General features: G+C 64.4%; 41 protein-coding genes and 1 pseudogene (2 of these 42 running past the window's edge). 30 read left to right on the plus strand and 12 right to left on the minus strand.

The window, feature by feature from the left end; genetic code table 11:
• From CAG18_RS22530 to CAG18_RS22540, 3 genes and pseudogenes are all read left to right on the plus strand, one after another.
• Positions 1-8,189, plus strand: partial view of a peroxidase family protein gene (locus CAG18_RS22530; protein WP_085721580.1) — the 3' portion only. 2,569 nt of this gene lie to the left of the window's left edge; the window shows 8,189 of its 10,758 coding nt (coding positions 2,570-10,758); the start codon falls outside the window, past its left edge; the stop codon is at positions 8,187-8,189.
• A gap of 197 nt (positions 8,190-8,386) precedes the next feature.
• Positions 8,387-8,635: pseudogene (locus tag CAG18_RS22535) on the plus strand (LysR family transcriptional regulator); the annotation flags it as partial.
• A 61-nt stretch (positions 8,636-8,696) separates the two neighbouring features.
• Positions 8,697-9,182 carry an isochorismatase family cysteine hydrolase gene (locus CAG18_RS22540; RefSeq protein ID WP_085721581.1) on the plus strand — a complete coding sequence of 162 codons (486 nt, stop codon included), beginning with the start codon at positions 8,697-8,699 and terminating at the stop codon, positions 9,180-9,182.
• Positions 9,183-9,701: 519 nt separating this feature from the next.
• On the opposite strand, the gene CAG18_RS22545 is transcribed toward CAG18_RS22540, so the two are convergent.
• Entirely contained in the window at positions 9,702-10,400 is a 699-nt protein-coding gene (locus CAG18_RS22545; protein WP_085721582.1) for a pirin family protein, read from the minus strand.
• A gap of 175 nt (positions 10,401-10,575) precedes the next feature.
• Here CAG18_RS22545 and CAG18_RS22550 point away from each other — a divergent pair, with 175 nt between their 5' ends.
• On the plus strand, positions 10,576-13,092 hold the full coding sequence (locus CAG18_RS22550; protein ID WP_061302471.1) for a UvrD-helicase domain-containing protein: 2,517 nt from the start codon (positions 10,576-10,578) through the stop codon (positions 13,090-13,092).
• A gap of 7 nt (positions 13,093-13,099) precedes the next feature.
• Here the strand turns inward: CAG18_RS22550 and CAG18_RS22555 are convergent, their stop codons facing one another.
• Positions 13,100-17,971: an NEL-type E3 ubiquitin ligase domain-containing protein gene (locus CAG18_RS22555; RefSeq protein WP_371807320.1), complete on the minus strand. Its 4,872-nt coding sequence runs from the start codon at positions 17,969-17,971 to the stop codon at positions 13,100-13,102.
• Between the two features lie 254 nt (positions 17,972-18,225).
• Between CAG18_RS22555 and CAG18_RS22560 the strand changes: the two genes are divergently transcribed.
• The 3 genes from CAG18_RS22560 to CAG18_RS22570 all read left to right on the plus strand — a co-directional run bounded on the left by CAG18_RS22560 (position 18,226) and on the right by CAG18_RS22570 (position 21,778).
• A complete protein-coding gene (locus tag CAG18_RS22560; protein ID WP_061550948.1) occupies positions 18,226-19,152 on the plus strand; it encodes an alpha/beta fold hydrolase in 927 nt (308 codons plus the stop codon).
• Positions 19,153-19,462: 310 nt separating this feature from the next.
• The gene (locus tag CAG18_RS22565; RefSeq protein WP_085721584.1) at positions 19,463-19,888 is read left to right on the plus strand and encodes a VOC family protein; all 426 of its coding nucleotides are present in this window, start codon (positions 19,463-19,465) and stop codon (positions 19,886-19,888) included.
• A 213-nt stretch (positions 19,889-20,101) separates the two neighbouring features.
• Positions 20,102-21,778 carry an MFS transporter gene (locus CAG18_RS22570; RefSeq protein WP_013972077.1) on the plus strand — a complete coding sequence of 559 codons (1,677 nt, stop codon included), beginning with the start codon at positions 20,102-20,104 and terminating at the stop codon, positions 21,776-21,778.
• Between the two features lie 67 nt (positions 21,779-21,845).
• Here the strand turns inward: CAG18_RS22570 and CAG18_RS22575 are convergent, their stop codons facing one another.
• Positions 21,846-22,415, minus strand: a complete 570-nt coding sequence (locus tag CAG18_RS22575; protein ID WP_013972078.1) for a hypothetical protein — start codon at positions 22,413-22,415, stop codon at positions 21,846-21,848.
• Between the two features lie 111 nt (positions 22,416-22,526).
• On the opposite strand from CAG18_RS22575, the gene CAG18_RS22580 reads away from it, so the two are divergent.
• From CAG18_RS22580 to CAG18_RS22610, 7 genes are read left to right on the plus strand one after another with little or no spacing between them, the layout of a single operon-like run.
• The gene (locus CAG18_RS22580) at positions 22,527-23,204 is read left to right on the plus strand and encodes a thermostable hemolysin (RefSeq protein WP_015269965.1); all 678 of its coding nucleotides are present in this window, start codon (positions 22,527-22,529) and stop codon (positions 23,202-23,204) included.
• A complete protein-coding gene (locus CAG18_RS22585; RefSeq protein WP_085721585.1) occupies positions 23,194-24,654 on the plus strand; it encodes an AMP-binding protein in 1,461 nt (486 codons plus the stop codon). The genes CAG18_RS22580 and CAG18_RS22585 overlap by 11 nt, the downstream gene beginning before the upstream one ends.
• A 15-nt stretch (positions 24,655-24,669) precedes the next feature.
• Positions 24,670-25,350 (plus strand): TenA family transcriptional regulator, encoded by a 681-nt coding sequence (locus tag CAG18_RS22590; RefSeq protein WP_023663323.1) that lies wholly within the window; start codon positions 24,670-24,672, stop codon positions 25,348-25,350.
• Positions 25,337-26,143 (plus strand): SDR family oxidoreductase, encoded by an 807-nt coding sequence (locus tag CAG18_RS22595; protein WP_013972081.1) that lies wholly within the window; start codon positions 25,337-25,339, stop codon positions 26,141-26,143. The genes CAG18_RS22590 and CAG18_RS22595 overlap by 14 nt, the downstream gene beginning before the upstream one ends.
• Positions 26,140-26,781: a tetratricopeptide repeat protein gene (locus tag CAG18_RS22600; RefSeq protein ID WP_015269968.1), complete on the plus strand. Its 642-nt coding sequence runs from the start codon at positions 26,140-26,142 to the stop codon at positions 26,779-26,781. The genes CAG18_RS22595 and CAG18_RS22600 overlap by 4 nt, the downstream gene beginning before the upstream one ends.
• A 2-nt stretch (positions 26,782-26,783) precedes the next feature.
• Positions 26,784-27,446, plus strand: a complete 663-nt coding sequence (locus tag CAG18_RS22605) for a response regulator (protein WP_003259308.1) — start codon at positions 26,784-26,786, stop codon at positions 27,444-27,446.
• Positions 27,443-28,810, plus strand: coding sequence for a sensor histidine kinase (locus tag CAG18_RS22610; protein ID WP_085721586.1), 1,368 nt, complete (start codon positions 27,443-27,445; stop codon positions 28,808-28,810). Before CAG18_RS22605 ends, CAG18_RS22610 begins: the two co-directional genes overlap by 4 nt.
• Positions 28,811-28,817: 7 nt before the next feature.
• On the opposite strand, the gene CAG18_RS22615 is transcribed toward CAG18_RS22610, so the two are convergent.
• Entirely contained in the window at positions 28,818-29,204 is a 387-nt protein-coding gene (locus CAG18_RS22615) for a VOC family protein (protein WP_085721587.1), read from the minus strand.
• 200 nt (positions 29,205-29,404) lie between these two features.
• Between CAG18_RS22615 and CAG18_RS22620 the strand changes: the two genes are divergently transcribed.
• A complete protein-coding gene (locus tag CAG18_RS22620; RefSeq protein WP_061302466.1) occupies positions 29,405-29,590 on the plus strand; it encodes a hypothetical protein in 186 nt (61 codons plus the stop codon).
• 148 nt (positions 29,591-29,738) lie between these two features.
• Positions 29,739-30,644: a LysR family transcriptional regulator gene (locus CAG18_RS22625; protein ID WP_013972086.1), complete on the plus strand. Its 906-nt coding sequence runs from the start codon at positions 29,739-29,741 to the stop codon at positions 30,642-30,644.
• A 38-nt stretch (positions 30,645-30,682) separates the two neighbouring features.
• On the opposite strand, the gene CAG18_RS22630 is transcribed toward CAG18_RS22625, so the two are convergent.
• Entirely contained in the window at positions 30,683-31,156 is a 474-nt protein-coding gene (locus tag CAG18_RS22630; protein ID WP_003259312.1) for a YMGG-like glycine zipper-containing protein, read from the minus strand.
• Between the two features lie 150 nt (positions 31,157-31,306).
• On the opposite strand from CAG18_RS22630, the gene CAG18_RS22635 reads away from it, so the two are divergent.
• From CAG18_RS22635 to CAG18_RS22650, 4 genes are read left to right on the plus strand one after another with little or no spacing between them, the layout of a single operon-like run.
• Positions 31,307-31,903 (plus strand): paraquat-inducible protein A, encoded by a 597-nt coding sequence (locus CAG18_RS22635; protein WP_013972087.1) that lies wholly within the window; start codon positions 31,307-31,309, stop codon positions 31,901-31,903.
• Positions 31,900-32,544: a paraquat-inducible protein A gene (locus CAG18_RS22640; RefSeq protein WP_024086789.1), complete on the plus strand. Its 645-nt coding sequence runs from the start codon at positions 31,900-31,902 to the stop codon at positions 32,542-32,544. Before CAG18_RS22635 ends, CAG18_RS22640 begins: the two co-directional genes overlap by 4 nt.
• Positions 32,528-34,168 (plus strand): intermembrane transport protein PqiB, encoded by a 1,641-nt coding sequence (locus tag CAG18_RS22645; protein ID WP_085721588.1) that lies wholly within the window; start codon positions 32,528-32,530, stop codon positions 34,166-34,168. The genes CAG18_RS22640 and CAG18_RS22645 overlap by 17 nt, the downstream gene beginning before the upstream one ends.
• Before the next feature lie 11 nt (positions 34,169-34,179).
• Positions 34,180-34,713 carry a membrane integrity-associated transporter subunit PqiC gene (locus CAG18_RS22650; protein WP_054571871.1) on the plus strand — a complete coding sequence of 178 codons (534 nt, stop codon included), beginning with the start codon at positions 34,180-34,182 and terminating at the stop codon, positions 34,711-34,713.
• Between the two features lie 62 nt (positions 34,714-34,775).
• Here CAG18_RS22650 and CAG18_RS22655 read toward each other — a convergent pair whose 3' ends face one another.
• Positions 34,776-36,554, minus strand: a complete 1,779-nt coding sequence (locus CAG18_RS22655; protein ID WP_085721589.1) for a phosphoethanolamine transferase CptA — start codon at positions 36,552-36,554, stop codon at positions 34,776-34,778.
• 153 nt (positions 36,555-36,707) lie between these two features.
• Here CAG18_RS22655 and CAG18_RS22660 point away from each other — a divergent pair, with 153 nt between their 5' ends.
• Positions 36,708-36,866, plus strand: coding sequence for a DUF2986 domain-containing protein (locus tag CAG18_RS22660; protein ID WP_085721590.1), 159 nt, complete (start codon positions 36,708-36,710; stop codon positions 36,864-36,866).
• Between the two features lie 160 nt (positions 36,867-37,026).
• On the opposite strand, the gene CAG18_RS22665 is transcribed toward CAG18_RS22660, so the two are convergent.
• Positions 37,027-37,395, minus strand: coding sequence for a hypothetical protein (locus CAG18_RS22665; RefSeq protein WP_015269978.1), 369 nt, complete (start codon positions 37,393-37,395; stop codon positions 37,027-37,029).
• Between the two features lie 286 nt (positions 37,396-37,681).
• Between CAG18_RS22665 and CAG18_RS22670 the strand changes: the two genes are divergently transcribed.
• On the plus strand, positions 37,682-38,173 hold the full coding sequence (locus CAG18_RS22670; RefSeq protein ID WP_061302463.1) for a GNAT family N-acetyltransferase: 492 nt from the start codon (positions 37,682-37,684) through the stop codon (positions 38,171-38,173).
• A gap of 60 nt (positions 38,174-38,233) precedes the next feature.
• On the opposite strand, the gene CAG18_RS22675 is transcribed toward CAG18_RS22670, so the two are convergent.
• Together CAG18_RS22675 and CAG18_RS22680 are read right to left on the minus strand one after the other, a co-directional pair.
• Positions 38,234-39,607 (minus strand): 8-oxoguanine deaminase, encoded by a 1,374-nt coding sequence (locus CAG18_RS22675; protein ID WP_085721591.1) that lies wholly within the window; start codon positions 39,605-39,607, stop codon positions 38,234-38,236.
• A gap of 159 nt (positions 39,608-39,766) precedes the next feature.
• Positions 39,767-41,146 (minus strand): APC family permease, encoded by a 1,380-nt coding sequence (locus CAG18_RS22680; RefSeq protein ID WP_054571868.1) that lies wholly within the window; start codon positions 41,144-41,146, stop codon positions 39,767-39,769.
• 281 nt (positions 41,147-41,427) lie between these two features.
• Between CAG18_RS22680 and CAG18_RS22685 the strand changes: the two genes are divergently transcribed.
• The 5 genes from CAG18_RS22685 (at position 41,428) to CAG18_RS22710 (ending at position 49,306) form a co-directional block, all read left to right on the plus strand.
• On the plus strand, positions 41,428-42,270 hold the full coding sequence (locus CAG18_RS22685) for a helix-turn-helix transcriptional regulator (RefSeq protein WP_054571867.1): 843 nt from the start codon (positions 41,428-41,430) through the stop codon (positions 42,268-42,270).
• 42 nt (positions 42,271-42,312) lie between these two features.
• Positions 42,313-43,695, plus strand: a complete 1,383-nt coding sequence (locus tag CAG18_RS22690) for an aspartate aminotransferase family protein (protein WP_085721592.1) — start codon at positions 42,313-42,315, stop codon at positions 43,693-43,695.
• 178 nt (positions 43,696-43,873) lie between these two features.
• Positions 43,874-45,367 carry an aldehyde dehydrogenase gene (locus CAG18_RS22695; RefSeq protein ID WP_085721593.1) on the plus strand — a complete coding sequence of 498 codons (1,494 nt, stop codon included), beginning with the start codon at positions 43,874-43,876 and terminating at the stop codon, positions 45,365-45,367.
• A 269-nt stretch (positions 45,368-45,636) separates the two neighbouring features.
• Entirely contained in the window at positions 45,637-48,522 is a 2,886-nt protein-coding gene (locus tag CAG18_RS22705) for an HD domain-containing phosphohydrolase (protein WP_085721594.1), read from the plus strand.
• Positions 48,523-49,042: 520 nt separating this feature from the next.
• Complete coding sequence (locus CAG18_RS22710; protein ID WP_085721595.1) at positions 49,043-49,306, plus strand: DUF3077 domain-containing protein; 264 nt, start codon at positions 49,043-49,045, stop codon at positions 49,304-49,306.
• Positions 49,307-49,659: 353 nt separating this feature from the next.
• Here the strand turns inward: CAG18_RS22710 and CAG18_RS22715 are convergent, their stop codons facing one another.
• Positions 49,660-51,372, minus strand: coding sequence for an FAD-dependent oxidoreductase (locus CAG18_RS22715; protein ID WP_085721596.1), 1,713 nt, complete (start codon positions 51,370-51,372; stop codon positions 49,660-49,662).
• 194 nt (positions 51,373-51,566) lie between these two features.
• On the opposite strand from CAG18_RS22715, the gene CAG18_RS22720 reads away from it, so the two are divergent.
• From CAG18_RS22720 to CAG18_RS22730, 3 genes are all read left to right on the plus strand, one after another.
• On the plus strand, positions 51,567-52,343 hold the full coding sequence (locus CAG18_RS22720; RefSeq protein WP_015269988.1) for an IclR family transcriptional regulator: 777 nt from the start codon (positions 51,567-51,569) through the stop codon (positions 52,341-52,343).
• 140 nt (positions 52,344-52,483) lie between these two features.
• The gene (locus tag CAG18_RS22725; RefSeq protein ID WP_015269989.1) at positions 52,484-53,536 is read left to right on the plus strand and encodes a Gfo/Idh/MocA family protein; all 1,053 of its coding nucleotides are present in this window, start codon (positions 52,484-52,486) and stop codon (positions 53,534-53,536) included.
• A gap of 17 nt (positions 53,537-53,553) precedes the next feature.
• Positions 53,554-54,369, plus strand: coding sequence for a sugar phosphate isomerase/epimerase (locus CAG18_RS22730; RefSeq protein ID WP_054571863.1), 816 nt, complete (start codon positions 53,554-53,556; stop codon positions 54,367-54,369).
• Positions 54,370-54,573: 204 nt separating this feature from the next.
• On the opposite strand, the gene CAG18_RS22735 is transcribed toward CAG18_RS22730, so the two are convergent.
• Both CAG18_RS22735 and CAG18_RS22740 read right to left on the minus strand, forming a co-directional pair.
• Entirely contained in the window at positions 54,574-55,899 is a 1,326-nt protein-coding gene (locus tag CAG18_RS22735) for an MFS transporter (protein WP_085721597.1), read from the minus strand.
• A 191-nt stretch (positions 55,900-56,090) separates the two neighbouring features.
• A protein-coding gene (locus CAG18_RS22740) for an FAD-dependent oxidoreductase (protein ID WP_085721598.1) crosses the window boundary here: on the minus strand, positions 56,091-57,671 show its 3' portion. The gene runs 99 nt beyond the window's last position; only the last 1,581 of its 1,680 coding nucleotides appear in the window; the start codon falls outside the window, past its right edge; it ends in the stop codon at positions 56,091-56,093.

Here is a 57,671-nt window from a genome sequence, read left to right on the forward strand (position 1 = left end):
CCGACGGCCGGGCCGACCCGACGGGCGGCATCATGATCAACGGTGTCGAAGTGGTGCCGCTGGTGATTCGCGACAACCCCGATACCGTGGGTACCGACACCAACTTCCTGCATTACACCGGCGAAGACCACGTGGTGCTGGGCGGCACCTCCGGCAACGACATCATCATCTCCAGTGAGGGCGACGATACCCTATACGGTGACGCCGGCAACGACACCCTGGAAGGCGGTGCGGGCAACGATGCGGTACTGGGCGGCGCCGGTGACGACATCATCACCGACTCGTTCGGCGACAACCGCCTGGAAGGCAACGACGGCAACGATGTGATCGTCGCCGGCAGCATGCTGGTGGGCGGCAACCTGATCCTGGGCGGCAACGGCCAGGACTTCATCATCACCACCGAAGACATCAGCACCACCTTCGGCGGCCAGGGCGACGACTTCATTCTCGGCGCCAAGACCAACCTGCCACCGACCGGCAACGAGGGTGACGACTGGATCGAGAAGGGCACCCAGGACGGTGCGCCCGGCGACAACTTTGCGCCGCTGCTGGGTGACGAAGTGGTCGGCAACGACATCTTCGTCGGTGGTGGCGGCTTCGACGAAATGATCGGCGAGGGCGGCGATGACATCTTTGTCGGCAGCGATGCCCAGGACAAGATGGATGGCATGTCCGGTTTCGACTGGGTTACCAACAAGAATGACCAGGTCGGCGTCACCGTCGACCTGACCCTGGCCGCCCTGGCTCAGCCTCATGGCAACGCACCGAACCAGAACACCGGTTTTTTCAACCCGGTCGGCGCCTCGCCGGCCTCAATCCTCGACCGCTTCGCCGAGGTCGAGGGCGTGTCCGGTTCGAACTTCGCCGATGTGCTCAAGGGCGATAATGTCGATGCCGTGACCATCCTCAACCATGGTGGTGCTACCGGTAGTGCGCTGACCAACGTGGCGCTGATCCGTGGCCTGCAGCAGTTCCTGGCCGATGCCGGATTGCCGACCACCGGCTTTGCCACCGGTAACATCATGCTCGGCGGCAACGGCAGCGACCTGATCGAAGGCCGTGGCGGTGATGACCTGATCGACGGCGACAAGTGGCTCAACGTGCGCATCGCCGTGTACGCGCCGGGAGACGTCAACCACACCGGCCCTGAAATCGCCAGCTTCGACAGCATGGTCGACATGATTCCGTTCATGCTCGACCGCACCTACAACCCTGGCCAGCTCAAGGCCGTGCGGGAAATCCTGCCCGGCACCTCGACGGGTGGGGCGGCGTTCGACACGGCGGTGTTTTCGGGGGTGCAGAGCGAGTACACGGTGACGCAGAACACCAAAGGTACGCTGGACACTTCCGATGACGTCTGGACGGTGACCGACAACGTGGCCGGCCGCGATGGCGTCGATACCCTGCTGCACATCGAGCGCCTGCAGTTCGCCGACAGCCAGCGGGTGCTGGTGGAAGGGCAGAATGCGCAGCCTGTCGGCAGCCCGGCCGTTACTGATAACAACGGCGGCGCGATTACCGTGGGCGACCTCCTTACGGTAAACGTGGCCGGTGTGCGGGATGCCGACAACATCAGCGCCGGCAATCCGCTTGGCACGCTCGCTGACCGTTCGGTGTCGTACTACTGGCAGTTCGAGGCCACCCCGGGCAGCGGTGTGTTCGAAGACATCATCCTGCTGCCGGCAGGCGACCTGGCGTTCCAGAGCGCCGACGGCACCACGTTCAAGGTGTCGCCGGACCTGGCCGGGTTGTCGTTGCGGGTCAAGGCGATCTACCAGGACGCCCATGGCACCACCGAAGTGCTGTTCTCCCAGCCCACCACCGTGGTGCAACCGGGCGCGCCTGTGGTACCGACGCCAGCCGCGCCGGTGGTGGATGCCACAGCAGGCGGTGCCGGGCTGCACATGGTGCGCTCCGACCTCAACTTCATCCTCGAGCAGATCAAGATCGCCGAGGCCGACGCCAATGGGGCAGACATCCTCTCGCTGCTGCCCAACATTCGTGCGCCACTCGGCCTGCGGGCGGTGGATGGTTCGAACAACAACCTGATGAACCTCAACGGCATCAACAACACCGAGTTCGGTGCGGCCGACAACGTCTTCCCGCGCGTGACCGACCCGGTGTTCAACCCGGCCGAAGGTGCACCGGCCGGCTTCTTCGGCCCTGGCTCGCCGGCCATTCCGGGCTCGTCGTACCAGCAGACCAGTGGCCCGGTATTCGACTCGCAGCCGCGCACCATCAGTAACCTGATCGTCGACCAGACCTCCAACAACCCGGCGGCCTATGCCACCGCGTATGATCCGGGTGCGGACGGCGTGCTCAACTTCGGCGTCGAGGGCAATGACGACGTGCTCAAGGACGGCGTGCGCATCGTCGCCAGCCCGGGCCTGGACGGCCAGTTCGGCACCGACGACGATCACGACGTTTACCTGTTCGAGAACACCGCCGCCGATGCCGGCCTGTCCGCGCCGTTCAACGCCTGGATGACCTTCTTCGGGCAGTTCTTCGACCATGGCCTGGACCTGGTCACCAAGGGGGGCTCGGGCACCATCTACATCCCGCTGCAACCGGATGACCCGCTGTACGTGGAGGGCGGTTTCACCAACTTCATGGTGGTGACACGTGCGACCAACCAGCCTGGGCCGGACGGCGTACTTGGTACGGCCGACGATATCCACGAGCACACCAATACCACCTCGCCGTTCGTGGACCAGAACCAGACCTACAGCTCGCACCCTTCGCACCAGGTGTTCCTGCGCGGCTATGTGCTGACTGACGACGGGCCTATTGCCACCGGCCGGTTGATCACCAACCGGGACCTGGGCGCCGACGGCCGCTACGGTACCGCTGACGACACCGAAATTGGTGGCATGGCGACCTGGAAGGTGGTCAAGGCCCAGGCTCGTGACGTACTGGGCATAAACCTGACCGATGCAGACGTAGACAACGTGCCGCTGCTGGCGACCGATGCCTACGGCAACTTCATCAAGGGGCCCAACGGCTTCCCGATGGTGATCATGAAAGGCGCCGACGGCATTGCCGGCACGGCCGACGACCAGCAGGTCGAGGGCAACCCGCTGGCGCCGATCGACCTGACCAATGCCGTGCGTACCGGTCACCAGTTCCTTGCCGACATCGCCCACAATGCCGTGCCGGTGTTCAGCAATGGCGCGCTGGTGCCTGATGCTGATACCGATGTCGGCAACGCCGTGCCGGTGAACCCGCAGACTGGCGCCAACCTGGCCTACGACAACGAGCTGCTCGATGCGCACTACATCGCCGGCGACGGCAGGGTCAACGAGAACATCGGCCTGACCGCCGTGCATGCGATCTTCCACTCCGAGCACAACCGGCTGGTGGCGCAGACCATGGACACCGTACTCGACTCGGGTGACCTGGCCTTCATCAACGAGTGGCTGCTCAACCCGTTGAGCGCGCTGCCGGCCAACCAGGCCGAGATCGACGCACTGGTGTGGAATGGCGAGCGGCTGTTCCAGGCCGCCAAGTTCGGTACCGAGATGCAGTACCAGCACCTGGTGTTCGAGGAGTTCGCCCGTACCGTGCAGCCGCGGGTCGACTTGTTCTTCGCCCCGACCCAGGTGTATGACGTCGACCTCGATGCGTCGATCGTGGCCGAATTCGCCCACACCGTGTACCGCTTCGGCCACTCGATGCTGACCGAAACCGTCGACCGCTTCGACGTCGACTTCACCGTCATCAGTGACCCGGCCAGCGCCAACCCCGACCAGCAACTGGGCCTGATCGCGGCGTTCCTCAACCCGCTGGCGTATGCCGCCAGTGGCGTCACCCCCGAGGATGCCACCAGCGCCATCGTGCGCGGGGTAACCCGCCAGGCCGGTAACGAAATCGATGAGTTCGTCACCGAGGCGCTGCGCAACAACCTGCTCGGCCTGCCGCTGGACCTGCCGGCGATCAACATCGCTCGGGGCCGCGACGTCGGTATCCCTTCGCTGAACGCAGTGCGTCGGGACATCTACGCGCAAACTGGCGATACCCAGCTCAAGCCGTACACCAGCTGGGTCGACCTGGTACAGCACCTGAAGCATCCGGAGTCGTTGATCAACTTCATCGCCGCCTACGGCACCCACAGCACCATCACCGGGGCCACCACGTTGCTGGAGAAACGCGCGGCGGCCATGGCCCTGGTGTTCGGCGGCGACGGCGCGCCAGCCGATCGCCTGGAGTTCCTCAACAGCACCGGCGCCTACGCCAACGTCACCCTGCCTGGCAAGGATGGCGTGCTCGGCACCGTCGATGACCTGCGGGCAGTGACCGTGACCGGTGTCGATGCTATCGACCTGTGGATCGGTGGCCTGGCGGAGGCGAAAACCCCGTTCGGCGGCATGCTGGGCAGCACGTTCAACTTCGTGTTCGAAAACCAGATGGAGAAACTGCAGGACGGCGACCGTTTCTACTACCTGGAGCGCACCGCCGGCCTGTCGATGAACGCCGAGCTGGAAAGCAACTCGTTCGCCAAGCTGATCATGGCCAACACTTCGGCCACCCACTTGCCGGGCCTGGTGTTCTCCGACGTTGGCTTCTACCTGGAAGTGGACCAGAGCAAGCAGTTCAACGAAGGGCTGGGCAATGCCGACCCAGTGGGCGAAAACGGCGAGCAGGTGGTGTTCCGCGACAGCCCGCTGACAGTAGGCCCGGACACCAACTACATCCGCTACGCCGGTGACCAGCACATCGTGCTGGGTGGCACCAACGGTGACGACATCCTGGTTTCCAGCGAGGGTGACGACACTGTCTGGGGCGATGGCGGCAACGACCGCATCGAGGGTGGCGACGGCAACGACCAACTGCGTGGTGGTGCCGGCGACGACATCATCAGCGACATGGGTGGTGACGACAACATCCAGGGCGGCGACGGCAACGATGTGCTGCACGGCGGTAATGGCGTCAACCTGATCATCGGCGGTTTCGGCAACGACTTCATCGTCACCGGTGAGGACGCCTCCGAAGCCATTGGCGGCCAGGGCAACGACTTCATCCTGGGCAGCAAGGCCAACGAGCAGGACATGGGCAACGAAGGTGACGACTGGATCGAGAAGGGCACCTCGGACGGTGCGCCTGGCGACAACTTCGACCCGCTCGGCAACGACCCGGTCATCGGCAACGACGTGTTCATCGGTGGCAACGAGAACGACAAGTTCAACGGTGAAGGCGGTGACGACATCATGGTCGGCAGCCTGGGCTTCGGTGACCGCTACATCGGTGGTTCCGGCTACGACTGGGCGACCTTCAAGGGGCTGGCCCAGGGCGTGACTGTCGACTTCAGCGACCGCTTCTTCAATGTGCCGCCGGTACCGGGCTCGGGCGCGTCTGCGCTGGTGCGTTTCGACATCATGGAAGGCCTGTCGGGGTCGGCTCATGGTGACTTCCTGCGTGGTGACAGCGAAACCTCTGCCACCTTGCCGACCAATGGCGCCAACGGCAGCGTACTGACCAACATCAGCCTGATCAACGGCCTGTCCAGCCTGCTGGCCGCCGGTGCAACGTTCTACGATGGTGGCAACATCATCCTCGGTGGCAGCGGCAGCGACCTGATCGAAGGCCGCGGCGGCGACGACATCCTCGACGGTGACAAGTGGCTGAACGTGCGCATCAGCGTGCGCGCCAACAGCGACGGCACCGGCCCGGAAATCGCCAGCTTCGACAGCATGGAGCCGATGGTGCCGCTGATGCTCAAAGGCACCTACAACCCGGGCCAGCTGGTGATCGTTCGCGAAATCCTCAACGGCACCGACAGCTACGACACGGCGGTGTACTCCGGGGTGGCCAGCGACTACAGCGTGGTAGTCGATGGCAACTCGGTGATCGTCACCGACTCGGTGGCCGGGCGTGATGGTGTCGACCGCCTGACCGGCATCGAGCGCCTGCAGTTCTCGGATGGCTCGCAAGCTTCCGGTGTGGGTACCGCCGTCAACGCCGGCCCCACCGGCAGCCTGGTGATCCTTGACGCTGCCACCGGCGTGCGTGACGACACACCGGTAAGCGGCCAGCTGCTGCGGGTTACCCCGCTGGCGGTACATGACGCGGACAATGTCAGCGCAACCAACCTGACCGGTGCGATCACCGGCCCGGTGGCGTACTACTGGCAAGTAGAGACCCTGCCAGGTTCGGGGGTCTATGAAGACATCACCTTCGTTGCTGCCGGCGAGGTTTCGCGAGCTGTCGGTACCACCTACCGGGTCACGGACGATGTGGCGGGGCTGAACATCCGCGTACGCGCGGTGTACCAGGACACCAAGGGCACGCTGGAAATCGTCGATTCGGCGCCGAACAACGCGCCGACCGCCGGGCCTACCGTGACCGGGCTGCTGGTGCAGAACCAGACGCTCACCGCCAACCCGGCAACCATTGTCGATGCCGACGGCCTGAGCAACCCGCGGTTCACCTTCCAGTGGCAGTCAAACCGGGGTACCGGCTGGGTCGACATTGCTGGCGCCATCAACAGCACCTTCCTCCTTACCCAGAACCAGGTGGGGCAGAACATGCGGGTGGTGGTCAGCTACGTGGATGACTTCGGTGTACAGGAAAGCATCGCCTCCGACATCCTCGACCCGGTGGCCAACGTCAACGATGCGCCCACCGGTGCCGTGCTGATCAGCGACACCACGCCAGACCAGGGCCAGACGCTGACCGCCCTCACCGGCAGTATCGCCGACCTGGATGGGCTGGGCGCGTTCAGCTTCCAGTGGCAGCAGAACATTGGCGGCACCTTCAGCAACATCGCGGGTGCCACTGCTGCAACCTTCACTCCGGGCTTCGAACAGGGTAACCGGCAGTTGCGGGTGGTCGTGAGCTACACCGACGCCTTCGGCACCCTGGAATCGCTGACATCGGCAGCGACTGCGGCGGTGGTGCCGCCGGCAGGCGTGGTGCTGGTCGGTACTGCCGGGGCCAACACCCTGACCGGTGGCGCGGGCAACGACACGCTCTCGGGGCTGGGCGGCAACGATGTGCTCAACGGCCTTGGCGGCGCCGACCAACTGTTCGGCGGTGATGGTAACGACATCCTCAACGGGGGTAACGACCCCGACAGCCTCGACGGCGGTGCCGGCAACGATACCCTCAACGGCGGGCTTGGTGCGGATGCCATGGTTGGCGGTGCAGGCAACGATACCTTCGTGGTCGACAACCTCGGCGATACCGTGAGCGAGGCGCTGAACGGCGGTGTCGACCTGGTGCAGACCACCCTTGCCAGCTACACCCTGGGTGCCAACGTCGAAAACCTGACCTTTACCGGGGCAGGCAACTTCACGGGTACTGGCAACACGCTGGCCAACACCATCACCGGTGGTGCTGGCAATGACCTGCTCAATGGCGGTGCCGGTATCGACCGCCTGGTCGGTGGCCTGGGCAACGACACCTATGTGGTGGACAACGCCGGGGATGTGGTAGTCGAGGCTACGGCTGCCGGTACGGATACCGTGCGTGCCACGGCGGCCAGCTACACGCTGGGTGCCAACGTCGAGAACCTGACCTACATCGGGGCGGGCAACTTCACCGGTACCGGCAATGGCTTGGCGAACATCATTACCGGCGCGGCGGGTAACGACACCCTCAACGGCGATGGCGGCAACGACCAGTTGCTCGGTGGCCTGGGCAGCGACACCCTGAACGGTGGCGCTGGCAACGACACCCTCGACGGCGGCGCCGGTAACGACTCGCTGTTCGGGGACGCCGGCAACGATAGCCTGCAGGGTGGTGCCGGCGATGACAACCTTGACGGCGGCAACGGCGTCGATGTGCTGCAGGGTGGCGATGGCAACGACACGCTGTTTGGTGACGTTGGCAATGACACCTTGCAGGGCGGTGCCGGCAATGACTTCCTCAACGGTGGGGCGGGTAACGATACCGTCGAGGGCGGTGCCGGCAACGACACGATGATGGCCACCGATGGCAATGATGTCTTCCTGTTCAGTGCAGGCTTCGGCAATGACCTGATCATCAACTTCGACGCAGTCCCGCAGGGTGGCCAGGACCGGCTGGATATCTCTGCCCTCAACATTACCGCGGCCACCTTTGCCGCCAACGTCACCATCGCCGATGTCGGCAATGACACGCTGGTCAGCATCGGTGCTACCGACTCCATCCGCCTGGTGGGGGTGGCGGATGCAACCACGGTGACCGTAGCGGACTTCAACCTGGCAGGTTGAGGGCCTGGGAGGACGCAGCAAGGGCCGCTCTGCGGCCCATTCGCGGGCAAGCCCGCTCCCACAGGGATATCACTGCCCTCAGGCTTGGTGATACCCCTGTAGGAGCGGGCTTGCCCGCGAAGAGGTTGGTTCAGGCAACAGATAACTCACAGATACCCCACAATACTCAGCCCTGTGGAGAACCTGTGGGAGTAACCTGCATCGTGTTACGCCAGAATGACGCCGCGTTCGGTATCTGGCGGCTGAGCCGCGGCAAGCAGAGCGAGTCGGTGAAGGTGCATGGCAGCCTCAGCACCAATGATGGCGAGGTCGCCCTGAACTGGGCGCTGGACGGGCAGGGTATCCTGTTGCGGGCCGAGTGGAGCCTGGCCGATCACCTGCGCAGCGGGCGCCTGGTGGAAGTGCTTGGCGATCGCCAGGGGGACAACCTGGCAGCGTGGCATTGAGGCCTTTCCCACAGGCGATCGCGTTATACTCCGCGCCTTTGCCCATGCCCGGAATCCGCCCATGCGCCAGGTTTTGCTCATTGTCGATGTCCAGTCCACCTTCAGCCCGCCCGAGTGGCTGGTCGATGGCCTGCGTCGGTTGTCGGCCAACATCCCCACCATTGCCTCGGTCGAGTTGCACGATGAACAGGTCACGCCGTTCGAGCGCCAGCTTGGCTGGCACCCGGCGGCGGAGGACGAGAGCCTGGTCGAAGCTGATCAGGTGTTCGTCAAGCATGGCTACGGGCAGAGCGCAGAGGCCATCGAGTACATCCGGCAACTGGGCGTGGAGAGGGTGCTGGTATGTGGGCTGCAGACCGAAACTTGCGTGCTGGCCGCCGGTTTTGCCCTGTTCGATGCGGGGCTGATGCCCACCCTGGTCACGGACATGACTGTAGGGTCTTCGCTGGACAGGTCGGGCAAGCTGGGCACCGACCTGTGGAAGCATCACTTCCGCCAGGTCACCACCTCGGCCGAGGTGCTCGCTGAACTGGCCGCACGAGGCTAGTGCATGTCGTCATGATGCGGGGTAGCTTTAGCCGCGAAGAATCCAACGCGGAGCATGGCACCGGCTGCGCCGATGTTCGCGGCTTCAGCCGCTCCCACAGAGTCCCTGCTAATTCAATGAGTCGTGTGCAGTTCTGTGGAAGAGTGCCCAGCCCTTTGGGCTGCGCTGTTGCATAGGGAACAATGTTCGAGAGCGTGTCACATTCCCTTGTGGGAGCGGGCGCGCCCGCGAAGCAGGCGACGCGGAGGATGGCACCGGCTCCGCCGGTGTTCGCGGGCTTGCCCGCTCCCACAGGGTCCCTGCTAATTCAATTAGGCATGTGCAGTTCTGTGGGAGCGGCCTTGGTCGCGAAAGGGCTGCAAAGCAGCCCCGGCAATCTCAAGCCGTTTGCAAGGCCCGCGGCCGCTGGCCTGAAGTCGAACACCACCCGCGCCACACCGCCCTTGAGCCGTTCCACCTCGCCCACCAACCCGTCGCGGGTAGCATGGGCAAAGTCATCCCACAGGTACGCGTCACCCGTCAGGCCACATCCACCAGCACGATCTCGCTGTCCTCGATGGCGGTCACCCGCAGCACCTCCTCCTGCTCGATCGCCACGCCATCGCGCGCCTTGGCACGCAGCCCGTTGACCTCCACCAGCCCCTTGGCCGGCACCAGGTAACCCCGGCGAGCGGTATCGAAGCGGTACTCGGCAGTTTCACCGGCCCGCAGGGTGGCAGCCACCAGCCGCGCATCGGTGCGGATCTGCAGGCTGTCCTCATCGCCCGCACGGCCGCTGGCCAGGGTTACGAAGCCTTCGCCACGCTCACCTTTGGGGAACGGCCGGGTACCCCATTGCGGTGGTTCGCCGGTGCGCTCCGGCACGATCCAGATCTGGAAAATACGCGTGTCGACGTCTTCCAGGTTGTACTCGCTATGCACGATGCCAGTGCCGGCGCTCATCACCTGCACGTCACCGGCTTCGGTACGGCCTTTGTTACCCAGGCTGTCCTGGTGACTGATCGCGCCTTCACGCACATAGGTGATGATTTCCATGTCGCGGTGCGGGTGCGGCGGGAAGCCGCTGCCGGCAGCGATCAGGTCGTCGTTCCACACCCGCAGGTTGCCCCAGTGCATGCGCGCCGGGTCGTAGTACTCGGCAAACGAGAAATGGTGGTGGGCGTCGAGCCAGCCGTGGTTGGCGTGGCCGAGGCTTTCGAACGGTCGCAGTTGCAGCATGGTCGTGCTCCTTGAATCAGTGGAATGAGGCCATGATGCGTCAAAGAAGCATCGAAAATAAGCGTAAATATCGGCTTAAAACAATCAGTAAAGTTGATTTAATGCGATAGAGTGTTTTATTCGCTTCATCGCCTAATCCACTGATCTGCAAGCATTCGCTGGCGATTTTTTGTCGATGCGGCGAACATGCCCGCTGATTTTGTTTTTCAACGGAGTGACCGTGGCCCACGAGCAACCCCAGGCCCCCGCCGACCTTACCCCTCCTGCACAGCTGCCTTGGTTTCGCCGCCTGGCGGCCCGCCTGCTGGGGCGTGGCCTGACCCGCTTGCAGGCCCAGCACCGCGACTCCTGGTTCCTCGGCCACGCCAGCGGCCAGCGCAGTGGCCATGCCGATGGCGTGCGTGAAGGGTTCGAACGCGGGCGGGTGGAAGGTTACGAGGCCGGGCGCCAGGTGCTGGTGATCCGCGACACCCGGCCAGACACCGCCGCCGTACCGGGCCGGGATGACAACCTGTTCGATGACTGGCGCCTGCCGCTGACTGCCGAGCTGAAAAAGCGTTTCAAGGCCGATGTCGCCCAGCGTCTGCCCGCCGAGGCGCAACCCAGTGCCGCGCAATGGAAGCTGATTTTCAGTGACACACCGTCCACCTGCGTGGTGGCAGGGGCCGGGGCGGGCAAGTCCACCTCGCTGGTGCTGCGCATCCTGCTGTTGCGCCACTACCTGGGCTACGAGCTGGATGCGATGACCGTGGTCACCTTCACCCGTGAGTCGCGCAAGGACTTCATCAAGCGCCTGCTGCAGGTTTTCGCCCTGTGGCAGATCAACCTGCAACCGCCACAGGCCCGCGAGCTTGTGCGCACGTTCCATTCGCGCATCCTGCCGCTGGTGCGCAGCCTGCCGGGCTTTGGCCAGGTGCGCGCGTTCGAAACGCTGGGCAACGAGATGCCGGCCGGGCGTGAAGCCGAGGCCGAGAGCAACCCGTTCGACCTGCGCCTGAACGATGCCCAGCGCCAGCAGCTGAACCAGTGCTACAGCACGCTGCTGGGCGAGAGCCCGCGCTTTGCCGAACTGGTCGGCCTGTTGCGCAGCGAAGCCCTGCAGCTGAAGCCGCTGGACCCGAACAACCCCGATGTGCAGAAGCGCGCCCAGGTAACCCAGTTGGCTGCCCAGCGCGACGAAGAACTGTGCGATGTGATCGAAGACCTGTGGTTCGCCGCCGGCGCCTGGCCGATCAAGGGCATCGAACCCTGCCGCGAGACCATCGAGATCCGTGGCAGCCGCTTCCATGTGCATGGTCGTCTGGCCGGCCAGGGGCCTTTGCTCGTGCTGGGCTTCGACCCTGCGGAAAGCGCGCAGTACCAGCGCCCCGGCGCCAAGCTGGCGGTGCGTGCCGAGTGGGCGGTCAAGCGCACCCTGTTGCAGGCATTTTGCGACCAGCCGCTGATCTGGCTCGACAACTACGCCATGGCCCGGCGCCTGGCAGCCTCGCTGGCCGGTGATGCCGTGGCCGGCCCCGGCTTTGAATACAAGGTCAAGGGCGAACTGGCCCCGGCGCCACTGCTCGATGCCTTTGTCGGCGCGGCGAATTTCATCGAGAACCTCGGCCTGGAAGTGAACACTGCCGTGGCGGCGATGAGCTTCCCCTCCGGCGACAGCGATGCGCTGTTTTTCGAGGCCCTGGCCCTGTACTGGAAGGCCCTGGAGGCCCACCTGCTGGACCAGTCGCCGCCGGTGATGAGCTACAACCGCATGTTCGCCTTGTTCGGCGAGAACAACCCGGAAAACCTGCAACTGCTGCCCGACCCGTTGCTGCGGCCGCTGGCGCACCTGATGATCGACGAGTTCCAGGATGTGTCGCCGCAGATCGTCAGCTGGTTGCGGGCCAGCCTCGCCGAGATCCGTCGTCGCGGCCCGGCGATGCACATCGGGCGCCATGCCCAGCATTCGTCGCTGCTGTGTGTGGGCGACGACTGGCAGTCGATCTACGGCTGGCGTGGCAGTTCGCCCAAGTACTTCATGGAGTTCACCAAGGCCTTCCCGTCGCCGGCCAACACCCGGGTGATGCTGGTCGACAACTACCGTTGCCAGCAGCAGGTGATCGACGCGGCCGAGCACCTGGTCAAGGGCACCCCGGCGATAGCCGGCAAGAAAGCCCGGGCCAGTGGCCCGGCGGCCGAGTTGCCAGGCTCGCCGGTCAAGGTATTCGACCGTGACGAGGCAGCCCTGGGTGAAACGCTGATCGAGCACTACCAGCGTGGCGAGACGGTGATGATGCTTTACCGCAAGGGCAGCGACAGGGCGCTGATGAACGAGCACCTGCAGGGCGTGCTGCACGCCGAAGCGGCGTTGCCGGCCGAGCAGCGCCGTTTGCGCCAGTTGACCTACCACAGTGCCAAAGGCTTGCAGGCCGATGCAGTGTTCATGCTGGGCGACTGTCAGTACCTGACCAGCTCGCCCTACAAGAACCAGGTGTATCGCCAGGCCGGGTTGGGCAAGGCCGGTGATGCCCAGCCGTTCGATACCGCACAGAAGGAAGAGGTGCAGCGCCTGGCCTATGTGGCGGTAACCCGCGCGGTCAGGCACTGCTATTGGCATGTGGAGGCGGCCAATGCAGAGGCGGCGGCAGCGCCGCGTGCGTCGAGCCAGGTGGATGGGCGGCAGGCCTTCTTCGAAGACCTGCGAGGTCATTGATCAGCCTTCAGGCATCGAGGACGTCCGCTTGCCGGGTAAGGCTCAGCAGTAGCCCGGCTTCCACCTCCTGCTGTGCCTCGGTCAAGGCTTTCGTAGCCCTGACATAGGCTTGCTCATTGAGAGGAACCCGACGTAGCGTGCCGTTTTCGTCCAGTGCAGGGTCAGGCATTTCCGGGGCCAATGCACGTAATATCGCGTCGTCCAGGTGCGTGACCGGCTCCTGAGTTTCATCCAGGCAATAGAACAGGTAATCGAGGCCCGGGCGCCAGAAGTCGGTAATGGCTTCGAACTGGCTGGCATAATGGCGCTTGAGGTAGTCAGCCCAGACCGGCTGTTTGCTCGTCCACTGCTGTCGGGTGGTGGAATCGGCATCGAGTTCGAGCACGGCAGCCCGGACGTTGTCGACGATTTGCTGGTTTATGTTGGCGAAATGGCGATAAATCATGCCGCTGCTAGGTTCGGGGAAATCGAGCTCTTCGGCCAAGGACTGGCGCAGTGCCAGGCGAACTTCGATATCGTCGACCCGTTCTCTGGCCAGGACCGCATCAGGGATTGCCGCAGGGACATCCAGCACGTCAAGGTCCGGTAACTGACCGGCATCTCCACCTAGCGCCGCCCTGCGCACGATGCGATGCGTGCTGATGCGGTCCGCCAGTTCGTTGACTTTTTCGCGACGATACAGCTTGCGGTAAAGGTCGAGCAGCGGCTTGGCCGTGTCCCGTGCCCGCCCTGAGGCCTGGCTGGCCAGCAACTCCACTTCCAGGGCGCTGAATGCATCTGCGCCGGCATCACCGCAAGTGGGTGGGAAGGTATGCGCCACCTCGTTCAACCGCTCGCGCAGCGCTGTATCCTCGTGGGCCTGCTTCAACAGTGCCCACACTCGGGCACGCAGGCCATCCGGATCCCTTCGCGCTACCAAGGAGTAGGTCAGGGGCTCCAATACCGCTTGCAGGTCGCCATTGTCGTTCTGGTCGAACAGGTCGGACCACAGCTGCTTTTGAGGGTCTGTCGCGACATTGCGCCAGAACCCTTGCCACTCCTGTCTTTCGGGCGTGTGCTCGAAGATACTGACGCCGCTGGCTCCCAGGCGCCTGGCCGACTCGGTCTCCAGATCGTTGTAGTTGAAGAGCCAGCGGCGCTCGGGCAAGCGGGCGGCGACGTCCCGCGCATAGGGGCTGCGCAGGATACCTTCGAGGTCTGGAACATGGTGAATACGGTTGGATGAGAGGTCCAGGTAGCGCAACTGGTACTGTGGCTGATTCATCAACGTGGTCAGGCCACTAGGAAATGCCTGCAACTGAGCATTGGATAGGTTCAGGCGCTGCAGCCGCGCCATGTAGCGTACATCAGGCGCGTGCTGCAGCGGGTTGAAGTCCAGGTCCAGTTGCTGCGGATGGATCATGTCCTGAAAGCGCGTGGAGAGGTTTTCATCGAGCGTGATGCGATTGTGCCCCAGCCTCAGGACATCCAATGGCCGGCCGCAGAGGAAAGTCAATGTCGCTTCATCCAGTGTCAGCTGGTTGCGGCGCAAATTCAGTTGGCGCAGGTCTGGCATCGCCGCCAGCACACGTTGTGCGGTGGGTGAGAGGGTAGTAAGGGTGTTGTTGGTCAGATCCAGCGTGCGCAGCCTGGGCACCGATTCAAGTGCCTCGAACAGTGCTTGCGCGTCGATTGTACGGTTGTTGGTCACTTCCAGCACTTGCAGGTTGGGGAAGCGTGACAGGAACGCCCTGTCCAGTCGTTGCAGTTGCAGCTCGTCCAGCTTGAGTTCACGGATGTGGGGCAGGCTGGCTGTGATCGCTGGCAACTCGCCTAACTGCATTCGCTCCAGCACGAGTGTGCCCAGGTTGCCGGGACCCTCCCGTCGCCAGGCGGCTTTGAGGCGGTCGGCGCATTGTTGTCGCTCGAAGCGCTGGCTGATGTTGCGTGCGGTCAGGTACCACGTTTCCAGATAGCGTTTCAGATCTTGCCACTCTGCCTGCAGTTGCCGCACTGCCGTGCCCAGGTCACCGGTCTGGCTCAGTTCGGCTCTCAAGGCGCTGATCTCGTTGCTGTTCAGTGAGGGGAAAAGTGACTTGAGCCGGCGTGTCGCGGCGCTTTCGCCGAAAGGGCCTGCTCCTCGGCCACTGAGCGGGTAACCGATTCGCCCATGTGCCAGGCGCATGGGTGAGCGAAAACCAGGCCTGATTGGCTGCTGGCCGAGCAGCACCGCGCAGCCCGAGCGGTCGGCGAGGGCGCTGGCGAACAGCTCGGCTTCACTCGCCTGCGGCTGTTCGGCTACCAATGCATCACGCAGCAGTTGGCTGTCGGCATTGGCCAGGTCTGCTCGGTACAGGCCGGTCAAGGCACGATCGAGGCGGGCACGAGCTTGCAGGTAGCGGGCTTCTTCAGCCACGCGCAAGGGCACGCGCCCGTTCTTCAGGCGTTCGCGTTCGGTGCTGTCGGCATTCGCGACGAGTTCTTCCAGGGCATTGTCAGGCAAACCGGGGAACTGGCGGCCCAAGGTCTGCGCTTCGTCGCCAAGCGGTGCGCGATGGCTTTCCAGCATGCTCGCGAAGACTTCGCGACGACGTGCTGACAGGCGGTTGGCCAATAGCTCGTTAAGGGCGCCCGGGCGCTGCTCTACTGGCGTATCGGGTAGTAGCTGCTCTATGACATCTTCATCCATCCCCGCCAGGACAATCTTGCTCAGTTCGCCATCGTCAAGCTCTTCGCGGCCGATCTCGATCTGCAGCGTGTCGGCTTTTGGCTCCGCACCGAAGTAGACTGCGTCCCCCCACTTTTCGGCACCGGTGAAGACCTTCAGCCTGTAGTTCGCGGGCCAGCCAGGCAGCTGTACCAGTTCCGGCAGCGCGAAGTTCATATGTGCAGCCAAAGGCTGGCCATGACGTACTCGGGTGATGATGCCCTCCACGTCGTCAGCCAGTCGCAGGCGCAGCAAGGTATCGGCCAGCAGAGCCGGCGGCTGCGAGCCGGTGACCTGGCTGCGACGCAAGGTGTCTGCGTCGACTTCGGTAATGCGCAATGCGGCAAGTTGCTCCGATGCATCCAGCCCCTGGCCGAACCGGCCCAGCCCCTCGAGCAACTGCGCATCGTCCCATTCGAGCGGGTTGTCGTGGGCCAACTGCCAGCGCTGGTCGCCGAGGTAGCGCAAGGCCGGAGTGTAGGCATCGGGGGCGTCCGGGTGGCGCACATGCCACTGTCCGTCGGTTTCGAACACCTCATACAGTTTGCCTTGAAGCCAAACGTGGGTTTTGCCATCGATGATGTAGAGCCCTTGGGCATTTTTCTGCACACCCACCGGCAACGAGCTCGAAGTGCTGTAAGGGCCCATGTCTGGGTGCCAAAGCCGTTCGCGGCCACCTTTCCAGACGCTTTCCAGCGCATCGACGAACCCTGATGCCTTGACCGCGCCGCTGCCGACGGCAAAACCGGCGATCACGGCGGCATTGATGGCCAGTGACTCGAGTTGTTGCAGCGCTTCCTGGGTATCGCCTTCTTCCCAGGCTTCGAACCCGGTGAATACCGAATCCATGAGGTCGTAGGCAAATACTCCAAGCATCGCGGCATCCAGCCCAGGCACGAAGAAGGCGGCCACGTTCAGTACGTTCATGCCTGCGTCCAGCCAGTGCTGCAGCCGTACCTTGCGTGCCTTGGCGTCGGCATCTGCGGTCGGTACTGCGATCGTTCTGGCATTCGCCTTGATGCGGCGCTTGTGGTCCCTGTAAAGCACTTGCCAGATGGGAAAGGCCAGGCGGGTTCGCTTGAAGTGCAGCTCAGGCTTGTCCTTGGGTTTGCGCGTGGAGGTGCCATGCTCGAACAGGGCATTTTCGAGCTTGCGGCTGAGCTCGATCTGGTTGTCCTGGTCAGCGAAGCTGATCAAGTGCTGGCGAAACGTGGTTTGCAGCAGGCGTTGACGCATGAGCGAGCCGGCCTTTTGCAAGGAAGCAAACTCCCTCACCGGGTGTTCGGAATCGTGGGGAATGTAGAGCATGCAGGGGTTGGTCTGGTCGGCTTCATCAGGGCCTATCAGCAGTACGCCATGAAGCGGGATGCCGAACAGGCTGAAGCGCCAGCAGCGAAGCTTGTGTTCGCCGTAACGCGGCGTGCTTTCGTTGTCGCATAGCTGTACCAGAGCATTGTGGCCTTTGAGCGTCAACAGGCCCTTGAGGTAGGCGATCATTGCCTCGGTTTTCAGTGCCTGCTGGCTTGCATCGATCCACTGCTGTTCGATCGCGGCCTTTCTGGAGCCTTCATAAATGCCCTGCAGGTGGTCTTGATACTGCTGGCCGAGGTCCAGGCTTCGGCAAAGGTTCACGAACGCTTCGGGCTCGAGCCCTGGAAGTGAGGCGTCGTCGTCCGGGCCAAGGGTCAGGGTGTCGAACGGGCCCACTTCGTCGGTTCCTTCGAAATTGTGCAGGGCGGCCTCCAGCAGCGTGCGCTTCTGTGGTGACCCTTCGGGGCGCTTGATGTACGTATCGTCACCGCCGAGTGAGAAATCGAGGCCGGGGACATTCACCAGCGTGGTGTACACCTTGAACGGCTGGTGCAGGTACTGGGCCTTGTCCGCTTTGACATCCGGGCCCAACCGGCTCTCGAGCAAAGGCTTGCAGAATTCGCTGATCTGCCTGAAGTCTTCGAGCAAGGCCCGCAGAGCTTTGAACTCGGCATCGCGGGCGCTGATCAGCTGCCGTAAACGCGCCTTGTCTTCATCGCTGGCTGCGGTGTACCAGGCGTAAGGCGAACCGTTTTCGTCGAGGTAGTCCTTGCGGATGCTCTGTACGACGCGGCGGGTATGGTCAGGGTGCATCGTTCGGCACCAGTCAGGCAGGTTACGGACAATCTGGGCCTGATGGAAAGGCATGGGTGTGCTGGGCATGCTGAAGTCTCCGTGGTCGATGGAGGGGCCAGTCGACAGGTTTCGCCTCGGCATGCGGTGGTATTTAGTTGAATGCACAGGTCGGTCCTGTGCACGAGAGCGTCGGTAGGGGAGCAGCGCGGGCAGGGTTGTTGGGAGATGGTGAAGCAAGGCATGGGGTAGGCATGTCGTGTGGATGACGCCGGCACGTGGGGTATGGGCCGGCGTCATGTGATGCCTGGCCATGGGCCGGCGTTCTATCAGGGAGAACTACGATGCATTCGCTGTGCAGTCCCAAGGATCACCTGCTGGACCTCGACGGCATTGAAATAGCGGTACGCACCTGGGGGGCGGAGGACGGCATCCCGGTGCTGGCTCTGCATGGCTGGCTGGACAATGCCGCCTCGTTCGAACGCCTGGCACCGATGCTCGACGGCTGCTTCGTGGTCGCCCCCGACCTGGTTGGCCACGGCCGCTCGGACCATCGCCGCCACGACAGTGGCTACTACCTGTGGGAACATGCCGAGGACATGCTGGCAGTGACCGACAGCCTGGGCCTGTCGCAATTCCATGTGCTGGCCCATGGCATGGGTACCGGGGTGGCATCGCTGCTGGCGGCCATGACCAGCGGTATTGCCAGCATGACCTTCCTCGACGGCATGGGCGCACCGTTCACGGTGGCCGAGGATGACCGCGTGCAGCACCTGGCCCGGGCCTACCGGCTCAAGCGCATGGTGCAGCGCAGCCAGCTGCAGGGTTTTGCCGAGCCGGACGTCGACCGTTTCGAGGACCTGGACACGGCGTTGGAACAACGCCGCGAGCGCCTGGACACCGAGCTGTCGGAAGAGGCAGCACGGCTGCTGGCGCTGCGTGACCTGCTGCAACTGGGCGAGGGCTATTGCTGGCGCCACGACCCACGCCTGGTGCTGCCCGAACCCATGCCGCTGACCGAGCGCGAAGCCTGCGACCTGCTCAGCCAGATCCGTTGCCCGTTGTACCTGCTGTTCGGGCGCCAGGGGGCATTCACCGGCGAAGCCTTTACCCGGCGCCAGGCGGCCTTGCCCAGCCAGGCGAAGATCTCCTGGCATCCGGGCGGGCACCACTTCCACCTGGATGCGCCGGACCGGGCGCTGGTCGATCAACTGCTGCGCATCCTCACCCGCCATGAAGGGGGCGTTCTGCAACGGTTGGTAAACGAATAACTGCATATGGTCATGCCATGCGCACGTGGGCTATGGTGGCGAATCTCATCGGGCTTGCGTGATCCCTTGTGGGAGGTTGTCCAGCTCTTTGGGCTGCGCTGTCGCGCAGATAACAGATATCGCTCGCTTGGTGCGTCCTTTGTAGGAGCAGCCTTGTGCTGCGAAGAGGCCGGTAAAGTCAACAGACAAGCATTGTCAGTACCGACCTCTATGCAGCACAAGGCTGCTCCTACAGGCCCCTGGCAAACCAATGAGCCAAAGCGGGAACGCCCGCTCCCACAGGAATCCAGCGGCCACAAGGAGCCTTGGCATGCGACCATTCGTCATCAAGCACATCGACCACCTCGTCCTGCGGGTCAGCGACCTGAAGCGCAGTGTCGCCTTCTACACCGAACTGCTCGGCTGCACGGTCAGCCGCGTGCGCGACGACCTGGGCATGGTCCACCTGGCCACGGGCACGGCGATGATCGACCTGGTGACCCTGGATGGTCCCCTGGGCCAGCCAGGTGGTGCGGCGCCGGGGGCCGAGGGGCGCAACCTGCACCATTTCTGCCTGCGCATCGAGCCGTTCGACGAGGCGGCACTTACGGCATACCTGCAAGCTGCAGGGGTTAAAGTCGAACCTGCCGAAAAACGCTATGGCGCCGAAGGCGAGGGGCTGTCGCTGTACTGCTACGACCCCGATGGCAACCAGGTCGAGCTGAAAGGGCCGGTATTGGCAACGGAGGCTCCATGAGCAACCTGCACACCCGCGAGCGGTAGGGATTGCGCAAGGTTCAGGTGGATATCCCGGCAAAGCCTATTATGCTTCATTTACCTTGCTGCGATCCGAGGCGGCCAGCCTCGTCGTGCTTCGCATATCCAAAGCAAGTCCCCCAGGGCCTGGGTGCGACGGTGAAAAAAATATGAGGTGCTCCCGGCCTGCATGACGACAAGACGGAGGCACCCCATGGCGGTTCTCGACAGCACATCCACGGGCAGCGCGCCCCAACGCGGTATCACCCGGGAGGAGCGCAAGGTCATCTTCGCCTCGTCCCTGGGCACGGTATTCGAATGGTACGACTTCTACCTTTACGGCTCTCTGGCGGCGATCATCGCCAAGCACTTCTTTGCCGGGGTCAATGAAACCACCTCGTTCATCTTCGCCTTGCTGGCCTTTGCCGCCGGCTTTGCCGTGCGGCCATTCGGCGCCATCGTGTTCGGTCGCCTGGGCGACATGATCGGGCGCAAGTACACCTTCCTCATCACCATCGTCATCATGGGCTTGTCCACCGCTGTGGTGGGCCTGTTGCCCAGCTATGCCACGATCGGCGTGGCAGCGCCAATCATCCTCATCAGCCTGCGCCTGCTGCAGGGCCTGGCACTGGGTGGCGAGTACGGCGGTGCGGCCACCTACGTGGCCGAACATGCACCCAAGGGCCGGCGCGGCTTTTTCACCGCCTGGATCCAGACCACGGCCACCCTGGGGCTGTTCCTCTCGCTGCTGGTGATCATGGCCTGCCGCACGGCCATGGGTAACGAGGTGTTCGAGGCCTGGGGCTGGCGAGTGCCATTCCTGCTGTCGATACTGCTGCTGGCGATTTCGGTGTACATCCGCATGCAACTCAACGAGTCGCCGGTGTTCATGAAGATGAAGGCCGAGGGCAAGGCGTCCAAGGCGCCACTGACCGAGTCGTTCGCCCGCTGGGACAACCTCAAGGTGGTGGTCATGGCGCTGCTCGGTGGCACCGCCGGCCAGGCCGTGGTGTGGTACACCGGGCAGTTCTATGCGCTGTTCTTCCTGTTGCAGATGCTCAAGATCGAGCCGCAGACCGCCAACCTGCTGATTGCCGGTTCGCTATTGATCGGCACACCGTTCTTCATCTTCTTCGGCAGCCTGTCCGACCGCATCGGCCGCAAGAAAATCATCATGGCCGGTTGCATCATCGCCGCGCTGACCTACTTCCCGATCTTCAAGGCACTGACCCAGTACGGCAACCCGGACGTGTTCGTCGCCCAGGAGCAGAACCCGGTGGTGGTGATGGCAGACCCTGCCCAGTGCGCGTTCCAGTTCGACCCGGTGGGCAAGGCCAAATTCACCAGTTCGTGCGATATCGCCAAGAGCCTGCTGGCCAAGCGGGCCATCCCCTATACCAACGAAGCGGCAGAACCTGGCAGCGTGGCGCAGATCCGCATTGGTGAACGGGTGCTGCCAAGCTTTGATGGACGCAGCCTGGCGGCAGCGGACTTCAAGGCACAGAGCGATGCCTTTACCGCGACCTTGACCGGGGCGTTGAAGGAAGCCGGCTACCCGGAAAAGGCCGACCCGGCGAAGATCCACTACCCGATGGTGCTGTTGCTGCTGACCATTCTGGTGATCTACGTGACCATGGTCTACGGGCCGATCGCGGCCTGGCTGGTGGAGCTGTTCCCGGCACGCATCCGTTACACCTCGATGTCGCTGCCTTACCACATCGGCAACGGCTGGTTCGGCGGCTTCCTGCCGACCGTGGCGTTTGCCATGGTGGCGGCGACCGGGGATATCTATTACGGCTTGTGGTACCCGATCGTGATTGCAGTGATGACGGCGGTGCTGGGGATCTTCTTCCTGCCGGAGACCAAGGACCGCGATATCAACCACACTTGAAGGTTGAGGCTGACTGTACCGGCCTCTTCGCGGGCAAGCCCGCGAAGAGGCCGGCACAGTCAACCCATCAGTCGAAATACCCACGCAACCCAAAGGCATACCCGGTATCCACCCCAGCAGCCTCGCCGCGGCTCCAGCGCTTCTTCAACACGAACTCGAACGCTGGCTCGTACAGCCCGTCCCGCACCAGTGCACCCGCCAGCACCTCCACGTCATACCAGCCATTGTCCAGCTCGATGATCGGCCGCCCCGGCACCTGGTAACGCGCCATCAGGTCACCCAGTGTCTTGGGCGTGAAGTGCTGCAGGATGCGCCAGGTGTACAGCATCAGCGCACCGTGCTCGACCTGCAGCACATAACCATTGCGGCGGTGCTTCAGGCGGCTGCCGGGTTCACGCAGGGCCGGGGTATGGTTGTCCAGGGTGAACAGGATGCGGTAGGGCAGGTTATCGACCCCGGCCAGTGGCAGCACGACCCCTTCGCGCACGGCTTGGTCGCCGCTGTCGCCGTGGGTGAAGGCATGGGCAAGGTCGTCGGGCAATTCATGTTGTTGCTTGAAGCGCTCGAGCAACTGGATATCGCCGAGCAGAAAGTAGTCGACCAGGTCGTTGAGCACTTCGCTGAATTCGTGGCGCATCTGTTTTCCTTGTTGGTGCGCGTGAGGGCAATGGCAAATGTAGCACTTCAGATTGGCTTCAGATTGCCCCCTGATACTGCCCCCAACACCTGACTTGAAAGGGGGACCGCCATGACTCAGGCAGACAGCGCCAGCCTGTTTCCACTGGCTATCGGCAGCCACGGCGAGCGCCTTGCCCGCATGACGCTGAAACGCTCGGGGGAGCCCGGGCGCGACGAGCTGGAACAGTTCATTCACGCCCGCTTTGCCTGCGCGCACCACGCCGACGTGCAGCACTACCTGCCCGAACTGCTCGGCCTGCATGACAGCCACGGGCGCCTGATGGCCGCCGCCGGCATACGCCTGGCCAGCAGTGGGCCGACCTTCCTCGAGCGTTATCTGGATGAGCCGCTGGAAGCGGCCGTGACCCGGCTGTCTGGCAGCTCGGTGAGCCGTGCACAGCTGGTCGAAGTGGGCAACCTGGCCGCGCTCAGCGCCGGCAGCGCGCGGATCATGATCATTGCCGTGACCTGGTTGCTGGCTGCCCGCGGTTTGCAGTGGGTGGCCTTCACCGGTGCCGCGACCCTGGTCAACAGCTTTCATCGCCTGGGCCTGGTGCCGACGGCGCTGGCCGTGGCCGACCCTGGCCGGCTGAACGGCGATGCCGACAGTTGGGGCAGTTACTACGCGCAGCACCCGCAAGTGTTCGTCGGCAACATCGGCTACGGCCATGCAGCCCTGGCCCGCGGCGGCGTTTTCGAGCGGCTCGGCTTGCCCGCGAGCGTGCAGGAGGCCGGCCATGCCGCGTGAATGCCAGCTGTTCAGGGTAGTGTTGCAACTGCATGCCCGCCACCGAGGGGCGCAACCGGCGTTGCTGGGCCTTGGCGGGCCGTTCACCTATCAACAATTGCTGGACGAGGTCGAGCAACGCCAGGCCTGGCTGAGCGCGCAGCCACCAGGCACTTTCGCTCTGGCCCTGGAGAACGGTCCCGAGGCGCTGTTCTGGGACCTGGCGGCGCTGTTCGCGGCGCGCCCCATCGTTATTCTGCCGGCGTTCTTCAGCAGCGCCCAGCGCCGCCACTGCCTGGCACAGAGCGGGGCGGTGCTGGCGCTGGCCGACGAGGCCTTCGCTGACGACTTGCACGCCAGCGGCTTCACTGCCGGTGAGCGCTTCTGGAGCCGGCAGCCGCCAGCGGCCGCACCCTTGCCACCGGGTACCGCGAAGATTACCTACACCTCCGGCAGTACCGGTGCACCCAAGGGCGTATGCCTGAGCGCCGAGGCCATGCTGCGGGTAGCGCGTGAGCTGGAGGCTGCCAGCCGGCCCACGGCGCCAGGCAAGTACCTGGCGGTATTGCCTCTGGCGGTGCTGCTGGAAAACCTGGGCCTGTACGCGGCCCTGCTGGCCGGGGCGAGCATTGCCCTGTATCCGCAGGCGCAACTGGGTTTTCGCGGTGCCAGCCAGGTCGACTTCAAGCAATTGCTGGGCGCCATCGCCTTGAGTGGTGCCGAAAGCCTGATCCTGGTGCCGCAACTGCTGCTTGGGCTGGTCACTGCCATCGAGCGCGGCCTGATGCGGGTCGGCCCGTTGCGCTTCGTGGCGGTGGGCGGCGCGCGGGTGGCGCCGAGCCTGCTGGCCCGGGCCCAGGCCATCGGGCTACCGGTGTTCGAGGGCTATGGCTTGTCCGAATGCGCTTCGGTGGTATGCCTCAACCGCCCCGGGGCGCATCGTGCGGGCAGTGTCGGGCGGCCGCTGCCGCATGTGCAGGTGCGCATTGCCGAAGATGGCGAAGTGCAGGTGGCCGGTTCGGCGTTGCTCGGCTACCTGGGCGAACCACCCTTCAGCGAGCCGTGGTTGTCGACCGGTGACCTGGGCCACTTCGACAGCGACGGCTTCCTGTACCTGGCCGGGCGCAAGAAGCACCAGTACAGCACCAGCTTCGGGCGCAACGTCAACCCCGAATGGGTCGAGGCCGAACTGACCCAGGGCGGGGTGATCGCCCAGGCGTTCGTCCACGGCGAAGGCCTGGCATACAACCTGGCGTTGATCTGGCCGCTGGACCCGCAGGCTGACGACCACACCCTGGAACAGGCCATCCGCCAGGCCAATGCCGGCCTGCCGGACTATGCCCGGGTGCATGCCTGGCGGCGTCTGCCCGAACCTTTGAGTGCCGCCGGGCAAACCCTGACCGCCAACGGCCGGCCACGCCGCGAACAGATCCTGCGGTGTTACCAGTCCCTGTTATCCGACCTTCAATGATCTACGAGGTTTGCCATGCTTTTCTTCGACATGCTGCAGCAGGAAACCGCCGACGAGCGTACGGCATTGTTCAGTGTCCCGGTCATCCGCGACGCGCTGGCCGGCAAGGCCAGCCTCGAGGCCTATGTGGCCTTTCTCACCCAGGCCTACCACCACGTGCGGCACACCGTGCCATTGATGATGGCCTGCGGGGCCCGTTTGCCGGCGCGGCTGGAGTGGCTGCGCGGCGCAGTGTGCGAGTACATCGACGAGGAGTACGGCCATGAGCGCTGGATTCTCGATGACATCGCCGCCTGCGGTGGCGACCCGCACCAGGTGGCCGGCGGCCGGCCGGCATTGCCCATCGAGCTGATGGTGGCATTTCTCTACGACCAGATTGCCCGTGGCAACCCGGTCGGGCTGTTCGGTATGGTCAACGTGCTCGAAGGCACCAGCATTGCCCTCGCCACCCAGGCAGCCGGTACCCTGCAGAGCAGCCTCGGCCTGCCGGACAAGGCGTTCAGCTACCTGAGTTCCCACGGCGCCCTGGACCAGGACCACATGGCCACCTACCGTGGCCTGATGAACCGTCTGGACCAGCCCGAAGACCAGCAGGCGGTAATCCACGCTGCCAAAGTGGTGTATCGCCTGTATACCGCCATGTTCGAAGGGCTGCCGCGTACCGCGCAGCAGGAGGTAAAGCATGCGCTTGCCTGATTGCGTGGCGGTGCTCACCGGTGCCAGCGGTGGTATTGGCCTGGAGTTGGCGGCCCAGCTATGCAGTGCCGGTGCTCGCGTACTGGCGGTCAGCCGGCAGCAGGGCAAGCTGACCGAACTGATGGCGCGCTACCCCGGGCAATTGCGCTGGCAGCAGGCCGACCTGCGCTGCGCCGAAGGCCGCCGTGACGTGCTGGAGGCAGCGCGGGCGATGGGTAGTTGCAACCTGTTGATCAACGCCGCCGGGGTCAACCGCTTCGCCTTGCTCGAACAGATGGACGAGGCCGCCCTCGACGAGTTGTTCGACCTCAACATCAAGGCCGCCGTGCAGCTCACCCGCCTGTGCCTGCCGCTACTGCGCGCCCAGCCCAGTGCGCTGGTGGTGAACGTGGGGTCGATCTATGGCTCCATCGGCTACCCAGGCTATGCCACCTACTGCGCCAGCAAGTTTGCCTTGCGCGGGTTCTCCGAGGCATTGCGCCGCGAGCTTGCCGACACCTCGGTGAACGTGCTGTATGCCGCACCGCGCACTACCCGCACGACGATGAACAGTAGCGCCGCGCAGGCCCTTAATCAGGCGTTGAAGGTAGGCGTCGATGACCCGCAGGATGTCGCCCGGGCGGTGCTCGACGCGGTACAGGCCGAGCGCAGCGAACTGTACCTGGGTTGGCCGGAGAAACTCTTCGTGCGCCTTAACGGCATGCTGCCAGGCGTGGTCGACCGCGCCCTGCGCAAGCAATTGCCGCTGATCCGTCGCTACAGCAACTGGCACAGCAAGGAGTCGAGCAAATGAAACGTCTGATACTGGCCAGCCTGCTGGCCATCGCCCCGTTCACCTGGGCCCTCGACCAGACCGGTACCCAGCAACTCAACGCCATCCAGCAGCGCTGGGCGGTGGTTCGCTATAACCTGCCCGAAGCCCAGCGTGCCGGGGCATTCGAGGCCCTGGCGGCACAGTCGGCGGCGTTGGTGCGCCAGCATCCGGGCTCGGCCGAGCCGCTGATCTGGGACGGCATCGTCAACAGCAGCTGGGCCGGCGCCACCGGTGGGCTGGGCGCGTTGGGCAAGGTCAAGGCCGCCCGCGCCAGCCTGGAAAAGGCCCTGGCCATGGACCCCAAGGCGCTGCAAGGCTCGGCCTACACCAGCCTGGGCGCGCTGTACGACCAGGTGCCCGGCTGGCCATTGAGCTTCGGCGACCAGGCCAAGGCCGAGGCCATGCTGCGCCAGGCGCTGGCGATCAACCCGGACGGTATCGACAGCAACTATTTCTGGGCCGACCACCTGTACCGGCAAAACCGCTACGACGAAGCCCGCGCCGCCCTGCAAAAGGCGTTGCAGGCACCGCCCCGGCCCGGGAGAGAGTTGGCCGACCAGGGCCGGCGTGGTGAAATCGATGCTTTACTCAAAGCGATCAAGGACAAACAGGATTAAGCATGCGCTTGCTGTTGGTAGAAGACGACGCCGCGTTGGGGGAGGGGATTTGTGACGGCCTGCGCCGCGAGGGCTATACCCTCGACTGGTTGCAGGATGGCGCCAGTGCCTTGCATGCCCTGTGCCACGAAGAGTTCGACCTGGCCATCCTCGACCTGGGCTTGCCGCGCCTGGATGGCATCGAGTTGCTGCGGCGCCTGCGTGCGGCCGGGAAGACCCTGCCGGTGCTGGTGCTGACCGCCCGCGACGCCACCGATGACCGCATTGCCGGGCTGGATGCCGGCGCCGACGACTACCTGGTCAAACCCTTCGACCTCAACGAACTCAAGGCCCGCTTGCGGGCCTTGCTGCGGCGCAGTAGTGGCCGCGCCCGCGTGCTGATAGAGCATGCCGGGGTATGCCTGGATCCGGTCAGCCAGCAGGTGCACTACCTGGGCCAGCCGGTGGTACTCACGCCCAAGGAATACCTGCTGCTGCACGAGCTGCTGGCCCAGCCGGGCAAGGTGTTCACCCGCGAACGCTTGACCCAGTTGCTGTATGGCTGGGATGAAGAGCCGGAGAGCAACACCCTGGAAGTGAACATCTACCACCTGCGCAAGAAGCTGTTCAACGGCCTGATTCGCACCGTGCGCGGGATCGGCTACCTGGTGGAACGCAAGTCATGAGCTCGTTGCGCCAACGCACCTTGTGGCGGGTGATGCTGCTGTTGCTGGTCGGCAGTGGGTTGCTGGCGCTGTACAACTATCACGACAGCCGCCACGAAATTAACGAAGTGTACGACGCCCATCTGGCGCAGAACGCCCGGCTGCTGCAGGGCATCATGAGCCTGCCGGTGCAAGAGCAGAGCCGTGACGAGTTGTACCGCGCCTTCGACGAGGCCTTGAGCAAGGCCGGGCACCACAAGGTGGGGCACCGCTACGAGAGCAAGCTGGCCTTCCAGGTATGGGCCGACGACGGCGGGCTGCTGGTACACACGCCCAGCGCCCCGCAGCTGGGGCAGGCGCCGCGGGTGCCGGGTTTCGCCGACGTGGTGGTGGATGGGCGCCGTTGGCGCAGTTTTGTCTTGCCGGTGCCGGAAAAACACTGGGTGATCTGGGTGGGCGAGCGCAACGACGTGCGTAACGACCTGATCGAACGCATCGTGCAGCACACGCTGTTGCCATTCCTGTTCGGCAGCCTGGCCCTGGCCTTGCTGGTGTGGGCGGCCATAGGCTGGGGGCTGCGGCCGCTGCAGAACATGGCCAGGGTGATCCGCGCCCGACACGCCGAGTCGCTCGAGCCGTTGCAGCTGGTGCCGTTGCCTAAGGAGCTGGAGCCGATGCAGGCGGCGATCAACCGCCTGCTCGGGCAGATCGACGACCTGCTGCGCCGCGAACACCGTTTCATCGCCGACGCTGCCCACGAGATGCGCACGCCCTTGGCCATCCTGCGCCTGCACGCGCAGAACGCCCTGAATGCAGACAGCGCTGCCGAGCGGGACAAGGCCCTGCAGTTCCTGATGGGCGGTGTCGACCGCCTTGCCCGGGTGGTCAACCAGTTGTTGACCCTGGCCCGCCTGGAGCCGCGACCACGCCGGCGTGACTGGCCGCGGGTGGACCTGGAGGGCGTGGTGGCCGAGACCCTGGCAGAGCTTACCCCCTGGATACTGGAGCGCGGGCTGGAGCCTTCGCTGGACATCGCTGCCGGCGACTACCATTTGCATACCGACGCTGGCGCGTTGGGTATTGCCTTGCAGAATCTGGTGGCCAATGCCGTGGACCATTCGCCTGCAGGCGGTCGCATCACCGTGACACTGCAGCGCGAAGGCCAGGCCCTGCTGGTCAGCGTCGACGACGAAGGGCCGGGCATAGCGGTGGTTGACCAGCAGCGGGTGTTCGAGCGTTTCTACAGCAAGGGCTCGACCAATGGCGCCGGGCTGGGGTTGTCGATCGTCAGCACCATCATGACCCGCCTCGGTGGCAGCGTGCAGTTGCGCAACCAGACGCCACACGGATTGCGCGCGACCTTGCGCCTGCCCGTGGAGCCCTGAACGCTTGCTAGTGTTTCTGGGCGATCTGGATCAGGTTGCCGCAAGTGTCATCGAACACCGCTACGGTGACCGGCCCCATGGCAGTAGGCGGTTGGGTGAACTGCACGCCCGCTGCGCACAGCCGGGTATATTCGGCCTGGATGTCCCGCACGCCGAACGAGGTGGCGGGGATGCCGTCCTGCTTGAGCGCGGCCTTGTAGACCTTGGCGGCCGGGTGCGCGTCGGGCTCGAGCAGCAGCTCGACGCCGTTGGGGTCGTTGGGGGAGGTGAGGGTCAGCCAGCGGTGTCGGCCCCTGGGGATGTCGTGCTTGGGCTCGAAACCGAGTACGTAGTGGTAGAAAGCCAGGGCCTTGGCCTGGTCGTCGACGAGGATGCTGGTGACTATGATCTTCATGAACGCACACCGTATGCCTGGAGTCGTTGAGTACCAGTAAAGACAATCAGCGGCATTTGGCCAGGGCACCGGGTTTACCGCTAACCCTGCAACGCGATCCGACAGCATTTCTCTTCACGGTCAAAGTTCCAGATGGGTTGGTGGCAATGGGGGTTGTAGCGTTGATCGGGCAATACCACCCAAACCAAGGAGTGAACCCCATGCAAGAAGAACCCGTTAACGAGCCAGACGACACGCTTGACCACGAACAGCTGGAAAGTGCAGAGCCGCAGGTAACGTTGTCCCGGCGCAAGCGCGGTATAGGGCCAGTAGTCGGCATGCCCTGCAGGCCAGGGTACAAGCTGATTGGTGATGACTGTGTAATCGCCAATATCGATTTCGAGTGAAGCAAAGGGGGGGCGCATCGCGCCCCTCGTAAAAACCTGCTCAAGCCATAGGTAAATCCTTCATCACCCGGCCCCCACCCAGCCGCTGCCGAGGGTAAAGTGACAGGCATGATCCCAGCGCGCCCAGACCGGCGTCAGAGAGGTGCCCGTGGCGGCCTACACATTGCGACAACTCAAGTACTTCGTTACCACCGTCGAGGCCGGCAGCGTGGCCGAAGCTTCACGCCAGCTGTACATTGCCCAGCCGTCCATCTCCACGGCCATCAAGAGCCTGGAAGAAAGCTTCGGCGTGCAGCTGTTCATCCGCCACCACGCCCAGGGTGTGTCTCTGACGCCCAGCGGCAAGCGCTTCTATGCCAAGACCAAGTCGCTGCTGCAGATGGCCCACGAATTCGAGCAGAACGCCCTGGCCGACAACGACACCGTGGCCGGGCAAATCGACATCGGCTGCTTCGAAACCGTGGCACCGCTGTACCTGCCGCGCCTGATCGCCGGCTTTCGCCAGCGTTACCCGGGGGTGGATATCCGCCTGCGCGACGGCGAGCAGCAGGACCTGATCCAGGGCCTGACTGCCGGTACCTTCGACCTGGCGTTCCTCTACGACCATGACCTGGACGGCACCATCGAGGCCGAGCCGCTCATGCCGCCGCAGAAGCCCTATGTGCTGCTCCCCGAGAACCACCGCTTCGCCGGGCAGGCCCAGGTGTCGCTGCGCGATCTGTGCCCGGAGCCGATGATCCTGCTGGACGTCGCCCCCAGCCGTACCTACTTCGTCAGCCTGTTCAACGAAATGGGCCTGACGCCCAATATCGTCTTCAGTTCGCCGTCGATCGAGATGGTACGCGGCATGGTCGGGCAGGGCTTTGGCTTTTCGTTGCTGGTGACGCGGCCGCATTCGGAGTACACCTACGACGGGCAACGCCTGGCCATGCTGGATATAGCCGAGCCAGTGGCGCTGTCAGGGCTGGCGGCGGCGTGGTTGAAACGGGTGCAACTGACCAAGCCGGCGCAGTTGTTCGTCGAGTTTTGCCGGGAAGAACTGGCCAAGTTCTGAAACGGGCACGCCATGCAGGAGCATGGCGTGCCCGTTGGTCAGGGGTTGACCTGATAGCCGCGCCCTTGCAGGCAGCCGGCATAGGCACTGGCATGAGCCTGGGCTTTCGCTTCGTCCTGGCCGCGCCGGTCCTGACGGCGGTCCTGACGCTGGCGCATGCCACCGACCGCAGCACCGGCGGCGGCCACTTCGCCGGCGCGGTTCTGTCGGTATTGCTCCTTGGCATCGTCACCGACCCGGTCATACAGCTCGTCGTGCTGGTTGCCGCGCACCTGCGCGCCTGCCGCACCGGCAACCGCGCCGGCGGCGGCACCGCGTACCCGGCCACCGACATGGGGGTCGCTGGAGGTCGCGGCACTGTTCGCGGCATTGGTCGCGACAGTATTGCAATCATTGATATCCAGTTGCATCTGCTGGCTGCTCTGGCCCTTGAGCGGCACCACCGACTGCGCCTGGGCTGCCGATGCCGCGCACAGCAGCACCAGCAGGCAACTCCACGTGAACGTACGCATGGCAAACCTCCAGCGGGTGGGGATCCCGTTTCACAGGATAGTTCTCTTTGCTGCCGATGATGGCAGTTTTGCCGGGATGGTCTAAACCGGATAACAAACGTGGTTCGCCTGCGTATCACGGCGTGAATCCGGGCTACCTGTGGAAACCCCATGAGCCAGAGCCAGCAACTGATCATCTGTGAGTACTGTGACACGGTGTACCACCGTGCGCCGCTGCTCAAGCACCAGCGCGCCGTTTGCCAGCGCTGTGGCGGCGTACTGTACCGGCATACCTCGCTGACGGTGCAGCAACGCCTGGCCCTGAGTGTGACGGGTGGCATCCTGCTGGTGTTCGCCAACGCCTACCCGGTGATGACCATCGGCATGCAAGGGCTCACCCATTCCGCGACATTATGGGACTCGGTACAGATCCTCAGCCACGGCAGCATCACCTTCATCGCCCTGGTCATGGCCCTGTCGATCATCTTTGCGCCGGTGCTGCAGATTACCCTCTTGTGCTGGGTGTTGGGTTTCGCCCTGGCCGGCCAGCGCGCCCCCGGTTTTGCCCTGTGCATGCGCAGCCTGGAGGGCCTGCGGCCTTGGAGCATGCTGGAGGTGTGCCTGCTGGGGGCGATGGTGGCGGTGATCAAGCTGGCGGGGTTTCTCGACGTGATACCTGGCATCGGCCTGCTGGCGCTGGCAGCGCTGAGCATGCTGATCATCCATATCGCCGGCAAGGACATCCGCGGCCTTTGGGAGCAGGTATGAATACCCCGGCCAACGCCGACGACCTGGGCCTGTGCCTGTGCCATGGCTGCGGTCAGGCCTGCGAACTGGGCAGCGACAAGCACACCTGCGAGCGCTGTGGTGCCGCCATCCACCGGCGCAAGGCCAATGCAATCAGCCGTGGCTGGGCGTTTCTGCTGGCGGCGCTGGTTTTCTACATTCCCGCCAACCTGCTGCCGGTGATGCACACCGAAATGCTCGGCAGTGGCAGCGAAAGCACCATCGGTGGCGGCGTGCTGGAGTTCTGGGAGGCAGGGGCCTGGGACATCGCGCTGATCATCTTCATTGCCAGCGTGGGTGTGCCGGCCATCAAGTTCTTCTCGCTCGGCCTGTTGCTGTTCACCGCCCAGCGCGGTTCTACCTGGGCCTGCCGGCAGCGCTCGCAGCTGTACCGTTTCGTCGAGCTTATCGGCTACTGGTCGATGCTCGATGTGATGGTGGTGGCGCTGGTGGCGGCGCTGGTGCAACTGCGTGGGCTGGGCACCATCGAGCCGCGGGTGGGCATCCTGTTTTTCGGCATGGTGGTGGTACTGACCATGTTTTCTGCGATGAGCTTCGATCCACGCCTGATCTGGGATAGCCGTACCAACGAGGGAGGCCGCATTGATGGTGCAACAGACTGACAAGCGCGAGGGCGCGGGGCAGGTTGAAGTGCGCACCCGGCGCTGGAGCGTGTCGCTGGTATGGATCGTGCCGATACTGGCGATCCTGATCGGCGCTTCGCTGGTGGTGCGCAACTGGATGCAGCAGGGCCCGGTCATCGCCATTTCCTTCCACACCGGGGAGGGGCTGGTGGCGCACAAGACCCAGGTCAAGTACCGCAGCGTGGTGATCGGCGAAGTCACCACGGTGGACCTGGCCGACGACAAGAAGAGCGTGGTCGCCAAGGTCCAGCTGTCCAACGACGCCCGTGCGTTCGCCACCCAGGGGGCGCGCTTCTGGGTGGTACGGCCACGCATTGGCGTGGGCGGCGTGTCCGGCGTGGACACGCTGCTGTCGGGCAGTTTCATCGGGGCGGATTCCGGCGAGTCGAAAGTGCCGGAAAAGTCCTTTGTCGGCCTGGAGCTGCCACCGCCGATCACCTACGACGAGAAGGGCAAGCGCTTTGTCCTGACCGCAAGTGACCTGGGCTCGCTGGATATTGGCTCGTCGATCTACTACCGCAAGATCCCGGTGGGCGAGGTGGTGTCCTTTGCCCTGCAGGGCGATGGCAAGGGCGTGGAGATCGGCGTGTTCGTGCAGGCCCCTTACGACAGCTTCGTCACCGCCGATACCCGCTTCTGGAACGCCAGTGGCGTCGACATGCAGATCGGTGCCAACGGCCTGAAGATCGATACCGAATCACTGTCATCGATCCTGGTGGGCGGGTTGGCCTTTGGCTCGCCCGACTTCGCCCCGCAAGCCGAGGCTGCTGCCGACCAGGCGCACTTCCAGCTGTTTGCCGACCGCGATACCGCCCTGGCACCGCCCAGTGGCCAGGCCCAGTACCTGCAGTTGCGCTTCGACCAGGCCATGCGCGGCTTGTCGGTAGGCGCCCCAGTGGAGTTCAAGGGGGTCGAGTTTGGCCGAGTCACATCGGTGCAGCTCGACTATGATGCCACCCGCCAGACCTTCCCGGTGGTGGTCAAAGCGGTGATCTACCCGCAGCGGCTGGGGCCGGTACACCGCAAGATGCTGTCTGTGTTCAAGCATTCCGAAGGTGACATGGACGGTGCGCGGCGGCTGATCGGCACCTTCGTCGAGCACGGCCTGCGGGCCCAGGCGCGCAGCGGCAACCTGATCACCGGGCAGATGTTCATCTCCCTGGACTTCTACCCGGATGCCCCCAAGGTGGCCTTCGACAAGACCGCAGACCCTATCACCATCCCCACATTGCCCGGCAGCCTGGAGCAGCTCCAGGAACAGCTGCAGCGGGTGGTGGAGCGCATCAGCAAACTGCCGCTGGAGAGCATCGCCAGCAACCTGGACGGCAGCCTGCGAGAGCTGCGTGCCAGCCTCAAGCAGTTCAATGGCCAGACGCTGCCGGAGGTGAAGGTGGCACTGGACGAAGTGCACAAGACCCTGAGCACGGCCAATTCGGCCATTTCCGAGGACTCGCCGCAGCGCGAGCGGATGGGGGAAACCCTGGACGAACTGGAGCGCATGTCGCGTTCGCTGCGTGACCTTGCCGATTACCTGGGGCGGCACCCCGAATCACTGATACGCGGCCGGCCGAAAGCGGCCACTGCCGCCGAGCTGGAACCCTGAGGAGACAGCCGATGCTTCGACTGCGCAATGTATGTGGCGCCGGCCTGCTGGCAGTGCTGTTGGGCTGCAGCAGTACCCCGAACAACTATCACACGCTGGTACCGAGCGAGCCAGTACGCGACGGTGGCCAGCGCATCCAGGTGGCGAGGGTGGTCGTGCCGCCGCAGGTGGACCGCCCGCAGTTGGTGGTGCGACAAGGGCAGAGCGGCCTGGCCATCCTCGAGACGGAGTGGTGGGGTGCCAACCTGGTGGATGAGTTTCGCAGCGCCTTGCAGGACCAGTTGGGCGGGCCGGTGGGTGGCGGCAAGGTGTTGTTGCGCGTGGACGTGCAGCGCTTTGATACCGTGCCGGGGCGCTACGCCTCGCTGGAGGCGGTATGGCGCCTGACGCGCTCGGGGGAGGCCGAACTGACCTGCCGTACCTCGCTACAGACGCCCGCAGACAGCAGCATCGCCAGCCTGGTCAATGCCCACCAGGCCAACCTGCGCAAACTGGCCGAGGCGGTGCGGGGGAGTGCCCGTCAGGGCAGCTGTTCTGCATCCTGAGCGTCTCGCGGACCGTTGTAGGAGCGGCCTTGTGTCGCGATAGGGCCGCTCCTACAAGGTAATCAGTTCAGGCGTCCAGCATTCTGTTTCTTGCCACTGCTGACCATTTCCTGTCCCCGCTCGGCTTTGTCCATTGGCAACTGGTCGAATTCGCGCAGGCCATCCTTGCGGTACGGGTCGCCGATCCAGCGCGGCGCCACCACAAACTGCGGGCTCACCAGGCTCTTGGCCGGCTCGTAACGGTCGTAGCTCAGCCCGGCCAGGTCGGACAGGGTATGGATCAGGTGCGAGCTGCTGTAGGGGCGATCGGCCATCGCCTGCAAGTCGCGCGGGTGCTCGGCCTGCCAGCTTGGCGAAGTCCACAGCAAGAACGGGATGGTGTACATCGGCCGGGTCGGCGCGCCTTCGTTGCGCCCCAGGCGGTCGTGGTTGCCAGAGCTGTACACATCTTCGCCATGGTCGGACAGGTACAGCAGGAAACCATTGGGGGAACTGGCCGAGTAACGCTTGATCAGGCTAGACACCACGTAGTCGTTGTAGCGCACCGCGTTGTCGTAGAAGTTGTAGGTTTGCACCTGGTCGTCCGTCAGCTTGCCGGGCACCCCCTGACGGTCGTTGAAGTGCGCGTAGTCGTCCGGGTAGCGGTAGCGATAGTCCATGTGCGTACCCAGCAGGTGCACGATGATGAACTTGTTTGGCGCCGGGTCCTGCAGGGCCTTCTCGAACGGCGACAGCACCACGTCGTCGTATTGGCTGGCATTCTGGTTGCGCTGGTTGTTCAGGTAGACCGGCGCGTCCGACTGCTGCGAGAAGGTGGTCAGCATGGTGTTGCGCTTGGTCATGGTCTGCTGGTTGGTGATCCAGAAGGTCTTGTAGCCGGCCTGTTTCATCAGGTTGATCAGCGACGGGTCGGTGAGGAAACGGTCCGGGTTCTGCTCGTCGCCGAAAGTGAGGATCTGCTGCATCACTTCGATGGTATACGGGCGTGGCGACACCACGTTGCGGAACACCGTCAGGCCCTTGTCGCTGGCGGCCAGCGCATCGAGGTTGGGCGTGGTGTCGCGGTTGTAGCCATACAGGTGCATGTGTTCGCGAGTGGTGGATTCGCCCAGCACCAGCACCAGCGTGCGTGGCGCTGCACCACTGCTGTCACGCAGGTTCTGCAGGGGCGGCAGCGCGGCGTTCTTGGCCAGCAGCTCTTGCATGTTGTCCAGTTGCTGGCGGTACTGGCGGTAGCCGACCAGCAGTTGCCAGGGCACGGCGGGCTCCATGCGTTGCTGCACTTTCTCCGCCGCGTCGGCGAAGCTGCGCTCCTGGGTGACCATCTGCTTGTAGAACGGGTACACCAGGTTGGCCAACAGCAACAAGGCGACCACCGGCAGGCGGCTGCGCAGTGGCAGGCTGACCGGGCGTACGCGCTTCCACAGCAGCACCGCCCCCAGCGTGTAAAACAGCAATGCCAGGCCCAGCCAGGCGCTGAAGTACTGGCTGAAGTACTCACCGGCCTCGGCAGTGTTGGACTCGAACATCACGAAAATGACGCTTTGCGAGAACTCCTGGCGATAGATGCCGAAGTAGCTCAGACCCACCAGTGAAGCGGCCCACAGCACCAGGCCTATACCTGCGGCCGTGGCGCGGGTGAAGCGCGGCAGCAGCAGTACCGGTGCCAGCCACAGGCTGCTGAGGAAGAATGCATCGCGAAAGCCGGCGAACCCGGTGGTACCGCTGAACAGCAGCAACGTCTGGGTCACCCCCGAGAAGTACCAGAAGAACAGCAAAAGCCAGCCCAGGCCGGCCCAATCCACGCGCTTGGGCGAGGAGGGGGATGGAGTGTGTGACACGTATGCCTCGTCGTACTTGGCGGCCAGCGGATGTGCTCGTGGCCGGAAAGGGCGTGACGCTAATCTGCCGAGCGTGAAAATAACGTCAACGAGACGCTGGCCCAGGCAAGGTATGATGTATTCAGCCAAACCGGACTGACAGGTCGAGTGAGAATGAACCGTCGCAAGAAGATCAAGCAGCTACTGCAGGCGCACGCCAAGAAGGCCAGTGCCAAGCTGGCGCCGCGCAAGCCCAAGTACATTTGCAAGGCCGACCGTTTGAAGATGGAGGCCGAGGCGGCGGGGGATACCCCAGGCGTTACGGAGAACTGATGCCTGTCACGCGCCCCTGTGGGAGCGGCCTTGTGTCGCGATAGGGCCGCAGAGCGGCCCCAGGTTCCAGCATTACAGCAACCAATGCTGGGGCTGCTGCGCAGCCCTTTCGCGACACAAGGCCGCTCCCACATCGAACGCGCCAATTGCGGATCAACGATCAGCGGCGATAGTAGCGGTGGTCATCATTGTAGCGGTGGTGCATGGCCCGCTCATGGCGGTGCTCCCAGTCGCGGCGCCGTTCCCAGTCGCGTCGGCGTTCCCAGTCTCGCCGGCGCTCCCAATCACGGCGGGCCTGCTCGCGGCGCCACTGTTCGCGGCGCCAGTCGCTGCGGTGGTCATGCCAGCGGTCGTCATCGTGGGCCAGCAACGTGGCTGGCTGTTCATCGGCCACACTGGCCACCCTGGACCAGGGGTTGCCGGCAGGCTGCAACGGTGATTGAACCGCCGGGGCAGCCACTGCGGGCGCCTTCATCTGTGTTGCCGATGCCGTGCCCATCGCCGCGAACGAGAACAGGCCGAGCAGCATCAACCTTGCGACATGTATTTTCATGAGCGAAGCCAACCTCTGATAACAATTGAGCCATCAGGCCAGCAGGTGTCGGGCGAACCTAGTCTAGCGTTCCGTTTCCTTTCTGTGCCTCCCACATAGACCGGTAAACGGGAAAAAGTTCGCAGCGGCAACAACTTGTAGAACTTCAGCGCTTCAAAAAAGGGCACCTTGCGCCTATGGCGACACAAAACAAGCTGTACCTGTGGCAGCGGAGCTCATTTACCATGGCGGCCGTTTTTGACCATTACCAAGGAAACCCGCCATGAGCGCCCCCCAGTTTCGCACCCCCACAGCCGCCGACGCCGAACGCTGCTACGCCATCGAAATCGGTGCCTACGAAGGTGACGAGGCGGCCACACTGGAGAAGATCCGCACCCGCATCGCGCAGTATCCGCAGGGCTTCCTGGTGCTGGAAAACGCGGGCGAGATCGTCGGTTTCATCAATAGCGGCTGTGCCCACGAAGTGGTGATGTCCGATGAGGCATTCAAGGAGTTGGTCGGGCACGACCCGGCGGCGCCAAACGTGGTGATCATGTCGGTGGTGGTTGACCCGGCGTACCAGGGCAAAGGCTACGCCAAGCAGTTGATGGATGAATTCATCGCACGCATGAAGGCGGCGGGCAAGCTGACCATTCACCTGATGTGCAAGGAACAGCATGTGGCGTTGTACCGGAAGCTGGGCTATCAGTACGTGAAACCGTCGCCGTCGGACCACGGCGGCATGGCCTGGCATGAGATGCTCATGGTCCTCTGACTTCGCAAGACACGGCAGCGTTGCCGGCGATGGGCCGCCAAGGCGGCCCCGAATGGTTGCTTACTCGCCGCTGACCAGCTGGCGTGCCAACTGGTTGTGGCGCTCCAGCACCCGTGGCAGGTCGACCGTGGCCAGCTGGCCGTCCTTCACCACCACACGGCCATTGATGACACTGGTGTGCACCTGGGTCGGGGTGCAGAACACCAGCGCCGCCAACGGGTCGTGGTGGCCACCGGCATAGGCCACGTGGCCAAGGTCGAAGGCGACGAAATCGGCCACCATGCCTGGCGCCAGTGCGCCAATGTCATTGCGGTTGAGCACCTTGGCGCCGCCGAGCGTTGCAATTTCCAGCGCCTCGCGCGCAGTCATCGCGTCGGGGCCGAAACCAACCCGTTGCAGCAGCAAGGCCTGGCGCACTTCACCGATCATGCTGGCGCCGTCGTTGGATGCCGAACCGTCGACCCCAAGGCCCACCGGCACCCCGTGGTCGCGCATCTTGCGCACCGGCGCGATGCCCGAGGCCAGGCGCATGTTCGAGCATGGGCAGTGGGCGACACCCGTGCCGGTGCGGGCGAACAGCTCGATGCCATGCTGGTCGAGTTGCACGCAGTGGGCGTGCCAAACGTCGTGGCCGACCCAGCCGAGGTCTTCGGCATATTCGGCGGGGGTCATGCCGAACTTCTCGCGGCTGTAGGCGATGTCGTTGACGTTCTCGGCCAGGTGGGTGTGCAACGACACCCCGTACTGGCGCGCCAGCACGGCTGCTTCGCGCATCAGGTCGCGGCTGACCGAGAACGGCGAGCAGGGCGCCACCACGATGCGGCGCATCGAGCCGTGGCTGGCGTCGTGATAGTCCTCGATCAGGCGCTGGGATTCCTTGAGGATGTCGGCTTCCTTTTCCACCACCGAATCAGGCGGCAGTCCGCCCTGGCTGCGGCCCACGCTCATGCTGCCGCGCGCGGCGTGAAAGCGCATGCCGATCTCGTCGGCGGCATGGATGCTGTCGTCGAGCTTGCAGCCGTTGGGGTAGATGTACAGGTGGTCGCTGGAGGTGGTGCAGCCGGACAGGATCAGTTCGGCCATGGCGGTCTGGGTCGACACCGCGATCATCTCGGGTGTCAGGCGTGCCCAGATCGGGTAGAGGTTGGTCAACCAGTTGAACAGCTCGCCGTCCTGGGCCGCCGGCACCACGCGGGTGAGGCTCTGGTACATGTGGTGGTGGGTGTTTACCAGGCCCGGGATGACCACCTTGCCGCCCATGTCCAGCACCACGTCGGCATGCTGTGGCAGGGTATCGCTGGGGCCGACCTGGCGGATCAGGTTGCCTTCGATGAACATTCCGCCGTTCTTGATCTCGCGGCGTTCGCCGTCCATGGTGACCAGAAGTTCGGCGTTTTTGACCAGTAGCGTTGTTGGAGCATTTGTAGATGACATGGCTTGAGTCTGTCGCAATACGCATCGGCGATTACCGATGTCATAGGCGCAGGGCATTGTAAGCAAGGTTTTTGCGGATTGTATACAGGGCTGATGGTCCTGTGCTGGCCTCTGTATGTGCGGCCCCCTGTGGGACCGCGCAAATGCTCGACAGCGGGGTCACTCGGCCATCTGCAACTCAGGCAGCTTCACCCGGAACGCGCGGGTCAGCCCCAGCAGCACCACAAGGCCCATGCCCATCCAGCACAAACCGATGGTGAACGACAGGCTGGTAAGGCTGCTCCACAGCCACAACGTGCTGAGGAAGCCCAGGCCGGGAATGGCGCCATACAGCAAGTAGTTGCGACCACCACGCAGCTTCTGGTCGATGAGGTAGTGCTTGACCACGGCCAGGTTCACCGCCGAAAAGGCGAACAGCGCGCCAAAGCTGATCATGTTTGCCACCGTGTCGAGGGTGATCACCAAGGCAATCAGCGACAGCAGGCTGACCAGCAGGATGGCCGTGGCCGGTACGCGCTTTTTCGTCACCAACTGGCCGAACGCGCGGGGCAACGCACCGTCGCGGCCCATGGCGAACAGCACCCGCGACACGCTGGCCTGGGACACCATGGCCGAGGCGAAGCAGCCGGCCACGTAGGTGGCGGTGAAGGCGGTCACCAGCAGCTCGCCGCCAACCCGGCGCATCACGTCCACCGACGCCGAGTCCGGGTCGGCGAAGCTGCCCCAGTCAGGGAACACCATCTGTGCGCAGTACGACACCACCAGGAACAACATGCCGCCGATCAGCGACACGGCGAGGATCGCCACGGGGATGCGGTAGGTGGGGTTGCTGGTTTCCTCGGCCATGGTCGAGACCGCATCGAAGCCCAGGAACGACAGGCACAGCACGGCGGCGCCGGTCATGATCAACGGCACGCTGAAGCCTTCGTGGTGGAACGGTGCCAGCAGCGACACCGGCTGCGCCTGCCCGCTGAGGTTGTGGATGGACAGGGCGACGAACACGATGATGAACACCAGTTGCACCACCACCAGGATCCAGTTCACCCGGGTGATCGACTCGATGCCGATCAGGTTGAGGAAGGTGACCAGGGCAATGGAGCCCGCCACCCACACCCAGGCGTGGATGGCCGGGAAGTACTCCGACATGTAAATGCCGATCAGCAGGTAGCTGAGCAGCGGCAGGAAGATGTAGTCGAGCAGCAGGGTCCAGCCGGTGATGAAACCGATGTGGCTGCCGAAGGCCTTGCGGGTGTAGGTGTAGACCGAGCCGGAGTAGGGGTGGGCCTGGACCATGCGGCCATAGCTGTAGGCGGTCAGCAGCATGGCGGCGAGGGTCAGCAGGTAGGCGATGGGCAGGTGCCCCTTGGTCATCTGGGTGACCAGCCCGTAGGTGGTGAATACTGCAAGGGGGACCATGTAGGCCAGGCCGAACAGCACCAGGGCGGGCAGCCCCATGGACTTGCGGAAACGGCCGTTGCTGGCGGTGGGTTGCGACGGGCTATGTGCAGGGCTATGGGCTGTACTTGTTGTTGTATGCATTGCTAACTCCTGGAAAGGGATGCAGGACGCCGCGGTATGCGAGCGGGCTCGATACCGGTGGGTGTTGTGCAAGGAGGTCGAGCGGGTGGCTCGCAGCGCTGGGGCGGGTTGATGCTCCCACACCCCGCCGGCACCCGGAATCACCCTTTGGGGTGAGCCGGCAGGGGGCTTTGCCTGCTCACCCCAAAGGGTGATTTCGGTGTTTGCAGTGCCATGGGAGTATCTGGCCAACGACGCACCGCACTGGCGGCGGTGCCTTTACTTGAGACGGCAGGCCCACAGTGACTGATCAATTGCTTTCGCAACAGTGGTTCGAGCACCTGGCCAAGGTCACCGAGGCGATCGGCCGACCGGGCTTTGCCGCCTCCCTGTTTGCTGCGTTTGGCGTGATCCGACCGATCCAGGCGACCACGGTGTACCTGTACCCGCACGACGGCATGCCCTGCGCGCTGTTCGAGCAGGACGACAAGGCGCCCTGGCAGCCCGAGGGCAATGTCAGCCGCTACCTGTCCGGCTTCTATCTGCTCGACCCGTTCTACGGCGCCTGTGTGGAGCAGGTCGAGTCCGGTTGCTACGGCCTGTTCGAAGTGGCGCCCGACCATTTCGAGGTCAGCGAGTACTACCAGTCGTTCTACCGGCACTCGCACCTGGAGGATGAGCTCAACTACATCCTGCAGGTCGCGCCCGGGCAGAGCCTGGCAGTATCGCTGGCGTTCACCGACAAGCTCGATGGGCAAACCCGTGCGTTGTTCGCGCGTATCACGCCCTGGGTGCTGGCGGTGCTCAGCAAGCATTTCGCCGGGCTGGACAGCCGCGCCGGGCGCTTCGAGAACATCCTCGAGCAGCGCATCCACGCGGCGCTGAACAACTTCGGCAGCTCGCTGCTGACCGAGCGTGAATGCCGCATCGCCCAGCTGATCCTGCGGGGCCACTCGACCAAGTCGCTGGCCGAGCGCCTGGGGGTATCGGAGGACACCATCAAGTCACACCGCAAGAACGTCTACGCCAAGCTCGACATCGGCACCCAGTCCGAGCTGTTCTCCCTGTTCATCGACGCGCTGGCCAATGCCCAGGGCGTGCTGGGCAAGGACCCGCTGGAAAGCTACATGGGCAAGCTGCGCTGAGCGCAAGCCACCCTGCAACCCCACCGCAAAGGAAAACCAACAATGAATGCGCCTTTCGCCCCGCAACGCCAGACCCGTGACTATCAGGCAGCCGATGCCGCGCACCACATCCATGCCTTCCTCGACCAGAAGGCGCTGAACGCCGAAGGGCCACGAGTGATCGTCGGTGGCGAACGCCTGCACCTGTGGGACAGCGAGGGCAAGCGCTACCTGGACGGCATGTCCGGCCTGTGGTGCACCCAGCTCGGCTACGGCCGCCGCGACCTGACAGCCGCAGCTGCCACGCAGATGGACCAGCTGGCCTACTACAACATGTTCTTCCACACCACCCACCCGGCGGTGATCGAACTGTCCGAGCTGCTGTTCAGCCTGTTGCCAGGGCACTACAGCCACGCGATCTACACCAACTCCGGCTCCGAGGCCAACGAGGTGCTGATCCGTACCGTGCGCCGCTACTGGCAGGTGGTCGGCCAGCCGGACAAGAAGATCATGATCGGCCGCTGGAACGGTTACCACGGCTCGACCCTGGCGGCCACGGCGCTGGGTGGCATGAAGTTCATGCACGAAATGGGCGGGTTGATCCCGGATGTGGCGCACATCGATGAACCGTACTGGTACGCCGAGGGCGGCGAGCTGACCCCGGCCGAGTTCGGCCGCCGCTGCGCCCTGCAGCTGGAGGAGAAGATCCTCGAACTGGGGGCCGAGAACGTCGCCGGCTTTATCGCCGAGCCGTTCCAGGGCGCGGGCGGCATGATCTTCCCGCCGGAAAGCTACTGGCCCGAGATCCAGCGCATCTGCCGCCAGTACGACGTGCTGCTGTGCGCCGATGAAGTGATCGGCGGCTTTGGCCGCACTGGTGAATGGTTTGCCCACGAGTACTTCGGCTTCGAGCCCGACACCCTGTCCATCGCCAAGGGCCTGACCAGCGGCTACGTGCCCATGGGTGGCCTGGTGCTGAGCAAGCGCATTGCCGAGGCGCTGGTGGAGCGGGGCGGGGTGTTCGCCCACGGCCTGACCTATTCGGGCCACCCGGTGGCGGCGGCGGTGGCCATCGCCAACCTGAAGGCGCTGCGTGACGAAGGCATTGTGTGCCAGGTGAAGGAAGACACCGGGCCGTACCTACAACGCATCCTGCGCGAGGTGTTCGCCGACCACCCGTTGATCGGCCAGGTTCAGGGTGCCGGGTTGGTGGCGGCGCTGCAGTTCGCCGAGCACAAGCCGACGCGCAAGCGCTTTGCCAACGAGAACGACCTGGCATGGCAGTGCCGCACCTTCGGTTTCGAGGAAGGGGTGATCATTCGCTCCACCCTGGGCCGGATGATCATGGCGCCGGCACTGATCGCCAACCACAGCGAGCTGGATGAGCTGGTAGAGAAGACCCGCATTGCCGTGGACCGCACGGCGCGCCTGGTCGGCAAGCTCTAGACCGCTGATCCCTGTGGGAGCGGGCAAGCCCGCGAACACCGGCGAAGCCGGTGCCATCCACCGTGTCGCCTGGTTCGCGGGCTTGCCCGCTCCCACAGAGGGAGTGCGGCGTGCTTGCGGACTGTGTGGTACCTGTTACTTGCGCAAGACGACCGCATGACGGTCGCCTGGAGTACAAATGTACACTCTCGGATTCTGGCAACAACGTGCCTCGGACCTCTACCTCCCGGCCAATGCACTGATCGACGGCAAGCCCGTCAACGCACAGGACGGCGCCACCTTCGCCGCCATCAACCCCGCCACCAACAAGGTATTGGCCCAGGTCACCGCCTGCGGTCAGGCCGAGGTCGACCTGGCCGTCGCCAGCGCCCGCAGGGCTTTCGAGCAAGGCCCATGGCCGCGCATGGCCCCGGGTGAGCGCAAAAAAGTGCTGCTGCGCCTGGCCGAGCTGATCCTGGCCCATCGCGAAGAACTGGCGTTGCTGGACTCGCTGAACATGGGCAAGCCGGTCATGGACGCCTACAACATCGACGTGCCGGGCTCGGCGCAGGTGTTCGCCTGGTATGGCGAGGCGCTGGACAAGCTGTACGACCAGGTGGCACCCACCGCGCCCAACGCGTTGGCCACCATCACCCGCGAAGCCCTCGGCGTGGTCGCCGCCGTGGTGCCGTGGAACTTCCCGCTCGACATGGCCGCCTGGAAGCTCGCCCCGGCGCTGGCTGCCGGCAACAGCGTGGTGCTCAAGCCCGCCGAGCAATCACCGTTCTCGGCCCTGCGCCTGGCCCAGCTGGCGCTGCAGGCCGGTGTGCCGGAAGGCGTGCTGAACGTGGTGCCGGGCCTGGGCGAGCAGGCCGGGCAGGCACTGGGCCTGCACCCGGACGTTGACTGCCTGGTGTTCACCGGCTCCACCCAGGTGGGCAAGTACTTCATGCAGTATTCGGCCCAGTCCAACCTCAAGCAGGTATGGCTGGAGTGCGGCGGCAAGAGCCCCAACCTGGTGTTCGAAAACTGCCAGGACCTGGACCTGGCTGCGGAAAAGGCGGCATTTGGCATCTTCTTCAACCAGGGCGAAGTGTGCTCGGCCAACTCGCGGCTGTACGTGCAGCGCTCCATCCATGACGAGTTCATCGAGCGCCTGCAGGCCAAGGCCCGCCAGTGGCTGCCAGGCAACCCGCTGGACCCGGCGAGCCGTGCCGGTGCAATTGTCGATGCCGGTCAGGCTGGCCGGATCGAAGCCGCCATCGCCCGCGCCGGGCAGGATGGCGCGCGGTTGGTGTGCGGTGGTCGGCGCCTGACCATCGACGGCTCGGACAATTACATCGAGCCGACCATTTTTGCCGGTGTCGATGGCCGTATGAGCCTGGCGCGGGAAGAGGTATTCGGGCCGGTGCTGGCGGTCAGTGCCTTCGACAGTGAAGAGCAGGCCGTGCGCCTGGCCAACGACAGCATCTATGGGCTGGCGGCGTCGGTGTGGAGCGATGACTTCAACCAGGTGCACCGCGTGGCACGGGCGTTGAAGGCCGGCACCGTGTCGGTGAACACGGTCGATGCGCTGGATGTGACGGTGCCGTTCGGCGGCGGCAGGCAGTCCGGGTTTGGCCGCGACCTGTCGCTGCACTCGTTCGACAAGTATTCGCAGCTCAAGACCACCTGGTACCAGTTGCGCGCCTGATACCCCGAAAGCATACCCAGGACCTGTAGGAGCGGCCTTGTGTCGCGATAGGGCTGCAAAGCAGCCCCAGGGTTTCAGCACAGATGCACAAATTGCCGGGGCTGCTTTGCAGCCCTATCGCGACACAAGGCCGCTCCTACAAGGGCCGGTACTGGCTAGAAGAGCCATGCAAGACTAAATTTCTTCTCTAGCCCGGCAAAAAGCCCGTCCGCCCTCTACACTGCTGCGGGTATCAGCCAAGGCAATGTGCCATACATGGAGTACCTGGGATGGGCTGCGTGTCGAATGGTCGTGCTGCTGGCAACGCCGGACGTGGCATTTCACTGCAGTGGCTGGTGGCACTCGCCATCGTGCTGGGCATGTTGCTGCTCGGCGCCGCCCTGGCCTGGCAGGGCTATCACGGCATTCGTCAGACCTTGGTTGCCGCAGCGGGTGATTCTGCCCAGCAAATAGGCAAGACCATCGACGAGCGCGCCCGGCGCCTGATCGACCCGGTGCACAGCAGTATCCGCCTGCTGGCCCACAACCCAGCCGCGCAAACCCCGGCTCAGCGCCTGGAACGCTTGCCGCAACTGGTCGAGACGCTGGACGCCAACCGCATGCTAAGTGCTGCCTACATGGGTTACCCCAGTGGTGAGTTCCTGCTGGTGCGCCGCTTGCGTGACCCGCAGTTGCTGCAGCGTTTCGCTGCGCCGCCGGGCACGGTATTTCTGGTGCAGAGCGTCAGCCGTGAGGGCGGGGAGGTGCAGGGTGAATGGCGCTTCTACGACCGCTCGCTGAACCTGCTGCAGGCCCAGGCCAAGCCTGAATACCGCTACGATCCGCGCACGCGCCCATGGTTTGTCGAAGCCAGTGCCCAGCCCACCACCGTGCTGACCCACCCCTATGTGTTCTTCACCACCCGCGAGATCGGCCTGACCATGGCCCAGCGCAGCCTCGACGGCGGGGCGGTGATCGGCATGGACGTTTCGGTCGACGACCTGGCCAGTGAGACTCAGGGCCTGCGCATGACCCCCGGCACCGAGATCGTCGTGATCGACGACCAAGGCAGCGTGGTGGCCTACCCGGACCTGCAGCGGGTAATCGTGCACGAAGGGCAGGCCGTGCGCTTGTCGCGCATCGCCGAACTGGGCATCCCCAGCCTGGAGCACCTTTACGCCGACCTGCCGCAAGGCCCCCGGCCGCAGCCTTATCAGGTGGACGGGCAGACCTGGTATGGCATGCGTGTGCAACTGACCAACCTGGCCGGGCAGGACCTGCAGGTGCTGATTGCCGTGCCAGGCCATGAGTTGCTGGCCGGTGCACGCAAGGTACTGCTCGAACAGTTGCTCTGGACCGCTGCCCTGATAAGCGTGCTGCTGGTGCTCGGTGGTGTGCTTGGCCGGCGTATCGGCCGCCCGTTGCGGTTGCTGGCTGAACAGATACAAGGCCTGGCTGGCTTTGATTTCAGCCGCGAAGTCGGGGTGCGCTCGCGGGTATCCGAAGTGCGCGAGCTGAGCCGCGTGCTTAGCCGCATGTCCGGCACCATCCGCAGCTTTCAGGCGATTACCCTCACACTCAGCAGCGAGCGCGACCTGGAACGCATGCTCGACGGTGTGTTGACCCATCTGGTGGAAGCCGCCGGGGGCAGTGCCGGCGTGGTTTACCTGTTCGATGCCGAAAACGCCTTGCTGCGCCTGGCCGCTGCCTGCCATGGCGAGCAGTACCCTGGCGAGCTGGCCGTGGACGAGACTGCCCAGCAGCACCTGGCCACGGCAGTGAGCCAGGCCCTCGGCCTGCATGAGGGCACCCTGGCCTTGGTGCTGAATGACCGCAGCCAGGCGCTGCTGGGCATATTGATCCTGCAACTGGGCGATGGACATGTACACGAGCAGGCAGGCCAGCCGTTGCGCAGCTTTGTCGCGGAACTGTCCGGGGTGGCGGCGGTGGCCATCGAGACGCGCCAGCTGGCCGAAGCCCAGCAACGCCTGCTGGATGCCATGATCAAGTTGCTGGCCGATGCCATCGATGCCAAGAGCCCCTATACCGGTGGCCATTGCGAGCGGGTGCCACAACTGGCGCAGATGCTGCTGGACCAGGCGGTGGCGGCCGAAACCGGCCCCTACGCCAGTTTCAGCATGACCGCGGCTGAACGCTACGAATTCCACGTCGCGGCCTGGCTGCACGACTGTGGCAAGGTCACCAGCCCCGAGTATGTGGTGGACAAGGCGACCAAGCTGGAAACCTTGTACAACCGTATCCACGAGGTGCGCATGCGTTTCGAGGTGCTCTGGCGGGATGCCGAGCTGGCTTATTGGCAAGGCCTGGCCAGCGGTGGCGACCAGCAGGCGCTGCAAGCCACCCTGGTGCGCAGCCAGGCGCAGTTGCAGGACGACTTCGCCTTCGTCGCCCAGGCCAACATCGGCGGCGAGTTCATGCAGGACGCCGACATCGAGCGCCTGCAGCAGATTGGCCAGCGCCTTTGGCAGCGCCATTTCGACAACCGCCTGGGCATCTCCCGTGATGAGCTGGAGCGCTTTGCCGACGTGCCTCCACCTGCGCTACCGGTTGACGAGCCACTGCTGGCCGACCGCCCCGAGCATTGCGTGCCCTGGGGCCCCCGCAAGCCGCCGGTGGCGAAGGACGACCCGCGCAACCGCTGGGGCTTCGACATGCGCCTGCCGGCCTGTGCCAGCAATTACGGCGAGCTGTACAACCTGGCGATCCGCCGCGGCACGCTGAATGACGAGGAACGCTTCAAGATCAACGAACACATCGTGCAGACCATCATCATGCTCAGTTCCTTGCCGTTCCCCCGCCAGCTCAAGCGGGTTCCGGACATCGCTGGCAACCACCACGAGAAAATGGACGGCAGCGGCTACCCGCGCAGGCTGGGCGAGCAGGACCTGGGCATTGCCGAGCGGGTGATGGCGATTGCCGACATCTTCGAGGCGCTGACCGCGGCCGACCGGCCCTACAAGGCGCCGAAGACCTTGTCCGAGTCGGTGAAGATCCTGGTGGGCATGGCCCGCGGCGGGCACATCGACGGCCAGTTGCTGGAGCTGTTCCTCAGCAGCGGGGTGTACCGCCAGTATGCCGAGCGGTTCCTGCGTGCCGAGCAGATCGACGAGGTGGACGTGGCGTACTGGCTGGGGCAGATGCGTTGCCCGGCTTGAGCGAAAAATCAGATTTAGCCCCTTCCTTGTAGGCCATTTCCCAAAGATACTCACGCCGCCTGTTTCCCGTTGCGGCCGCTTTGGCAGCGCTCTAGTCTCGGCGGGTCGCTGCACATCAGCGATCGGCTTTGACAGGCCGCGACGAGATACTTCGCATGGCTTTGCGCTTCATGGTGGCTGTGCATGGGGCACGTTCGCGTGCGCCGGTTCTGGTATCCGCCGGTCTGTCAACCTATGTACAGCTGCCACCTACTTGTTTGACAGCAGGCCGGTAGTGGCCCAACAAATGGATACCAAAGCATGCTGAAAGTTGTCCCCGATCCACCCCACATCCCCCGATTCCTTCGAAGACACTTTGCACCAGGGCATAAGTAATGTGTTGCCTGTTCTGGCCTCTTCGCGGGCACGCCCGCTCCCACAGGATCTTCACCGTACTCAAGAGTTGCACAGTACCTGTGGGAGCGGGCGTGCCCGCGAAAGGGCCAGTGCAAGCAGTCGAGAAATTTCAGGGGATTCACCAATGACCACAGAAGAGACCCAATTTACCGTCGGCAAGACCACCTTCTACCAAGGCGAAAACGGTACTCATCCACTGTTTCGCATCGAGCCCGGCATCCCCTGCCGCGATGCCCGCGAGCAGTCCTCGGAGTTGATGGGCTATGTCCGCGAACTGACCATTACCGGCCTGATGGATGAGAAACCGATGATGATCTGGGCCGCCCATTACCTGAGCGCGATGGCCAAGGCGCTGATGGATGATGCCGAGCTGGGCATGAAGCAGTGAGAGTTGGCCTTCAGGTCGAATGAGGGCCGCAAGGTGTTTGCCGTGGCAGTTTCAGCGCCTGTCAGATCGAGCGCCGCCCGCGCGGCGCTTTGCGGGGCAAGCCCGCTCCCACATTTGTTGCAACGTGCCAAACCTGTCAGGCCATAGTTGCCCGCTTTGTTGGCATGACGATATCTCTCCGTTGGCGCGGCTGCCGCCCCACCTATCTTCAGTCGTGCGCCAAGGCTGACAACCATGGCCTGACAGGCATGGCCACGTTGCAACAAATGTGGGAGCGGGCTTGCCCCGCGAAGCGCCGCGCGGGCGGCGCTCGATCTCACAGGCGCTGCAATCCTTTCGGCATACAGGACAAATCACTCATACTCCCGCACCCCGGCAATATGCCGCCCGGCCACATAGCCAAAGGTCAGCGCCGGGCCCAGGTTGATACCACCCGACGGATACCAGCCTCCAAACACGCTGGCCATGTCGGTACCCGCCGCATACAGGCCAGCAATCGGCTGCCCAGCCTCATCCAGCACCCGGGCATTCCCGTCGGTGCGCAGCCCGGCAAAGGTGCCAAAGCAGCCGGGCTGCACCTTCACCGCATAGAACGGACCATGTTCGATAGGCGCCACGCAAGGGTTTGGCCCCTTGTGCTGCGGGTCACCCTGCTTGCGGTTGAACGGTGTGGAACCTCGGCCGAACGCCGGGTCCTGGCCGTTGCGGGCATGGTTGTTGAAGTCGCTGACCGTGGCGCGCAACCCTACCGGGTCGATGCCGCACGCCTGGGCCAACTGCTCGAGGGTGGCAGCCCGCTTGAGATAGCCGCTACGCAGGTGCGGCCACACCGGCAGTGGCGCCGGGCGGGCGTGGCCCAGGCCGTAGCGGCGCAGGAAACGGTGGTCGCAGACCAGCCACGAACACACCTCTTCGCCCTGTGGCACCGCCGCGACCATCGCTGACACGTAGTCGTAGTAGCCATGCGCTTCGTTGACGAAACGCTTGCCGTTGGCCAGCACGCCGATGATGCCCGGTTTGCCGCGTTCGATGATGTGCGGGAAATGGCCGACGCTGCCGTCGCGGTGCGGCACGCGCGAAACCGGCGCCCAGGCCACCGGCGACTTCAGGTCGGTAGCGACCACGCCGCCGGCCGACTCGCCCAGGCGCAGGCCGTCACCCGAACAACCTTTGGGGGGCAGGGCCAGGTTGTCATGGCCACTGGCATCGCGCGGGAACAGTTGCTGGCGGCGGGCGTTGTCGTTGGGGAAGCCACCCGCCGCAAGCACCACGGCCTTGGCACGGATCAGTTGCTCGCCCTGCGGTGTAGCCACTAGCGCGCCCCGCACCTGGCCATCCTCGACCAGCAGGCGTTTGGCCGGCGCCGATTCCTGCAGGCGCACGCCCAGGTCTTGTGCCGACCTGGCCAGGCGGGCCACCAGCGCCACGCCGTTGACCAGGTGCATCGCCCGGCCGTACCGGGCCAGGTGATACAGGTGGCGGCCAAAGCGTTTGCACACGTGCAGCAAGGCCTTGGGCGAGCGGGTCATGTTGAGGAACGCGGCAAGGTCGGCACCCGCCATTATCGGCATGCCCATGAACGAGGTTTCGCGCATGGTCTTGCGCAGGCGTGGCAGCAGCGCACCCACCTCGCGGGCGTCATAGGGCGCGGCAATCACCTGGTGCCCGCCCTGGGCCGCGCCCGGTGTGTCGCCATGCATGTCGGGGATGCCGTTGCCGTCGGCAAACTGCAGCGCCGTGTGCTTTTCGAAAAACGCCACCATGTGCGGGCAGGCTTCGAGGAAGGCGTCGACGCGTTCGGCGTTGTAATACGCCCCCAGTTCATTGCGAAGGTAGGTACGCGGCTGCTCGATGTCTTCCTCAATGCCAGCCCGGCGTGCCAGCGGGTTGCGCGGCACCCAGGCCCAACCACCGGACCAGGCGGTGGCGCCGCCGAACACTGGCTCCTTCTCCACCACGATCACCTTCTGCCCATGCCAGGCCGCCGTCACGGCCGCAGCCAGCCCGGCGGCACCAGAACCTATGACCAGCACATCGCATTCGGTTTCGTAGGGAGCGGAAGGCATTGCGGGATTCCTGTATTGTTATTGGAACAAGGTTCCACATTCTTATCGGCAGCGAATCGGCCCGCAAGGGTATGGCCGCCCTTCCGGGCAAGTAATGGGCGATAACCGGACAGTTCGTGCCGCCCTTGCTGCGGCGGCTATCGGCGGTGTGGAATCATCTTCTAGAATTCGCAGAAATTTCAGGGACCTGTGTCATGGCTGGTAGTCAGATCGAACGCGCCTTCAGTCTTGTAGAAAGCCTTACCGGTGAGCCGCAAGGGCTGCCGTTGCAAACCCTGGCCGAGCGCCTGGATATCCCCAAGAGCGCCACCCATCGCATGCTCACCGAACTGGTGCGGCTGGGCTATGTGCGGCAGAACCGGGATAACAGCCGCTACCAGCTGTCGGCCAAGCTGGTGGCGCTGGGCTTCCGCTACCTGGCCAGCAGCGGTGCTGACATCATTCAGCCGATTCTCGACCGCCTGGCCCAGGACAGCGGCGAACTGGTGCGCCTTGGCGTGATCGACGGCGCCCGCCAGACCTGGATCGCCAAGTCCCAGGGGGCCCGCTCCGGGCTGCGCTATGACCCGGACATGGGCCGCGACGCGCCGCTGTTCTACACCGCGTCCGGGCATGCCTGGCTGGCCAGCCTGGACGATGAGCAGGCGCTGCAGATGGTATTGCGCCAGGGCATTGCCGACCCGGCGCAGTTCGGCCCGAATGCACCACGCTCCACCGACGAGTTGCTCACCTACCTGCGCCGCGCTCGCGAGCGCGGTTATGCCTGGGTCGAGGAAACCTCGGCCATTGGCACCTCGGCCCTGGCTGCGGTGGTGCGCCGCCCGCAAAGTGACGAGGTGATCGGTGTGCTGAGCATCGCCGGGCCCAGTGCGCGCCTGGCGCAAAGCCGCATGGCAGAACTGGCGCCGCTGTTGCTGGCGGCGGCAGAGGAACTGTCGGCGGCCAGCCGGGCCAGTGAGTTGTTCGCTTGAAGGTGCATTTCCGGTCGATTACCGCACACTCTGTCCTGCGGCTTCTTCTTAAAAGCTGAACCTGGTTCTAAATTGTCGAATGTGGATTGTGGAATCAGATTCCGGAATCCGCATGACAACAATGACAAGAGGACAGGCTGTTGAACGCACCCCTTCGTATTGCCTTGATCGGCGCCGGCAGCATGGGCCGCCAGCATTACCAGCATTTGCTGAATGTGCCGCAGGCCCAGCTGTGCGCTGTGGCCGACCCGGGCCCGCAGGCCGAGGCCTTTGCCGCCGAATGCGGCGTGCCCTGTTTTGCCGACCACCGCCAGATGCTGGAGCACGCGCGCCCCGAGGCAGTGATCGTCGCCAACCCGAACAACCTGCATGTCGCCACCGCCCTGGGCTGCGTCGAGGCCGGTGTACCGGTGCTGGTCGAAAAACCGGTGGGCGTGCACCTGGATGAAGTCCGCGCTCTGGTGGAAGCCTCGCGCCGCCACGATGTGCCGGTGCTGGTCGGCCATCACCGCCGGCATAACCCGCTGATCGCCAAGGCTCACCAGGTGATTGCCGACGGCAAGCTGGGCCGACTGATCAACGTCACCGCGCTGTGGCAGTTGCAAAAGCCCGACAGCTATTTCGACACCCCCTGGCGCCGCGAGCCGGGCGCTGGCTTCCTGCTGACCAACCTGATCCATGACCTCGACCTGCTGCGCCACCTGTGCGGCGAGGTGGTACAGGTGCAGGCATTCACCCGCAACGATGTGCGCGGTTTTGCCAACGAGGACAGCGCCGCGGTGCTACTGCAGTTCGCCAATGGAGCATTGGGCAGCCTGACTGGCTCCGACGCGGTGGCCGCGCCGTGGAGCTGGGAGCTGGACTCCGGCGAAAGCCCGGTCTACCCGCGCCAGGATGGCCAACCGTGCTACCTGCTGGCCGGCACCCAGGGGGCCCTGAGCATTCCGCAACTCAAGCGCTGGCACTACGCCGAGGTCGGGTCGGGCTGGCACACGCCGTTGTTGCAGAGCGAGGAAAGCATCCCCGCCGGCGAGGCATTGACCTTGCAGTTGCAACACTTCGTGCGGGTTGCCCGGGGTGAGCAGGCGCCACTGATCGATGCCGCCGATGGTGGCCGTACCCTGGCGCTGATCGAGGCGATCCGCCAGGCCGCGGAAACTGGCCGGGCCTGTGCGCCCGAGCACATTGCTTGAATTGTCGGGTGACGATAATGACTGAACGAATTTTCTCCCTGGCGGCCCTGACGGTACTCGAGCTGTCCCCGCCGGACATGGTCGAGGCAGCAGCCCGCGCCGGTTACAGCCACGTTGGCCTGCGCCTGGTGCCCGCCACCGAGCAGGAGCAGCATTTCCCGCTGGTGGCCGATGCCGGCCTGCGCCGGCAGACCCAGGCGCGCCTGCGCGATACGGGCATCAAGGTGCTCGACCTGGAGATCCTGAGGCTTAAGCCGGAAACCTGTGTCGCCGATTTCGAGCCGATCCTGGCGGTGGGCGCCGAGCTGGGCGGCACGGAGCTGCTGGTGGCTGGCAACGACCCGGATGAAGCGCGGCTGACCGAGCGCTTTGCTGCGTTGTGTGACCTGGCGGCGGGGTATGGCATTCATCCGCACCTGGAGTTCATGCCCTGGACTGATGTGCGTGACCTGCGCCAGGCCATGCGGGTGGTGGCCAACGCCGACCGCGCCAATGGCTGTGTGCTGGTGGATGCCTTCCACTTCAACCGCTCCGGTTCTTCGCTGGACGATCTGGCGCAACTGGCACCGCAGCGCATGCGCTATGCCCAGCTGTGCGACGTTGCCGGCCCGGTGCCGGCCGAGATGGACGAGATCCTGCGCCAGGCACGTAACGAGCGGCGCTTCCCGGGCGAGGGCGATGCCGATCTGGTCGGCCTGCTGCGCGGTTTGCCGCCAAGTGTGCCGTTGAGCCTGGAGATCCCCACACGGCAGTTGCTGGAACAGGGCATGAGCGGCGAACAGCGTGCGCGCATGGCGCTGGAGAAGGCCATGGCAGTGTTGGCCAGAGTCTGATTGACAGCGCGCGGCGCATGGCACGGGCTACCGCCCGTGTTCGCGGGCACGCCCGCTCCCACAGGTACAGCGACAACCTCGAGAGCAACGCTGTACCTGTGGGAGCTGGCTTGCCGGCGATGAGGCCGGGCAGGCAAATTACTGTTTGCTGACTGGCCAAAAAAAGGGCCCGCAAGGGCCCGTAGAGGAAAATGGTCAGCGCGTTCAGGCGCTCTCGATCTTGCGTGGTGCCATGAAGTACATCCACACCAGCGCCAGGAAGTACATCGCCGGGATCATGGTGAACAACACGGCATAGTTGTTATTGGTAGCGGTCAGCACGCTACCGACGATCTGCGTCATGAACATCCCGCCAATCGCCGCGCACATGCTGCCGAAACCGAACACCGTGCTCACCAGGTGCTTGGGCGTGTAGTCCATCACCAGGCTCCAGATATTCGCCGTCCATGCCTGATGCGCGCCCACCGCCAGCGAGATGGCCGCCACCGCGACCCACAGGCCACTGGCGTTGGCGGCAAAGGTGACGCTGACCATGGTGCAGGCGAAGATCAGCATCGACACCAGCCGCGCGGTGGTCGCGCGCACGCCACGGCCGATCAGCCAGGAAGACAGGATGCCGCCGCCGATGCTGCCGAAGTCCGCCGTCAGCCAGATGATGATCAGCGGGATGCCCATCTGGGTCACGTTGATGCCCAGGCTGTATTGCTGGTTGAGGAACGGTGGCAGCCAGTACAGGTAGAACCAGAACACCGGTGCGGTAATCGCGTAGGCCACCGCGAAGGCCCAGGTGCCACGCAGGCGCAGGATACGGCTGAACGGCATGCGGGTCGGCTCGGGCTCGTTATCCTGCTGGATGTACTCCACCTCGCTCTGGCGCACGCGCGGGTGATCTTCAGGGTTGTAGTACTTCAACACCCACAGCACCACCCACACCAGGCCCAGGCTGCCCATGGCGATGAACGCGGCCTGCCAGCCCCACACGGCCAGAATCAGCGGCAACAGGGCCGGTGTGACCATGGCGCCGACGTTGGTGCCAGCATTGAACAGGCCGGTGGCGATGGCCCGCTCGCCAGCCGGGAACCACAGGCGCACGGTCTTCACGCAGGCCGGGTAGTTGGCGGCCTCGGTCAGGCCGAGGATGAAGCGGCAGACCATGAAGCCAGCGGCCGAGGTGGCCAGGCCGTGAGCGCCGGTGGCCAGGCTCCACAGCAGCACGGCGAAGAAGAACGCGCGCTTCACCCCGACCTTGTCGATCAGCCGGCCCTGCAGCAGGAAGCCGACCGCGTAGCCGACCTGAAACCAGAAGTTGATGTTGGCGTAGTCCATCGCCGTCCAGCTCATTTCCTTGGCCAGGACGGGCTGCATGATGCCGAGCGCGGCACGGTCGATGTAGTTCAGGGTGGTGGCGAAGAACACCAGGGCGAGCATGCCCCAACGGGTCTTGCCGACGCCGAAGGCGCCGCGAAGCTTGTCGCCGATCGAACCCTGGGGCATCCGGGGGGCGGCGGGGGTGATCTTGGAGTGGTTCATAAACTGCTCGATTCTTGAAATTGTATTCAGCTGCGGTGCTGCGAGTACGTGACCGGTTCCCAGGCAGGGGGCACGCAAGGCCGGTGCATGGTGAGCAGTGAAGGCGGCAGCGTCAATTAAAGGGAGGGGCTAGTGTTCGGTTACCGAACGGTTGCGTTGGGCCTGCGGGCGAGGCAAGGGGCGACGTGATTTCAGGTGGTCAAGGTACTCAACGCTCTACCAGCCAGATAACCGAATGTCATCCCCGGCCCCAGGGTGATACCGCCACTCGGGTAGTGCCCGCCCATCACGCTGTGCATGTCGTTGCCCACCGCATACAGCCCGGGGATCGGCCGCGCATTGCGGTCCAGTACCCGGGCCGAGGCATCCGTGCCCAGGCCGGCGAAGGTACCCAGGCTGCCCGGCAACAGTTTCACTGCGTGGAACGGCCCGTGCAGCAGTGGCCGCAGCGACGGATTGGGGGCTTGCGACGGCTCGCCCTGCGCCCGGTTGTAGGCCGATACACCGCGCTGGAATAGCGGGTCTTCACCCCGGGTTGCATGGCGGTTGAAGCCGTCCACCGTGCGCTGCAACTGCTCGACGTCGATCCCGCAGCGCTGCGCCAGTTCCTCCAGCGTGCGACCGCTGTGCAGGTAACCGCAGCGTTGATAGTGACGGGTGGGGAAAGGGAAGGGCTTGGCCCAGCCGATACCATAGCGACGTTGCGCGGCATGGTCGCAGATCAGCCAGGCTTCCGGCGCTTCACCCTGCGGCGTGGCGGCGAACAGTGCGTTCATGAAGTCGTGGTAGCAATCGGCCTCGTTGACGAAGCGCCGGCCATCGCCGCGCACGGCGATGAAGCCGGGCTTGGCGCGATCGATCAAGTGCGGGAAATGGCCGAAACTGCCATCGCTGCGCGGCACCCGCGACACAGGTGCCCAGGCACCTGCATGGGTCGCAGTCGCCTGGACCATGCCACCGGCCTGTTCGCCCAGGCGCAGGCCGTCGCCGCTGTTTTCCCTGGGGGCTGCGGAGTAATGCTGGGTACCGTCCGGCGCATGCGGCATCAGGTGCGCGATACGCTGGCGATCATGTGCAAAGCCACCGCAGGCCAGCACCACACCGCGGCGGGCGTGGATCATCTGGCCGTCGGCAAACTGTGCGCCGCTGACCCGGCCTTCGACCAGCAGGCGGCTGGCCGGCTTGTCGGTCAGTAGCGTCACGCCCAGGTCCAGGGCGCTGCGCAGCAGCCGTGCCACCAGGGCGTTGCCATTGACCAGTTGCAGGCCGCGGCGGTGCAGCAGCAGGTCGCGGCCATGGCGCAGCAGGCGTTTGCCTACATGCAGCGCGGCCGTGGGCGAGCGCTTGGCGTTGAAGAAGGCGGCCATGTCGGCGCCGCCGGCAATGCCCATGCCGGCCAGGCTGACGATGTCCAGCGGTGGGCGCAGCTTGTGCAGCCAGGGCCCGAGCAGGCGCCCGTCGTATGGCAGGGCGCACAGCGAACGACCACCGCGCGTGCTGCCATCGCCTTCGCGCATGTCGGGCATGCGGCTGCCGCACTGGAACTGCACGGCGGTGTGTTGCTGGAAGAACGCCACCATCTCCGGGCCATGGTGCAGGAAGGCGCGCTGGCGCGGGTCCAGTTCGCTGACGAGGGTTTGCCCGCGCAGGTAGCGCTCCGGGGCATCGTCTGTCTCGACGATGCCTTCGGCAATGGCCAGCGGGTTGCGCGGTATCCACAGCCAGCCCCCCGACCAGGCACTGGTGCCGCCCAGTTGGCTGGCTTTTTCCGC

This window comes from Pseudomonas sp. B22(2017) (assembly GCF_002113105.1).
In the GTDB taxonomy this organism is placed as follows: Bacteria; Pseudomonadota; Gammaproteobacteria; order Pseudomonadales; family Pseudomonadaceae; genus Aquipseudomonas; species Aquipseudomonas asiatica.

What these genes read in the sequence shown, in the direction of transcription:
- CAG18_RS22540 (WP_085721581.1), top strand. Translation starts at nt 8,697, where the DNA reads ATGCGCCAGGTTTTGCTCATTGTCGATGTCCAGTCCACCTTCAGCCCG.
- CAG18_RS22545 (WP_085721582.1), bottom strand. Translation starts at nt 10,400, where the DNA reads ATGCTGCAACTGCGACCGTTCGAAAGCCTCGGCCACGCCAACCACGGC.
- CAG18_RS22550 (WP_061302471.1), top strand. Translation starts at nt 10,576, where the DNA reads ATGCGGCGAACATGCCCGCTGATTTTGTTTTTCAACGGAGTGACCGTG.
- CAG18_RS22555 (WP_371807320.1), bottom strand. Translation starts at nt 17,971, where the DNA reads ATGCCCAGCACACCCATGCCTTTCCATCAGGCCCAGATTGTCCGTAAC.
- CAG18_RS22560 (WP_061550948.1), top strand. Translation starts at nt 18,226, where the DNA reads ATGCATTCGCTGTGCAGTCCCAAGGATCACCTGCTGGACCTCGACGGC.
- CAG18_RS22565 (WP_085721584.1), top strand. Translation starts at nt 19,463, where the DNA reads ATGCGACCATTCGTCATCAAGCACATCGACCACCTCGTCCTGCGGGTC.
- CAG18_RS22570 (WP_013972077.1), top strand. Translation starts at nt 20,102, where the DNA reads ATGGCGGTTCTCGACAGCACATCCACGGGCAGCGCGCCCCAACGCGGT.
- CAG18_RS22575 (WP_013972078.1), bottom strand. Translation starts at nt 22,415, where the DNA reads ATGCGCCACGAATTCAGCGAAGTGCTCAACGACCTGGTCGACTACTTT.
- CAG18_RS22580 (WP_015269965.1), top strand. Translation starts at nt 22,527, where the DNA reads ATGACTCAGGCAGACAGCGCCAGCCTGTTTCCACTGGCTATCGGCAGC.
- CAG18_RS22585 (WP_085721585.1), top strand. Translation starts at nt 23,194, where the DNA reads ATGCCGCGTGAATGCCAGCTGTTCAGGGTAGTGTTGCAACTGCATGCC.
- CAG18_RS22590 (WP_023663323.1), top strand. Translation starts at nt 24,670, where the DNA reads ATGCTTTTCTTCGACATGCTGCAGCAGGAAACCGCCGACGAGCGTACG.
- CAG18_RS22595 (WP_013972081.1), top strand. Translation starts at nt 25,337, where the DNA reads ATGCGCTTGCCTGATTGCGTGGCGGTGCTCACCGGTGCCAGCGGTGGT.
- CAG18_RS22600 (WP_015269968.1), top strand. Translation starts at nt 26,140, where the DNA reads ATGAAACGTCTGATACTGGCCAGCCTGCTGGCCATCGCCCCGTTCACC.
- CAG18_RS22605 (WP_003259308.1), top strand. Translation starts at nt 26,784, where the DNA reads ATGCGCTTGCTGTTGGTAGAAGACGACGCCGCGTTGGGGGAGGGGATT.
- CAG18_RS22610 (WP_085721586.1), top strand. Translation starts at nt 27,443, where the DNA reads ATGAGCTCGTTGCGCCAACGCACCTTGTGGCGGGTGATGCTGCTGTTG.
- CAG18_RS22615 (WP_085721587.1), bottom strand. Translation starts at nt 29,204, where the DNA reads ATGAAGATCATAGTCACCAGCATCCTCGTCGACGACCAGGCCAAGGCC.
- CAG18_RS22620 (WP_061302466.1), top strand. Translation starts at nt 29,405, where the DNA reads ATGCAAGAAGAACCCGTTAACGAGCCAGACGACACGCTTGACCACGAA.
- CAG18_RS22630 (WP_003259312.1), bottom strand. Translation starts at nt 31,156, where the DNA reads ATGCGTACGTTCACGTGGAGTTGCCTGCTGGTGCTGCTGTGCGCGGCA.
- CAG18_RS22635 (WP_013972087.1), top strand. Translation starts at nt 31,307, where the DNA reads ATGAGCCAGAGCCAGCAACTGATCATCTGTGAGTACTGTGACACGGTG.
- CAG18_RS22640 (WP_024086789.1), top strand. Translation starts at nt 31,900, where the DNA reads ATGAATACCCCGGCCAACGCCGACGACCTGGGCCTGTGCCTGTGCCAT.
- CAG18_RS22645 (WP_085721588.1), top strand. Translation starts at nt 32,528, where the DNA reads ATGGTGCAACAGACTGACAAGCGCGAGGGCGCGGGGCAGGTTGAAGTG.
- CAG18_RS22650 (WP_054571871.1), top strand. Translation starts at nt 34,180, where the DNA reads ATGCTTCGACTGCGCAATGTATGTGGCGCCGGCCTGCTGGCAGTGCTG.
- CAG18_RS22660 (WP_085721590.1), top strand. Translation starts at nt 36,708, where the DNA reads ATGAACCGTCGCAAGAAGATCAAGCAGCTACTGCAGGCGCACGCCAAG.
- CAG18_RS22665 (WP_015269978.1), bottom strand. Translation starts at nt 37,395, where the DNA reads ATGCTGCTCGGCCTGTTCTCGTTCGCGGCGATGGGCACGGCATCGGCA.
- CAG18_RS22670 (WP_061302463.1), top strand. Translation starts at nt 37,682, where the DNA reads ATGAGCGCCCCCCAGTTTCGCACCCCCACAGCCGCCGACGCCGAACGC.
- CAG18_RS22675 (WP_085721591.1), bottom strand. Translation starts at nt 39,607, where the DNA reads ATGTCATCTACAAATGCTCCAACAACGCTACTGGTCAAAAACGCCGAA.
- CAG18_RS22680 (WP_054571868.1), bottom strand. Translation starts at nt 41,146, where the DNA reads ATGCATACAACAACAAGTACAGCCCATAGCCCTGCACATAGCCCGTCG.
- CAG18_RS22690 (WP_085721592.1), top strand. Translation starts at nt 42,313, where the DNA reads ATGAATGCGCCTTTCGCCCCGCAACGCCAGACCCGTGACTATCAGGCA.
- CAG18_RS22695 (WP_085721593.1), top strand. Translation starts at nt 43,874, where the DNA reads ATGTACACTCTCGGATTCTGGCAACAACGTGCCTCGGACCTCTACCTC.
- CAG18_RS22705 (WP_085721594.1), top strand. Translation starts at nt 45,637, where the DNA reads ATGGGCTGCGTGTCGAATGGTCGTGCTGCTGGCAACGCCGGACGTGGC.
- CAG18_RS22710 (WP_085721595.1), top strand. Translation starts at nt 49,043, where the DNA reads ATGACCACAGAAGAGACCCAATTTACCGTCGGCAAGACCACCTTCTAC.
- CAG18_RS22715 (WP_085721596.1), bottom strand. Translation starts at nt 51,372, where the DNA reads ATGCCTTCCGCTCCCTACGAAACCGAATGCGATGTGCTGGTCATAGGT.
- CAG18_RS22720 (WP_015269988.1), top strand. Translation starts at nt 51,567, where the DNA reads ATGGCTGGTAGTCAGATCGAACGCGCCTTCAGTCTTGTAGAAAGCCTT.
- CAG18_RS22730 (WP_054571863.1), top strand. Translation starts at nt 53,554, where the DNA reads ATGACTGAACGAATTTTCTCCCTGGCGGCCCTGACGGTACTCGAGCTG.
- CAG18_RS22735 (WP_085721597.1), bottom strand. Translation starts at nt 55,899, where the DNA reads ATGAACCACTCCAAGATCACCCCCGCCGCCCCCCGGATGCCCCAGGGT.